Below are 55955 nucleotides of genomic sequence, written 5' to 3'. Positions count from 1 at the left end.
AAGCCTATCTCGGCGAAAAGGTCGAAAAGGCCGTCATCACTGTTCCGGCCTACTTCAACGACGCCCAGCGTCAGGCCACCAAGGATGCAGGTCGCATCGCTGGTCTTGAAGTCCTGCGTATCATCAACGAGCCGACGGCTGCCGCACTTGCCTATGGTCTCGACAAAAAGGACGGCAAGACCATCGCCGTTTACGACTTGGGTGGCGGTACCTTCGATATTTCCGTTCTCGAAATCGGTGACGGCGTCTTCGAAGTGAAGTCGACCAACGGCGACACCTTCCTCGGCGGTGAAGACTTCGACATGCGTCTGGTCGAGTATCTCGCAGGCGAATTCAAGAAGGACAGCGGCATCGACCTGAAGGGCGACAAGCTTGCGCTTCAGCGTTTGAAGGAAGCTGCCGAAAAGGCAAAGATCGAGCTGTCCTCCTCGCAGCAGACCGAAATCAACCTGCCGTTCATCACGGCGGATGCATCCGGTCCGAAGCACCTGACGATGAAGCTGACCCGCGCGAAGTTCGAAAGCCTGGTGGATGATCTGGTTCAGCGCACCGTGGCACCGTGCAAGGCAGCCCTCAAGGATGCTGGCGTTTCCGCCTCCGAAATCGACGAAGTCGTTCTTGTCGGTGGTATGAGCCGCATGCCGAAGGTGCAGGAAGTCGTCAAGCAGCTGTTTGGCAAGGAGCCGCACAAGGGCGTTAACCCGGATGAAGTGGTCGCCATGGGTGCCGCGATCCAGGCCGGCGTTCTGCAGGGCGACGTGAAGGACGTTCTGTTGCTCGACGTGACCCCGCTGTCGCTCGGCATCGAAACGCTCGGCGGTGTCTTCACCCGTCTGATCGATCGCAACACGACGATCCCGACGAAGAAGAGCCAGACCTTCTCGACCGCTGAAGACAACCAGCAGGCCGTGACGATCCGCGTCAGCCAGGGCGAGCGCGAAATGGCCGCAGACAACAAGCTGCTCGGTCAGTTCGACCTCGTTGGCCTTCCGCCCGCACCCCGGGGCATGCCGCAGATCGAAGTCACGTTCGACATCGACGCCAACGGTATCGTGCAGGTATCCGCAAAGGATAAGGGCACGGGCAAGGAACAGCAGATCCGCATTCAGGCCTCCGGTGGTCTGTCCGACGCCGACATCGAAAAGATGGTGAAGGACGCCGAGGCGCATGCCGAGGAAGACAAGAAGCGCCGCGCTGGTGTTGAAGCCAAGAACCAGGCGGAAAGCCTTGTTCACTCCACCGAGAAGTCTCTCAAGGAGTATGGCGACAAGGTTTCCGAGACGGATCGCAAGGCTATCGAAGATGCGATTGCCAGCGTGAAAACGGCAATCGAAGCCTCTGAGCCGGACGCAGACGATATCCAGGCCAAGACCCAGACCCTCATGGAAGTTTCCATGAAGCTCGGTCAGGCCATCTATGAATCGCAGCAGGCTGAAGCCGGAAACGGCGGCAAGTCCGAAGATGGTGTAGTCGACGCCGACTACGAGGAAATCAAGGACGACAAGAAGTCCGCTTGATGCGAGGCTTCTTCCACCTGGTGTAACTGCGTTGAGTATCCGGCTGCCCTCGTGCAGCCGGAATCCTTTCGGGAGCCGCAATCTTCATGGCAAAAGCTGACTATTACGAATTGCTGGGTGTCGGCAAAACAGCGGACGAGAAGGAGCTGAAAAGCGCCTTCCGCAAAATGGCGATGAAGTATCATCCGGACAAAAACCCGGATGACCAGGAAGCCGAGAAGAAATTCAAGGAGATCAACGAGGCCTACGAAACCTTGAAGGATCCCCAGAAGCGCGCAGCCTATGACCGTTTCGGTCATGCAGCCTTCGAACAGGGCGGCATGGGTGGCGGCGGCTTTGGCGGAGGCCAGGGTGGCTTCGGCGCCGGGGGCTTCTCTGATATCTTCGAAGATATCTTCGGCGAGATGATGGGTGGCGGTCGTGCGCGCCGGTCTTCCGGTGGTCGCGAGCGCGGTGCCGATCTTCGCTACAACATGGAAATCACGCTTGAGGAATCCTTCACTGGCAAGACGGCGCAGATCCGCGTTCCAACAGCGGTGACATGCGATGTCTGCACCGGTTCGGGTGCAAAGCCCGGTACGCAACCGAAAACCTGTGGCACGTGCCAGGGTTCCGGTCGCGTACGCGCAAGCCAAGGCTTCTTCTCGGTCGAGCGCACCTGTCCGACGTGCCATGGGCGTGGCCAGATCATTCCCGACCCTTGCACCAAGTGCCACGGTCAGGGCCGGGTGACGGAAGAGCGTTCGCTATCGGTCAATATTCCGTCGGGCATCGAAGACGGCACACGCATTCGCCTGCAGGGCGAGGGCGAAGCCGGTGCACGTGGCGGTCCGTCGGGCGATCTCTACATCTTCCTGTCGGTCAAGCCGCACCAGTTCTTCCAGCGCGATGGAGCCGACCTCTATTGCACCGTTCCGATTTCCATGACGACGGCAGCCCTTGGCGGAACCTTCGACGTTGGGACACTGGATGGCACGAAGTCTCGTGTGACGGTGCCGGAGGGAACGCAGCCGGGCAAGCAATTCCGTCTGAAGGGTAAAGGAATGCCGGTTCTGCGCTCGTCGCAGACGGGTGACCTCTATATCCAGATCCAGATCGAAACCCCGCAGAAGCTCACCAAGCGTCAGCGCGAGTTGTTGCAGGAATTCGAGGAGATTTCCTCGAAGGAGAATAACCCGGAATCGACCGGCTTCTTCGCACGGATGAAAGAGTTCTTTGAGGGGTGAGGAAGGCTCCGAGTAGTTCTTCTTGTCGCATGGGTTGGGCGAAAAACCGCTTCGCACTTTGCCTGCCCAAGCTTTGAAGCGAAAGGCCGGGATACGCGCCTCGTATCCTGGCCCTATTTTTTTTAAAGCTCATACCGAACGCGCCACATTCAAATCGATTGATATGATGGCTGGACATCCTATCGGCTTTTTTCGATAACAACCGGCGAGGTTGTCAGTCGATGCCTCGATCAGAGGAAGTGCAAACGCGCCGTTCTTCGGCCGTTGGGCAAAGGCAATCATGGCAACCAAGACCGATATTGCAAAGCGCGTCTACAATCACACCTGGAAACTCGATCCGATCGTTCGAAGCCTGATCGATACGGATTTCTACAAGCTTCTGATGCTGCAGATGATCTGGAAGCTTTATCCGCAGGTCGACGTGACCTTCTCGCTGATCAATCGTACCAAGCGTGTGCGGCTGGCCGACGAGATCGATGAAGGCGAATTGCGGGCGCAACTGGACCATGCGCGAACGCTTCGGCTTTCAAAAAAGGAAGCGATCTGGCTGGCCGGTAACAGCTTCTATGGCAAGTCGCAGATTTTCGAGCCGGATTTTCTCGCCTTCCTTGCCAATTATCAATTGCCTGAATACGAGCTTTCCAAGCGCGACGGTCAGTATGAACTGACCTTCCATGGTCGCTGGGTGGATACTACCATGTGGGAGATCCCGGCGCTTGCGATCATCAACGAACTGCGTTCACGGGCAGCGATCCGGTCATTAGGCCTCTTCACGCTGGATGTTCTCTATGCCCGCGCCAAGGCCCGCATGTGGGAAAAGGTAGAGCGCCTGCGTTCGCTTCCGGGCCTGCGGATTTCCGACTTCGGTACCCGTCGCCGCCATAGCTTTCTCTGGCAGCGCTGGTGCGTGGAAGCGTTGAAGGAAGGCGTGGGGCCTGCTTTTACCGGTACCAGCAACGTCCTTCTGGCCATGGATTCCGATCTGGAAGCGGTGGGAACGAATGCCCATGAACTCCCCATGGTCATGGCGGCCTTGGCTAACAGTGATGAAGAGCTGCGGGCTGCGCCCTATCAGGTTCTGAAAGACTGGAACCGGCTCTATGGCGGCAATCTGCTGATCGTACTGCCGGACGCCTATGGCACGACGGCCTTTCTGCGCAATGCGCCGGAATGGGTGGCAGACTGGACGGGCTTCAGGCCGGACAGCGCGCCGCCAATCGAAGGCGGCGAGAAGATCATCGAATGGTGGAAGAAGATGGGGCGGGATCCGCGCCAGAAGCTGCTGATTTTTTCCGATGGCTTGGACGTCGATGCAATCATCGACACCTATCAGCATTTTCAGGGGAAGGTGCGCATGTCCTTCGGTTGGGGTACAAACCTGACGAATGATTTCGCAGGCTGCGCTCCCGAAGACATAGCCGGTCTGAAGCCGATTTCCATCGTTTGCAAGGTAAGTGAGGCGAACGGCCGTCCTGCCGTCAAACTCTCTGACAATCCGTTGAAGGCCACGGGCGATCCGTCCGAAGTCGAGAGATATCTGAAGTTCTTTGGACAGGAAGATCTGGTCGAGCACGAAATCTTCGTCTGACCAAATGCTGTGAAGCGGGCCGCGTGGCCCGCCTCACGGTACACAGCTTATTCGATGATCTGCACGACCGTATGGGTGCGGGGATCGACGATCACGCGCTGATCGTTGACGATCGCGTAGGAATATTCCCGGTGCTGCGGAACCGGCGTCAGCACGACGGTTTCCGGCAGAGGTTCACCGACAACTACCTTACGTTCGACAACAACGGGTGCTGCGACCGGTTGCTCGCGAACATAGGTAACGACCTCGCGCGGCGGCGGATCAATGGCTGTGCCAAGTGCGGCACCCGCAATGCCACCAACGGCCGCACCGATGGGACCGCCCACGATTGCGCCTGTGACGGCGCCGCCGGCCGCACCGCTGACCGTGCCATCCTGAGCAGAAGCTGTACCAATCGTGGCGAGGGTCAGAACTGCCGTGGCAGCCAGAATGATCTTACGCATAAGTTTATCTCCTCTCGTTGTTTCGGTTCGGCTCAAGAACTCCCAATGTCGACAACCCGTTCCCGAGTCTCGCACACGAAAAGTGATAGAAAGTAATTTTTTGCGAGCGAGATCGTGTCGACGGAAAGCGGGTAGATGCATAAAACATCTGTTTACACAATAAACATTTGTTGATAAAACGGCACTCTCGCCATAGGGATTGATGATGTTCGCCGACCTAGCTCAACAGGAAGCTGCCGTACTCAAGCTGATTGAGGACAATCCGTTTGTCGGACAGCAAGAGATTGCCGATGCTCTGGGGCTGGCGCGTTCCACGGTGGCAGCGCATATCGTCCAGCTTGTTCAGAAGGGCTATATCCTGGGACGTGGCTATGTCCTGCCCCACGTGTCTCGTGTCGTGTGCATGGGCGGCGCCGTCTTCGATCGAAAATATCGCGCGCGCCAACCGCTGGTTCCTGAAACATCGAACCCGGTCGATGGAATGCGTAGCTTTGGCGGTGTTGCGCGTAATGTTGCTGAAAATCTTGGCCTTCTGGGTGCCTCGACCAGTTTCATTTCCATTCTCGGCGATGATGAAACAGGCAGTACACTGCTGGCGCATCTGCGACAGATCGGTATCGACGTCTCTCAGGTGCTAACGAGCAGGGAACGCCCGACTGCGGAATATGCCGCTGTCCTCGATGAGAAAGGAGATCTGTCCATCGGTCTGGCGGATATGGGCATCTTCGACCTGTTCCAGCCCGCCCATCTGGAAAAGGTCTGGCCGCATCTCGCTTCTGCTAACCTTGTGTTCTGCGATTGCAACCTGCCAGCCGAAACCCTGAGGCTGTTGATCGAGCGCCGCAAGGATGCGCGCTTCCGCCTGGCCTTCGATGCCGTTTCCACACACAAGGTCATGCGACTGCCGGATGATCTCAGCGGCATCGACTTTCTGTTCATGAACCTGGACGAAGCCAATGCGCTGATGGCGCGGCGCTCGCTCGGTCCTTTCCGGGACGCCGAAGCGGCTGCCCTTGCCCTTGTAAATGCCGGCGTTTCCCATGCGATCGTGACGCGTGGCGCATCCGGTGCTGTCGTTGCCGAAGGAACGCAGGTTCGAGCCGTTCCTGCGGTCACGGCAGAACCCGTTGAAATGACAGGTGCGGGCGATGCAATGATTGCCGGAACGCTGCAGGCCTTGCTCTCTGGAAAACCTGCCTTCGAAGCTGCACGCATCGGCACACTGCTGGGTGCCTTGACCACCGAAAGCGCCGCCAGCGTTCACCCCGAACTCTCCCCCCGCTTCCTGGAAGCGAACATGCACCGGCTGCAGCCGGTTGAAAGGATTTGAGACATGACCCTTCACAAACCGAAACTCAGCCGCGAAGTGGCGGAGGCTCTTGCCGCGGGTGGCCCTGTCGTTGCACTGGAATCGACCATCATCACCCATGGCATGCCCTATCCCGCCAATCTTGAGACGGCGCTGGCCGTGGAAGATGTTGTTCGGGAGAACGGTGCCGTGCCCGCGACGATCGCTGTGATCGACGGTGAGCTCCGCGCCGGTCTGGAGCGTGCCGAGCTTGAGGCGCTGGCGCAGGCCAAGGGCGTGGTGAAAGCCTCCGGTCGTGATCTGGCGGTTGCCATGGTACGCAAGCAGTCAGCAGGAACAACGGTTTCCGCCACCATGCTGCTTGCCGATCTCGCAGGCATCGATATCTTCGCGACCGGTGGCGTGGGTGGCGTACATCGCGGTGCCGAGCAGAGCTTCGATATCTCCGCCGACCTGACGGAACTGGGCCGCACGAAGACAGCAGTCGTCTGCGCGGGCGTCAAATCCATCCTCGATATTGCCAAGACGCTGGAATATCTGGAAACCCAGCGCGTGCCCGTCATTGCCTATGGCACGGACGAGTTTCCGGCCTTCTTCACCCGAACCAGCGGCTTCAAGGCAGATCACCGGCTGGATGCGGCGGAAGAGATCGCCAGCGCCATGCACCTGCATCACAAGCTTGGAACCGGAACTGGCCTGCTGATTGCCAATCCGATCCCTGAGGAAGCCGCTCTTTCCAACGCATTCATCGACGGCACGATTGCCGATGCGGTACGCGAGGCGGAAGAACGCGGCATTGGCCGCAAGGAACTGACACCCTTCCTGCTGGCGCGCATCAACGAGCTTTCCAAGGGTGAAAGCCTGAAGGCCAACATCGCGCTGGTAAAGAACAATGCCGCACTCGCAGCACGCATGGCCGTCGCCTACGCGGCGCTGAAAAAGGGCTGATCGGCAAGAGTGGCGGCTCAAGCTTCGGCATGAGCCGCCTCAATGATTACGCTGGCAGACGTGCCAGACGCTCTGTCAGAAGCGCGTAAAAGCCATCGGCATCGACATCGCGCATGAAGGTCGCATTCTTCGGGCGGTTGGTGACGCCCCACCAGTCGGCAACCGTCATGCCCTTGGTGAGTGCGCTATCCGCTTCGATTTCCACATTGCAGAGACGGCCCGAATAAAGCTCCGGCTTGATGAGATAGGCGATGACATTCGGATCGTGCAGCGGTCCGCCATCGGTGCCGTATTTCTGCTCATCGAAACGCTCGAAGAATTCCAGCCAGCCGACAACCGCTTCCGAAAGCGGCGTGCCAAGCGCCTTGATGGCGGCGACACGCTTGGCCGTTGTCAGCACCTGGTGCGTGACGTCCAACGGCATCATGACGATGGGTGCACCGCAGCCGAACACGATCTTGGCGGCAGCCGGATCGACGAAAATGTTGAACTCGGCGGCAGGCGTGACATTGCCGCCCTCGAACAGGCCGCCGCCCATCAACACGATCTTCTGGATGCGTTCAGCAAGCTTCGGCTCGCGCTTCAGTGCGGTTCCGAGGTTGGTCAGCGGACCGAGGGTGCAGATGACGATGCTGCCCGGCTCGCTGTTCATGACGGTCTCGATGATGAAATCGACGCCGTGCTGCCCCTGAAGCGGCATTGTCGGCTCCGGCAGATCAGCACCATCCATGCCCGTGGCGCCATGCACATATTCGGCGGTGAACAGCGTACCCTCCATGGGGCCATCGCAGCCTGCAAACACCTTCACGTCGGAGCGTCCGGCCAGTTCGCAAACCTTGCGGATGTTTTTCGACGTCAGCGCTACCGGCACGTTACCAGCTGCCGCCGTGATGCCCAGCACCTCGATTTCCGGACTTCCCAGCGCCAGAAGAATGGCAAGCGCATCGTCCTGGCCCGGATCTGTATCGATGATGATCTTTTGCGGCATGATAGGTCTCTTCTTGGTCTTGTAAGGCAAGCGCCTTGATAAGCATCAAGCGATGGATGTTGCATGTTGCGCCACGCTCGACAAGCCTGTGCAACGACGGCTTGAGAACCAAATCCGTCGCTCTGCGTAGTAGAAGGCAAATGGAGGCTTTCGATGACAGACACCACCCTATCGTCCCCGCAAGTGCAGACGGGGAAGCTTGCCTGGATCACGGGTGCCAGCTCGGGTATTGGACGTGCAGTGGCAATCAAGCTCGCGCGTGAAGGCTACCGCGTGGCGGCAAGCGCTCGCAGCGCTGACAAGCTGATGGAGCTTCAGGCCGAAATGCCGGACCGGATCTTTGCCTTTCCGCTGGACGTGACGGACCGTGCCGCCGCAAGTTCGGTCGCAAACGCCATCCGGGCCAGCCTCGGGCCGATCGATCTGGCCATTTTTTCCGCCGGGAGCTACAAGCGCGACAGCGTTCGTCGTTTCGACAGCGGAGCCTTTGCAGAAACACTGAACCTGAATGTCATCGGCACCGCCCATACGCTGGAAGCGGTGATACCGGACATGGTCGCCCGCCGAAACGGCGAAATATGCGTCGTCGCCTCCGTTGCAGGCTATGTCGGTTTGCCGGGCGGCGGGTTCTACGGAGCCACGAAAGCAGCTCTCAACAATCTCTGCGAAGCGCTTTATCCGGAACTGGAGCGGGAAGGGGTGCGCATGCGTGTCATCAATCCCGGCTTCGTCGATACGCCTCTGACCGCCAAGAACGATTTTCCGATGCCATTTCTCATCAGCGTCGATGAGGCAGCAGAGAGCATCGTCGATGGTCTGAAGACAAACAAGTTCGAGATCATCTTCCCGTGGAAGATGGCGCTTGCCATCAAGTTCCTGCATGCGCTGCCACACAGGCTGCGATTTGCACTGACCCGGAAGATGCTGCGGAAATGAAGGGGCCTCTCCCGGGATATTGATCCCGGGAGAGGCCGTCAGGCAGATTTTGCCAAACGGAACTGCGCGACGTCGATCCGGCCGGTACGAAAACCGACAGCGCAGTAATGCAGGTAGTAGTGCCACATGCGGAAGAACCGCTCGTCAAATCCCAGCGGCGCGATCTTCGCCCAGGTCGCCTGGAAAGCCCGATCCCAGACGAGCAGGGTCCGTTCGTAATCCCGGCCAAACCGGAAGCAATCCTGAACCTTCAACCTCGCCTTTTCGGCAATCTCGCCGAAATTGGTCACCGTCGGCAGCATGCCGCCTGGGAAGATGTAGGTCTGGATGAAATCCGCGTGCCGTCGATAGAGCTCGAAGCGGCTCTCATCAATGGTGATGACCTGGATCATGGCTTCCCCGCCGGGCACCAGCAAATCACGCACCTGCTCGAAATAAATCGGCCAATGTTCTTCGCCGACCGCCTCGAACATCTCGATCGAGACGATCTTGGTGAACTGGCCGCGCACATCGCGGTAATCCTCGAGGCGGATCTCTCCGCGTTCGGCAAGTCCGGCATCTGCCAGCCGCTGGCGCGCATAGGCTGCCTGTTCCTTGGAAAGGGTGAGACCCGTCACACGGCATCCCGTTTCGCGGATCGCCTGTTCCATGAAACCGCCCCAGCCGCAGCCGATTTCCAGGACATGGTCGTCCGGACCAATGCCGAGATCGCGAATGATCCGACCGTATTTTTCACGCTGCGCCTCTTCAAGCGGCATGTCTGCTCGCGTGTAGATCGCTGACGAATAGGTCATCGATCTGTCCAGCCAGAGCCGATAGAAATCATTGCCGAGATCATAGTGGAAGGCGATGTTGCGGCGGCTCCCCGCCTTGGAATTACGGCGAAGGCGGTGACGCAGATGTGCCAGCCGGCCAAACAGCGCCATTGGCTTGACGAGTTTTTCCCAATCCTTCTCGTTGGCCATGGCGAGATCGAGAACATTGCCAAGATCCGGTGTCGACCAGTCTCCATCCATGTAGGCGCGGGCAAAGCCAAGGCTTCCACCGGTCATCACCTGCCGCAAGACACTTGCGCGATGGAAGCGGATGGTAGCCGACGGACCCTGCGCGCTGTTGCCAAAATGGTATTCACGCCCTGTCGGAAACACCACCGTCAGGCGACCATGGCGTGTGCGCGCCAGCATGCGGCACAGCATCTTCTCCCAGAAGGGTCGGCGCTCTGTGACGAGAACGGGATCTCCATGTCCGGCATGCGTCATGATGCACTCCTCCACTCAAACAATGGTCTGTTCCACCGAGCTCGCAACCCGCTCCGCCGCGGGCTTGTGCCTGTAGATCGGCACACCCTTCAGCCAGAGACGAAGCGCCTCCCAGTGGATTCCCGCCATGACCTTCATGGTCATCAGCGGATAACGCATGAAGACGCGGGCAAGACCCGCATCGGATAGTTCGGAACGTGCGCCGGCAAAACTTGCATAGAGCAAATCGCCCTCGGCATCGCGTTCATTGATCGCCACCTTCACCTTGTCGCCCGTTATATTGGCTCCGGGTGGGAGGATATCGAAGTCGTAGGCGCAGTCCATCGGAACAAACGGAGAGACGTACATGGCCTTCTCGCAGGAATGGCGAACCGGGCCTTCCCGATGAGAACCCGCCGGTATTACGTAGGTATGCCGCTCATGGAATGTATTGCAGACCTCGTAGAGCAGCGCCAGAAGATTGCCCTGTTTGTCTTCGCAGAAATAGACCGTCAACGGATTGAAAACATATCCGAAGATGCGCGGATAACATAGAACCCGAATGCGTGCCGGGAAGGTCTCGATCCCTGCCATGCGCAAGTGATTTTCGGCCCAGGCTCTGAGCCCGTTCCTCTCGCCGTTTCCGTGATCCTGATCGTAGAAACTGAACAATGCGCGGCGGTTATGGCCGAAAAGCTTCAGCGAACGGTCGAGCAGCGGAAGTTCATCCAGATCCAGCAATAGCGAGAAGACGCGGTAGCGCAGGCGATGCGTCTTCGGCCGGTGCCGGGCATGGATCACGGTGCCAGCATAGATGGCAGATGATAGGGTCATTCTGCCGCTGCCAGAAGGGGGGTGGAAAAGATCCGGCCCGACTCGTCCGCGACCTGCCAGGGGCGGCGTGAGCCTGTTGCGGCCTCTGCGGCGGCAAGTCCTGCCTGCAGACCATCCTCATGGAAGCCGCTGCCGAAATGGGCGCCACAGAAGAATGTGTTCCGGCGCCCCTGGAGATCCCAGATCCGCTTTTGAGCTGCCATGGCGCTGAGGTCGAACAGCGGATGCGTATAATTGTACGTCGCGACGATCTTGTCCTCGCGGATCTCACGGCAGGCATTCAGCGTGACAAACAGGTTTTGACGACGGTCGAGATCCTGCAACAGATTCATCCAGTAGGTCACGCAGAGCGGAGCCCCGTCAACTGCCTGCCGACCGGCAATGTAATTCCAGCTGGACCAGACAGATTTACGCTTCGGCATCAGGTTTTCATCGCTATGAAGGACCGCAACATTGTCCGTGTATCGGAAGGATCCGAGAATTTCACGCTCAAGGTTATCTGCATCACCCAGCATGGACAAAGCATCGTTGGCATGGGTTGCGATTATCACGTCGTCGAAGCGGTCGGCGTGACCGGACTTGTCGGTCACGATCACGCCGTTTGCCATCCGTTGAATGCGGGCTACCGGCGTCGAGAGGCGGATCTCGCCGGCAAAGTCGGCAATCAGGCGGCTGACATATTCGCGGCTGCCACCCAGAACGGTGCGCCAGCGAGGACGGCCCTTGAGGAGGATCAGACCGTGATGAACGAAGAAGCGTACGAAGGCGTGAAGCGGATAGGCCCGCATGTCGATCGTGGTCATCGACCAGATGGCAGCCCCCATCGGCAGAAGATGATCTTCAATGAAGGCTTTCGAATAGTTTTCGCGGTCGAGATATTCGCCGAGCGTCAGACCCTCAAGCTCCGGACGCTTCAGAAGGCCTTCGGCTTCGCGATAGAACCGCAACACATCCGTCAGCATCCGCCAGAAGCGCGGGCGGGCGATGTTCAACCGCTGTCCGAGAAGCCCCTTCAGACCGGTGCCGGAATATTCAAACCTTCCATCGTCGATGGAGGCCGCAAAGCTCATGTCGGAAGCAATGGTCGGCACATTCAGGTGCTGGAACAGAGCCACCAGATTGGGATAATTCTTGTCATTATAAACGATGAACCCCGTATCGACAGGGATATCGCCATAGGCAGTGGGAACGATTGCCGTATTGGAGTGACCGCCAAGACGATGATCCGCTTCATAAAGCACGACCTGATTGGATCGTGAGGCAAGCCACGCTGCAGACAGGCCGCTGATGCCAGACCCGATAACCGCAATGCGACGATTTCCTGCCGTGTATGAAACCATTTTGATTTTCCACTGTTTACCTATGCTTAGCCTCTACGGCGGCAATCACGAAACGGATTGCTGATAAATTTCTTTTCCCTCCCATGATCCGCCGCCGGATGTCTGGCGTAACGCCAATCATGAGCTTGACTGTTTCCATCTCGGCAAGGACGTGCCACAACGAACAACAAGCGGCCAAACGGCCGCGTGCTCGCGTTCAGCTTGGCCAAAGGATGAAACGGACTGATTTGACTACGCCGGAACATGAACTTTCCCCGGCAGACTTGTCCAAGTTGCTGACCCGTGTCGGGCAGCAGCGCGACGTGGATGCCTTTGAAACACTGTTCCGCCATTACGGGCCGCGCGTGCGCTCCTTCATGGCGATGAAGACCAGGGACACGCAGCTCGCGGAAGAGCTGATGCAAGAAACGATGATGGCCGTCTGGAACAAGGCGGTGCAGTTCGATCCGGCGCGAGGCAATGTCTCCGCGTGGATCTTTACCATAGCCAGAAACCAGCGGATTGACGCGTTTCGTCGCAAACGCCCAATGTTCGATGAAAATGATCCGGCGTTTGTGAAGGACGATATCCCGCCTGCGGATCTGGAGCTCGAAGAGCGCCAGGATGCGGAGCTTCTTCGCAAGGCCATGGAAACACTGCCGCCAGAGCAGCTCGACGTTCTGAAGCGTGCCTTCTTCGATGAGGCATCGCATTCGACGATCGCGCAGGACATGGGCATTCCTCTTGGAACTGTGAAGTCCCGTATCCGGTTGGCCTTTGAGAAATTGCGTTCGACCCTGGAGGCCGTGCGATGAACGTTCAACATCAAGTCAGCGACGAGCTTTTGCTCGACTACGCATCTGGAAACCTGTCGGAAGGCTGGAGCTTGGCTGTTGCCACGCATCTCGCGCTTTGTCCGCAGGCTCGCCGCCGCCTTCAGGCCATGGAAGGTGCGGCCGGTGCCTTGTTCGACAAGATTTCCGTCAGCGCAAAGGCGACGGACGCCGACTGGGACAAGATGAAGGCGAAGCTTTCCGGTTCTCGGAGCGCTGGTCATACTGTTGCCCGGCCATCCCAATCGGAAGGCGTCATCCCGGAGCCGCTGCGCTCGTATCTGGGTGGCGATGTGTCCAGCCTGAAGTGGAAGGCACTTGGACGTGGCGCCTATCAGATCCGTATCGACACCGGGGATCCGGACACCCAGGTGCGCCTGCTTCGCATTCCGGCCGGAAAGCCGGTGCCGGAGCACACGCATGACGGTCGTGAGTTGACGCTTGTTCTGGCTGGCAGTTTCCACGACGGTCAGGACCTGTTTGCCCGTGGCGATCTGGAAGAGGCAGATGGCTCGCTTCTCCACACCCCGACCGCCACGGAAGGTGAGGACTGCATCTGTCTTGCAGTGACGGAACGTCCGCTGAAATTCTCAAGCTGGGTCGTGAGAATGATCCAGCCAATCCTCAAGATCTGAGGTTCCATCAGCCGGTCCCCTGACCGGCTGATTTTTTTGGTAAGTGAAAGGAAGTACTGATGTATGTCTACGTGGTGGCCTACCTTGCGACAGCGGCAGTCTTCTTCGGTCTCGATTTTGTCTGGCTCGGCAAGGTCGCGACCGGCTTCTATCGAAGCCAGCTCGGCGACATGATGCGCGAGCGCCCGGATTTTCTGGCAGCCGGTGCCTTTTATCTGATCTATGTGGCCGGTCTCGTCTATTTCGCCGTACAGCCCTATTTGTCCGGCGGCAGCTGGACGCAGGCGCTGTTGTCCGGCGCAATCCTCGGTCTCATCGCTTACGGGACCTATGACATGACCAATCTTTCCACATTGAAAAACTGGCCGCTCGCCATGAGCCTCGTGGATATGGCCTGGGGAACGATCCTTTCCGGTGTCGCGGCCGCCGCAGGCCTTGCGATCACGCAAAAAATTGTCGGCTGAGCCGCTTTAACAAGCTCCACTCTTCTCTGGAACAAAGCGCATTCACTCCTGTTCGGTCCTGCAGAGCCAGGATCGTCAACAGGAGAGAGACATGACAGACAGGGACACTACCTTCCCCGGAGATGGTCGCGCGAGCGCCACCTATGGCAGCATGCGGCCGGAACCCGGTCAGACATCCGCCTCGTCCAAGCCGCCTATGGTTGAACTGAGCCAGAAGGCCAAGGATGATGTTGCCGAGGTCAAGGATATCGCAAGAGACAAGATCTCGCAGGCGACCACGAAAGCCGAGGAACTGGCCGATAGCCAGAAGGGATACGCCGCCGAGCGCGTGGCGGGACTAGCTCAGGCGATGGAAAAGGTTGGTGCCGAGCTTGAACAGGGCGAGAACCGCGAAGTCGGCCGAATGGCGCGCCAGATGGGTGAAAGTGTCCATCGGTTTGCGGACGACATCAAGGGCCGCAACATGGGCGAGATTGCAGGCATGGCGGAAGACTTTGGTCGACGCCAGCCACTTGCGTTTCTTGGACTTGCTGCAATGGCAGGTCTTGCGGCAAGCCGCTTCGTAAGAGCATCGGCCAGCCGCCAGGCAGGCTCGTCTCAGACCACATCGACAGGCGATCTTCACGCTCGCCATTCTGCTGCGGAATCCGCGATGCGCCAGGCTCCTGCCACCAGTGCTCCTGCGTCCCCGCCGTCCGGCACCTCCAGTGCTGGTTCTTCGATCCCTCGCGCGACAGGAGCGTCGAATGTCTAATCCCGTTGAAAACCGCCCCTTGTCTGAACTTCTGACTGGCCTCGTGGGCGATGTGTCCGGCCTGTTTCGCAAAGAGATCAATCTGGCGAAAGCAGAGGCCTCTGAAAAAGTCTCCAAGGCCATGACAGGCGTCGAGATGATGGCGGCAGGCCTCGTGTTTGCTATCGGTGCCATCGGCGTCTTGCTTGCAGCAGTCGTCAGCGGGCTTTCGGCCCTCCTGCTTTCAATGGGCTTTGCTGAACGCAATGCAGACGCCATCGCAGCTGTGGTTGTGGGTCTCGTCGTCGCCGTCATTGGCTGGGGCATGATTTCGCGCGGCCTCGCTGTGTTGAAGGGCAGCTCGATGAACCTCGACCGCACGACCCATTCCCTGCAACGCGATGTTCAGGTGCTGAAGGAGAGAACATAATGGCCTATTCCACGGAACGCACCCCGGAAGAGATCGAGCGCGAAATCGAACAGGATCGCCAGCGCATCAACGCCAAGCTCGACGAGATCCAGAACCGCATGTCTCCCGGTCAGCTTGTCGATGAAGCAATCGCGTACGCGAAGGGGAGTGGCGGCGCGGAGTTTCTCTCGAACCTCACCGACTCCATGAAATCGAACCCGATCCCTGTGGCCCTGATGGGTGTTAGCCTGGCCTGGCTCATGTCCGGCCAGAAACCTTCGGCTCAATCGGATCTCGGAAAGTCGGAAGAGCATCCGCTGGTACCCGTGACCGGCACAATACGCCGCACAGGCCCTGTCGAGCAGATCGGTGAAAGTCGCTACAGCCACTTTACGGATGAGGCAGGCGCGAAATTCAGGGCAATGTCCGATGCTGCAGGAAATCGTGCCGGACACTTTACGGATGAGGCTGGGAGGACCTATCGCGGCTTCGCGGATAAAACAGGTCGGCAGATCCACGATATCCGGGACGAGACCGGACGCCTGTTCGACGAAGCCTCAGGCTGGGTCGCTGCATCCTGGCAGGATCTCAAACATTCGGCTGCCCGTGCTGGTCACCACGTTTCGGAGGCGGGACGCAGCGCAGGCCGCACGACGATGGACATGGGCGCTTCTGTCCGGGATTCGGCACAGGCTCTCAATGAAACGATCTTTCGCCAGTTTCGTGATCAACCGCTTGTGGGTGGCGCTCTCGCTTTCGCTGTCGGCGCGGCCATTGGCGCTGCGCTTCCTCGGACAGAGCGCGAGGACGCTCTGATGGGCGAACTGTCCGATGACGTGAAAGGCAAGGTGGCGGCAGAAGCGTCTCACGCCATGGACAAGGCGGAAGCCGTGGCAACGGAGGTCTCGCACACCGCAGCCGCTGTTGTTTCTGACGTCCATGATGCTGCGAAAGACCGCATTGTCGAAGAGGCGCGCCAGTTCCGCACCCCGAGCAATGGGTCGGCGCCACGCCCGCATTAAGCGTGGGTCACCCGTTATGTCTTCGTCATGAAACAACAGAGGCCCGTCACGCGTTGACGGGCCTCTTCCTTTGAAAGATTGGACCCATGGGCAGCGAAAAATTCGAATGGATGGCAAGAGCAGGCTATGCTGCACGCGGGCTGGTTTATGTTCTCGTGGGAATGATGGCGGTCCTTGGCAGTATCGGTGGCGGTAGCCCGGATTCTGAATCCGCACTACAAATGGTGCTGTCTCAGCCATTTGGTCGTATCTGGCTCGGATTTATCGGCCTCTGTCTCATTGGATTCATTGTTTGGCGGCTGGCCCAGTCGCTTGCCAATGCGGATAACCATCCGGCTGACCTGAAGGGCTACGTGGTCAGGGCCGGATTGTTGATCAGCGCCATTACCTATAGCGGTCTGGCTCTATTTGCCGTGACACACGCATTGATGATGAGGAGGGGCGAATCTGGTGGTGGCTCTTCCAGTTGGACCGCATGGTTGATGCAGCAACCCTACGGTCGCTATCTGGTCGGGATTGTTGGTCTCTGCATCCTTGGTGCTGGTGCAGCCCACATCGTCAAAGGCATCCGACGCAGCTACCATCGCTATCTGGCCTTCGACGCCAATTTGCATCCCGCGCTGGACAGTTGTTGCGTTTATGGTCTCGTCGCCAAGGGTATCGTCTTCCTGATCATTGCAGTATTTTTTCTCTATGCGGCTTTCATGGTTGATCCGGACCAGGCGGGAAGCATGGCCGACGCCTTGACATGGGTTCGTCAATTACCCTTGGGTGGCGTGCTTTATCTCGCGATCGGTGTTGGTCTGGCCTGTTTCGGTATCTATGGCTTCGTCGAGGCCCGTTACCGTCGCGTTGCACCCCCAAGCCTTGATCAGGCCCGTCGCTCCATTCCCGCCATCTGAGGCAACAGAGTGCCTATGACGAACTTACGCTATGCCCAATCCCTGATTGATCGTCTGAAGCGCTTCGAACTCACGACTCTTGTTTTTTTCGGCATTCTGACGGGCGGTGCGCTGCTGTTTGCCATGCTGGCAGGCGAGGTTGTGGAAGGCGATACGCACGCGCTCGACGAGGCGATCCTGCTGGCGCTTCGTCGCTCAGGCGATCTGGGAGAGACGATCGGGCCCTACTGGCTGACCCATGCCGTTCAGGACATCACCAGTCTGGGCGGCGTCACGGTGCTTTCGCTGATGACCCTGCTGACAACGGCCTATCTTGTCATTTCCCGTCGCATCAGGATTGCGATCTTTACCGCCTGTTCGATCCTGGGCGGTTGGCTTGTCAGTACTGCGCTAAAAGTCATCATCGCGCGGCCTCGTCCCGATATCGTGCCGCATCTTGTCGATGTGCGGGACTTAAGCTTTCCAAGCGGTCACGCCATGCTCTCCGCGGTGACCTATCTCACGCTGGGAGCGCTTCTGGCCCGAACGCAGACGACGAGAGCGACGCGTCTCTTCATGATCGCTGCAGCGCTGTTCCTGACGCTGATTATCGGTCTCAGTCGTATCTTCCTCGGCGTGCATTATCCGACCGATGTTTTGGGCGGCTGGTGTGCGGGCGCCACCTGGGCCGTCGGTTGCGCCCTGGTGGCTCGATCTTTCGTCTCGGCAAAGCCTGAACCGCAGCGCGTACATCCAAAGATGGACGATTCCCCGGCCAATGGGTAAGGAGTGATATCGCCGATGGGGCGAAGCACTGCAGGGGTATGGCGTGAAGACCTTGATCTATCAGTTCTGGAAGGGCGAGGTTCCCGACTATGCCCGCCTGAGCCGTCGTCTGTTCCGGGACTATGCCGACCGGCATGGCGCCGACTACTTCTTCGAGGAAAACCCGACCTTCTTCACCGGCAAATATGCCGAATATTATCATGCGGTTCGTCCTGTCTGGGACCCGGATTTTCACAACTATGATCGCGTGATCTACGTTGATGCAGATGTGTTTCCCAAGGACAATGCCTCCGGTGAAATCCTGACCACCGCCGTCAACCACATCGGCATGGTAGAGGAATTGGCCCAGCCCCAGCTGCGAAAAGGCCGTAAATCGCCCATCCGCCATAGCAACGACATGCGTTGGGCAGCGTTCGGCAGCGCCTTCTTTCACGCGACGCCGCCACGCACGGCGGATCGCAGTCCCCGCGTCTTCAATTCGGGCGTCATCGCCTATACCCGGGAAGGCATGATGGCGGCATACCAGCATTTTCCTGAGATCAGAACCTATGTCATGGCGATGCGCCTCGCCATTCTTCCCCGCTTCTACAGACTGGACCAGAATTATCTCGGGATTTCCTGCTTCCGCGCCGGCATGCAGTTTACCGCGCTCGAGCAGCGCTGGAACCGCATTCTCGAGCAGGGCGATATTGGCGAGGGCTATCGGGCGAAGGAAACGAAGCCGGATACCGCCTTCGTTCACTGGCAGGTGCGCAATCGCAAGGAGATCTCCGAACGCCAGATCCTCGATCTCGTGGCCAGCGCCTGATCAGCCGATCGTCTTGAGCACCGGCGGACGTGTCAGTACCGGTACGTCCGACAGCGTGTAGAGAGAAGCGACCCGCGCCGCGACCCGGTCCGCGCTCTCCTGATCCGCCGCGTGGACATAGGCAATGGGTTCACCCTTTTCGACCCGTGTGCCAAGCGGAAGAATGCGGTCCAGCCCGACACGTGGATCGATATCGTCAGAGGCGCGCATGCGCCCACCGCCGAGTTCCACCACTGCAAGGCCAAGTCCCCGTGTGTCGCACGCGGAAAGATAACCGCTTAAGGGAGCCGTGACGGCGGTAATGAACGGTGCGCGGAACATGTGGTCCTGCGGATGCGCCACGAAATCCTGCGGCCCGCCAAGGGCATGCACCATGCGGGCGAAGGTATCGAGCGCGCGACCGGAGGAGACCGACTTGCGCGCCTTTTCGACACCGTCTTCCAGCGTTTCAGCCACCCCGCCCTGCAACAGCATCTCGGCTGCAAAGGCAAAGGTAACCGTTTCGATACGCGTACCTTGCTTTTTGCCCTGAAGAAAATCGATCGCGTGGATGACTTCCAGCGCATTGCCCGCAGCATCGGCCAATGGCTCGTTCATGTCCGTCAGCATGGCCGACGTCTTCACGCCTGCGCCGTTGGCGACCTCGACCAGCGACTGCGCCAGGGCCTCGGCATCGCCAAGTTCCTGCATGAAGGCGCCGTTGCCGAACTTCACATCGAGCACGAGGCTTTGCAGGCCTGCGGCCAGTTTCTTGGACAGGATCGAGGCGGTAATCAGTGGGATGGATTCCACTGTCGCCGTCACGTCGCGCACGGCATAGAGCCGCTTGTCGGCAGGAGCGAGATCGGCGGTCTGGCCGATGATGGCGCAGCCAATCTCCTTGATCGCCTTGCGCAGCACATCCGTGCCTGGCATGACCTGATAGCCCGGAATGCTTTGCAGCTTGTCCAGCGTGCCGCCGGTATGGCCTAGGCCACGTCCCGAAATCATCGGCACGGTCAGGCCCCAGCTGGCAACGATCGGCGCCAGCATCAGCGATACATTGTCTCCAACGCCGCCCGTCGAATGCTTGTCCACGATCGGCTTGCCGGTTTCCGACCAGTTCAGCACATCGCCGCTATCGCGCATGGCAAGCGTCAGTGCGATCACCTCGTCGCGATCCATTCCCCTGAAGAAGGTTGCCATGGCAAAAGCGGCAACCTGGCCTTCCGAAATGCTTTCGTTGGTCAGACCCTTGATGAATGCGCGGATCTGCGCCTCAGACAGCGCATGGCCGTCGCGTTTACGACGAATGATTTCCTGCGGCAGCATGATCGATCAATATCCGGTGGAGGCGCGCGGAGACGTTGAACCGCTCAGCACGGCGCTGATATCGTCCAGCAGACCGGACGCGCCGAAGCGGAAGGTAGACGGCATCAGCCAGTTGGCACCCATGATGGTTTCCGCAAGACGCAGGTAGAGATCGGCATCGGCGACAGTTGAAATGCCGCCTGCGGGCTTGAAGCCCACCTTCTTGCGGCTGTCGCGAATGGCCTGCAACATGATATCGGCTGCTTCGAGCGTTGCATTGACCTGCACCTTGCCGGTGGAGGTCTTGATGAAATCCGCACCCTCTGCGATCGCCAGCTCCGAGGCACGGCGAATAAGAGCCGCATCCTTGATTTCGCCGGTTTCCAGAATGACCTTCAGGCAAGAATTCGGGCATGCGGCGCGAACTGCGCGTACCATCTCGCTGACAGAGGCCTCGTCGCCCGCCAGAAACTTGGTGTAGGGGATCACAAGATCGATTTCATCCGCACCGTCCTCAACAGCTTGGCGCGTTTCTTCCACGACCTCTGAAACGGGCAGATTGCCGGACGGAAAATTGACCACCGTTGCGATGCGAACCGGATTGCTGGTGCCGAGGATGCCCCGCGCCTGCGCTACGAAACGGGGCCAGATGCAGATGGCGGCCGTATTTCCGTTCGGCCCTTGCGCACGCTTGCACAGTGTCTCGATGGCGGATGCATCGCAATCGTCACGCAGGTTGGTCAGATCCAGAAGCGAAAGCGCAAACGCCGCAATCTCGCGCGGGCCCAGCAATTCCATGGTGATCCCTCCCGGGTTGGTCGGAGAATGCATAATTATCCTTCAATCGATTAGACGCAACCCATGGCGGGTTCGTGAATGAATTTGAGCGAGAAGGTCGTTCAGGCAAGGCTCGGCTGGCTGAACATATCCTTCAGAATGGCGGCAAGACGTTGACCGCCTTTGGGCGCCATTTCCTTGGTCTCCTCGTGGGACAGTTCGGCACCGGTCATTCCCGCCCCGTAATTGGTGATCACCGAGCAGGCGGCAACCTTCAGGCCCACATAGCGCGCCAGAATGACTTCCGGCACCGTCGACATACCAACAGCATCGGCGCCAAGGGTACGCGCCATGCGGATTTCCGCGGGCGTCTCAAAACTTGGGCCCGAGAACCACATATAGACCCCTTGGAAAAGGGGCGTTGTCGTGCGGATGGCGGCATTGCGGATCGCGGTCGAAAGACCTTCGTCATAGGCATTGGTCATGCCAACGAAGCGCCTGTCCCCGGCGGTTCCGATCAGCGGGTTCATGCCGGAATAATTGATGTGATCCGTCATCTGCATGACGGAGCCGGGCGGCATGTCTTCGCGCACGGAGCCCGCCGAATTGGTGAGGATAAGTGATTGAACGCCAAGGCCATGCAGTACTTCGATCGGGAAGCGCATGGCTGCCGCATCGCCGTGCTCATAATAATGCGCGCGACCAGATAGCATGACGACGGGATGGTTTCCCAGCATCCCGGCCACCAGTTCACCCGCATGGCCTGTCACGCCGCTTGCCGGAAAGCCCGGCAGTTCGGCATAGGACAACCGGACCGGATCATCCATGCCGGAGACCAGCGAGCCAAGGCCTGAGCCTAGCACGATGGCATGGCGGGGCATCAGCCCGTTGAAGCGGTCGACGAGAAGGTCAATGACGGATCTCATCCGAGCATCTCGGTCTTGAACGAGAAGGGCAGCAGTTCTTCCATCGTCATGGTCTTTTGCACGCCCACCTCATCGCAGAGATAGACGCGGGTTTCCGGACCGGCGAACTCTGCAATCTTCTGGCGACAGCCGCCGCAGGGCGGGCAGAGCGCCAGCTTTTCCGCAATCACCGCCATTTCGACGATTCTGCGCCCGCCGCCCATCACCATATTGCCTATGGCGGTCGGCTCGGCGCACCAGCCCTGCGGAAAGGACAGGTTTTCGATATTCGCGCCGACATAGATCTTGCCATCATCGGCGCGGATTGCCGCGCCAACCGGAAACTTGGAATAGGGAGCGTAGGCGCGAGCCATGGCATCGCGCGCTGCTTCGAACAGGTCGTGGGACATGGAAACTCAACGCTCCTTCGTATAGGGCACGCCACCAGCCTTTGGCGGATGTGCGATGCCGATAAAGCCTGCAAGCAGGATACAGGTCAGGATATAGGGCAGTGCCTGGAAGATCTGTACCGGCACTTCACCAATGCCCGGAACCGCCTTGCCCTGCATGAAGTTGGCAAAGGCATCGAGGAAGCCAAACAGCAGGCAGGCGAACATGACAGGCACCGGCTTCCATTTGGCGAAGATCAGTGCGGCCAGCGCGATATAGCCCTTGCCCGCAGACATGTCCTTGATGAAGGCGGCGGATTGCGCGATTGCGAGATAGGCGCCGGAGAAGCCGCAGAGGAAACCGGCGACCAGCACAGCGCGATAGCGCAGCCACGTGACGGAAATACCCGCCGTATCGACAGCGCCCGGATTTTCGCCAACGGCACGCAGGCGAAGACCGAAGCGCGTGCGAAACAGCACCCACCAGGACAGCGGCACCGCCGCAAAGGCCAGATAGGTCAGGATGTTGTTGCCGGAAATCACATTCGCATAAAGCGGTCCGATAATCGGCACATCGCGCACCACATCGACGAACGGCAGGATGATCGGCGTAAAACGCCCTTCACCGGTCAGTTGCGGCGTACGTCCGCCCTGGCCGAACCAGGCCTGACCCAGAACAATGGTCAATCCGGCAGCCACGAAATTCAGCGCGACGCCGGACACGATCTGGTTGCCGCGATTGGTGATCGAGGCAAAGCCATGGATCAGCGAGAAGACCAGCGAAACACCAATGCCGCCCAGAAGCCCAAGCCAGGCATTGCCGGTGACATAGGCGACACAGGCGGAGGCGAAGGCGGCAGCCAGCATCTTGCCTTCAAGGCCGATGTCGAAAATGCCGGCGCGTTCGGAAAACAATCCGGCGAGTGCTGTAAACAGCAGTGGGATCGACAGGCGTATGGTCGAACCGAGGATGCTGACGACGATATCGAAGAAATCCATGACGTCCTCCTCAAGCCCGCTTCAAACGTTGGTAGATATGCACAAGCGCTGGCCGGAACATATATTCCAGCGCACCGGCAAACAGGATCACCAGACCCTGGATGACGACGATCATCTCACGCGTGATATTGGGCATTTCGAACGAGAGATCCGCGCCGCCCTGATAGAGAATGCCAAACAACAGCGCCGCGAAGATGATGCCGACCGGATGGCTTCGACCCATCAATGACACCGCTATGCCGACGAACCCTGCACCGCCGACGAACTCGACCTGCAGGCGCGCCGATGCTCCCATGACAGGATTGAGAGCCATCATGCCTGCAAGGCCGCCGGAAATCAGCATGGCGATGATGACCGTGCGCGAATAGGGAATGCCTGCATAGACCGCCGCCGAAGGGCTGATGCCGAGCGTGCGCATCTCGTAGCCGAGCTTCGTGCGCCAGATCAGTAGCCAGACCAGATAGCACATCACGAGCGCGATGATGAAAGAGACGTTGAACGGTGCGGGTCCGAGCTTCGCTCCGAAGAGCGCCATCAGCCAGTCCAGCTTCGGCAATTGCCCACCCGGCAGGAAGGTGCGGGTTTCCGGCGCCATCTTGCCCGGAACGATCAGCACGTTCACCAACAGATAGACCATCAGCGCCGCGCCGATGAAGTTGAACATGATGGTGGTGATGACGATATGGCTTCCGCGCTTGGCCTGCAACCAGGCGGGAATGAACGCCCAGCCCGCGCCAAAGAGTGCCGCGCCCATGATGGCGAATGGCATGGTGACATACCACGGCACATATTGATCGAGCGCAAGCGCCACGAGAGCCGCACCCAGGCCACCAATATAGGCCTGACCTTCAGACCCGATATTGAACAGGCCCGCATGAAAGGCGACCGCGACGGATAAGCCCGTGAAGATGAAGCTCGTGGTATAGAACAGCGTGAACCCGATGGCGTCTCCGCGACCGAGCGCACCTTCGATGAGCAGGCGGAGCGCCGTGAACGGATTTTCACCGATCCACCAGACCACGAGGCCGGAAATGAAGAAGGCCACAATCAGGTTGAGCAGCGGAATCAATCCGTAGTTTATCCAGTTGGGCAAGGGTACGGAGGCTGTGCTCATGGGCAGGTGGTCCTCATCGTCATGGAGACGGTGCGGGCGAACCCGATCTCCCTGCTCTCCATGCCGTCAGAATAGGGGGGGATGATGCTGTGGGCGGGAAGGGTCATGCCGCAATCCCCGCCATCATCAGGCCAAGTGTCTGTTCGTCCGCTTCCGGCGTTTTTTCGCCGACGATCCTGCCCGCGAACATGACGATGATACGGTCGGAGAGCGAGCGGATCTCGTCGAGCTCGACAGAGACAAGCAGGATGGCCTTGGAGGCATCCCGCATTTCGACGATGCGCCGGTGAATGAATTCGATGGCACCGATATCGACGCCGCGTGTCGGCTGGCCGATGATCAAGGCCTTCGGATCGCGCTCGATCTCGCGGGCAACGACGATCTTCTGCTGGTTGCCGCCGGAGAAATTGGCGGTCTTCAGCCGCGGGTTCGGCGGCCGAATGTCGTATTTCTCGATCTTCTCGACAGCTTCTGCCTGGATGGCTTTCAGGTCGAGCAGGGCGCCTTTGCCGTATTTCGGATCGCGGTGATAGCCGAGGACTGCATTTTCGTACTCCTCGAACTTCAGCACCAGACCCATGTGGTGCCGGTCTTCAGGAATATGCGCAAGCCCCAGTTCGCGCAGGCGTGCAGGGTCTGCATTGGCAATGGGCTTGCCATCGATGAGGATTTCGCCGGAGGAGGGTTTGCGGATACCTGCAATGGCCTCCAGCAATTCCGATTGGCCGTTTCCGGCAACGCCTGCAATACCGACGATCTCGCCTTCCCGCACATCGAAGGAGACGTTGTCCACCATGGTCACGCCACGGCTGTCCTTGACGGTCAGGTTCTTGACCGACAGCAGGATCTTGCCGGGATTGGCTTCGCCCTTTTCCACGCGCAGCAGCACGCGGCGACCGACCATCAGTTCCGCCAGTTCCTCCACCGTGGTCTCGGCAGTCTTGCGCGTCGCTACCATCTCGCCGCGGCGCATGACGGAAACCTCATCAGTGATTGCCATGATCTCGCGCAGCTTGTGGGTGATGAGAATGATCGTCTTGCCCTGGTCGCGCAGGACTTTGAGTACCTTGAACAGGTGGTCCGCTTCGGCAGGGGTCAGAACGCCGGTCGGTTCATCCAGGATGAGGATGTCTGCGCCGCGATAGAGAGCTTTGAGAATCTCCACGCGCTGCTGCGTTCCGACGGGCAGGTCTTCGATGACAGCATCGGGGTTGACCTTCAGGTCGTACTCGTCCTCCAGGCGCTTCAATTCCTTGCGCGCCGACGAAACGCCCTTGGCCAGCAATTGCCCGCCTTCCGCGCCCAGCATGATGTTTTCCAGAACCGTGAAGTTCTCGACCAGCATGAAATGCTGGTGCACCATCCCAATGCCGGATGCGATCGCCGTCTGGCTGTCCTTGATGCTCAAGGCCTGGCCGTTGATGCGGATCTCCCCGCTATCGGCCTGATAGAAGCCGTAGAGAATGGACATGAGTGTGGATTTACCGGCACCGTTTTCCCCGATGATGCCGTGAATTGTGCCCTTTTCCACCTTCAGGTGGATATTCTTGTTGGCATGAACAGCACCGAAACTCTTGTCGATGCCCACCAGTTCGATCGCTGGGTTATGGCTCACGCGTCTTGCCTTTCCTTTCCGGAAGCCGGACATGAAGAGGGCGTATGATGCACCGTTTGCACCATACGCCCCCTCGCGTTGATTACATCGGGCAGCTGTTGCTCGACATATAGTCGTGAACCTTGACCGTTCCCGCGATGATATCGGCCTTCGCCTTTTCGACGGCGGCCTTCATTTCAGGCGTTACCAGCTTGGCGTTGTTGTCGTCCATCGCGTAGCCGACGCCGTCTTCCTTCACGCCATTGGCCTGGATGCCGCCGGTGAACTTGTCGGAAGCGGTATCCTTGTAGGCGTTGTAGACAGCCAGATCGACGCGCTTGACCATCGAGGTCAGGACGGAACCCGGATGCAGGTGGTTCTGGTTGGAATCCACGCCGATCGAAAGCTTCTTGTTGTCAGCTGCCGTCTGCAGAACGCCGAGACCCGTTGCACCGGCTGCCGCGTAGATGACATCCGCGCCCTGGTCGATCTGGTTCTTCGTCAGTTCACCGCCGCGAACCGGGTCGTTCCATGCAGCACCGGTGGTGCCGGTCATGTTCTGGAGAACCTGGATCTTTGCATTTGCAGCCTTGGCGCCCTGGGCGTAGCCGCAGGCAAACTTGCGGATCAGCGGAATGTCCATGCCGCCGATGAAGCCGACCTTGCCGGACTTCGAAGCCAGACCCGCCATGACGCCGACGAGGTAAGAACCTTCCTCTTCCTTGAAGACGACCGAGCGAACGTTCGGCAGCTTGACGACGGAGTCAACGATCACGAACTTGGTGTTTGGAAACTCGGCAGCAACCTTCTCCATGGCCGATGTCCAGGCGAAGGACACGGCAACAACCGGGTTAAAGCCCTTGGAGGCGAAGTTGCGGATTGCCTGTTCGCCCTGCGTGTCGCTGGTCGGCTCGAAATCGCGGTAGTCGGTACCCGTTTCCTTCTTGAACTTCTCGGCGCCCTGATAGGCCGCTTCGTTGAAGGATTTGTCGAACTTGCCGCCCGTGCCGTAAACCAGCGCCGGCTTGACATCAGCGGCCAGAGCCGTGGTCGAAAGCGCGGCCAAGGCAAGAATTGAGAGAAGGGTTTTCTTCATCGTGCAGCCCTATTATTTTTAGCGTTCATCATGGGTCCCCCCGCATGCCCTGTTCGAGGCATGTCTGCGGTCGCCAGCGGTTGTCTATTATGACTGGCTAGAGCCCATCCTTGCATGGCTGCGAAGGAAATTCACCAGAAATTTTTCATCTGGTAAAAAACGCAGATATTGTTGAAGGACTGCACAAATAAAGCCGCGGAAGCGATGAATTCCGCGGCTTTCTGATCAGAATTTCGTCAGATCAACGCTCGATCGGGCAGGAAACGCCGGTGCCGCGCAGGCCGCAATATCCACCGGGATTCTTGGCCAGATATTGCTGGTGATAGTCCTCGGCATAGTAGAACTCTTCCGCCGGCTTGATTTCGGTCGTGATCTTGGACCGGTTTCCGGCATCGTTCAGGGCTTGCTGGAAACGATCCCGCGCCGCTTCAGCCGCCGCCTGCTGTTCCGGACTGGTCGTGTAGATTGCCGAACGGTAGGTCGTGCCGATATCATTGCCCTGCCGCATGCCCTGCGTCGGATCGTGCTCTTCGAAAAAGATCTTCAGCAGCTGATCGTAGGAAACCTGCGACGGATCGAACACGACTTTGACGATTTCCGTATGCCCGGTCATGCCCGTTGTCGTTTCGTGATAGGTGGGGTTCCTGGTAATCCCTCCCTGATAACCGACAGCCGTGACCCAGACGCCCGGCGTTTTCCAGAACAGACGCTCAGCGCCCCAGAAGCAGCCCATGCCAACATAGGCAATGTTCAGATGATCTGGATAAGGACCCTTGAGAGGGTTGCCGTTGACGAAGTGGTGGGTGGCGGTCGGCAGAGGGTCCGTGCGCCCCGGCAGAGCGGTGTCTGGCGTGGGCATGACCGTCTTCTTGTTGAACATGTCGATCAAAAACATCCTTGCCTCCTTGCGTGAGCCTGCTTCCGCATTCCGACAGATTCGGTGCGGAGAGGCGCTGTGCCCCCGGAATGGAGGCTAAACCAGCAATGCTTGCGGGCGCGGGCGACGGTAGCCGATCATCCAGAACAGGAGTGACAAACCGAGAAGAACGACAAAGGCCGGTTGTGCAATGATGACGGCAAGTCCGCTGCGCCAAGCTTCAGGGTGAATATAGTGTTCAACCCACTGCTTCGCTAGGGGGAGCGAATCCGGGCTTAACGCCAGCCAGTCCTGTTCGAAGCTTGTCAGGATGACTTTCGAAGATGCGACGGATACGATGGAATCAACGGTGCCGGCGGCAATTGCCCCGAGGAGAAGAAGCAGGCTTAGGAAGCGCAAAAAGAACGCCATCGGTGCTTCATCCCTCGAGCCGGACTGGATTTTCGCCAACCTATAGGTGTCTTCCGCGGATTGCAAACGCTGCATCGCAAGGCATGGATTTGAAGAGAGTTTGGGGACAGGTCACATTTCTTTCAGAATCGGGTTGATCCTTTGAAATTCATCGGTATATATCCGCCCCGACCGCTGCTTCGCACAACACCGCAAGGCAGCCCTTGGATAGCAAGGACAGGTGGCCGAGTGGTTGAAGGCGCACGCCTGGAACGCGTGTATACGTGAAAGCGTATCGAGGGTTCGAATCCCTCTCTGTCCGCCATCTTCCTTCAATTTTCAGATCGTTCCGATATCCTGCATTTGGTTTTGTCCAATACGCTTGTTGAGTTGGACAATCTCGATTTCTCGGAACTGTTGGGCGCAGTTGCAATGGTAGCATCTGCTTTTCGCTGGCTTGGTGGGTGGCGATCTGCTGACGATCTCTCTTGGGTTCCTTACCAAACAACGGTGGGTAACGATGCCGGATGCAAAGCGGCAAGCCGAATACTCCAGTGGTGCAGCCTTGGAACAGTCTGGATTCGGTTTCGGTTTTAAATGATGTGCTGATAAGGTGTGTTTTGACGCAAAGAACCCTCTTTGGTTGATTTTCCTGCAATCCTGTGATTGCCTCATATCACCCACGGTTGATGAAGTCCGAGCCTCGCGAAGCGCCATGTCTTCTCGCGAGGTGTCTCACCGAAATTGCAAACTATTGTTTCAGTTGAATTTCTTTGAAGCTTTCACAAGCGCGACCGCCGTGCAAAATGCGCGGCGCATGCGTATTAGAGAGCTATAACATTCCGGTGCATTCCTTGCGAACTTGTTGCGCACTCGTAATGTCCGCGCCCGAGGGTGGCTGTTTCATGCGGCCGGGTTCAGCCAAGGGGATGCGCGACCATGACGATTTCCAACTATCAAGATAGTTTTGTTGTTCGCCAGACCGTCGTGAATAATTCCAGTATTCCAAGCGCAAGCAGTGCCAGCGCCCACGGTTTCACAGGTCAGGTGCGAACCTTCCTCGTTGGAGAGAGCGGAATCTGGACGCCAATGGACGCGGATGGCCGCACCCTGAAAATAGCAGATAATCAAGACCTGTTTCGTGTGTTGGGAACCACCTATGGCGGCAATGGAGCGACCGTTTTCAAGGCGCCCGATTTGGGTGGCCGGGTTATCATTGGTGCCAAGCCGACGGATCTGGGGGCTACCAGCGGTGTCGGGAACCTGACACTCGAACAGAAGAACCTGCCAGCTGCCTGGGGCGGTTCATCTGTTCCCATTGATAACAAGCAGCCTTCCATGGGGCTGCTTCCGCTCATTCGTACATCCGGCGGCGACGATGCAAACGGTGATTTTGTTGGCGCTATTACCTTCAGTGCCACAAACACCAGCCCGATAAATTACCTCGTTGCAGACGGCAGGACTGTTTCCAAGTTTGAATACCGAGAGCTCTTCGATCTTATCGGATATCGCTATGGAGGAGCCGGCGACAAGTTTGCGCTACCCAATCTGATTGGCAAAACCGTCATCGGTGCTGGCAGATGGTACGAGGATGATGATGTAGATTTCGCGCTGGGCAGGGTCTCCGGCGCCTCCGCATCAATCCTCACCGAGAACGCGAATCCCCTCAACCCGAGAATGATTACACAATCTATTGATAATAATCAGGAATCTATCGCGCTTTACTACCTCATTAACGTCAGCGGCAACTATCCCCAAGGAAATTTCCCAGCCCTTCAATCCTCTCCTCTTGGCGAGGTGATGATCTTCGCCGGACCGCAATCAAAAATACCCGCAGGCTGGATGATTGCGAATGCTGGCATTCTTGATGAAGATACTGCTCCGCTGCTAGCCGAGTTGTACGGCGGCACTATGAACTATCCACGTGGCCTTACCCTTCCGGACTTTACTGGCAAGGTGCTGGTCGATAACCAGCCGACATCAAACACGATGTGGCAGGACGTTGGGGATAGATTTGGCGCTAATCAAATGCATGTTCCGCGCCAAGATGTTCCGGCGGTCAACTTCACGGGTTCCGATGCCGGCGAGCGTGCATTGGGCAGCCAGTTTGACGATGTAATGCGCGGCAAGGGAGGCGACGACAACCTCTTTGGCGATCGGGGTAACGATCTGCTGATCGGTGGCAAAGGGGCTGACGTGCTGGACGGAAGTGCTGGCACCGATACTGCCTCCTACGAGGATGCTGAGGCTGGCGTTACTGCAAATCTGGCGAAGAGTTCTGACAATACGAGCGATGCTGCGGGGGATACTTATTTCAGTATCGAGAACCTGAAAGGTTCGGACTTCGATGATGTCCTGACCGGTGATGGCGGCGACAACGAGATCAATGGCGGGAAGGGGAATGATCGTCTGAATGGCGGCGGTGGCAAGGACAGGCTGACAGGCGGCGATGGGGCAGATGTCTTTGTCGTCGACCAGGGAGTTGTCACGATCACCGACTTCAATCCGCTTGTTGATAAGCTATACAGCCAGAATTTCGCTTCCATAGACAGTTTGGCCAAACTTCGCGCGCTGGAGGTGTCGACGAATGGCCCGGACACAGTCCTGGAATTTGCCAACAATACGCGGATCATACTTACGGGCGTTGCGCCGGGCACTTTGGTTCTGAACAATTTGCAAGGCATACAGCCGCCGGAGCCGACGCTGACGCTCAAGACGGATCTTGGCGATGCTCAAGGCATCAGCAATGACGGTGTCGTCAATGTTGGTGGGCTTAGGGAGAATGCCCGCTTCGAGTTCAGCACCAATGGCGGCAAAGACTGGCAGACCGGAAGCGGAACCGGCTTCGTCGTGGCAGATGGCAACTATCAGCCAAATATGATTGTCGTGCGTCAGATCTCTGTCGATGGCATTCCCAGTCAAGCAGCCAGCTATACCAAGCAGTTGATTGTCGATACGGTTGCCCCCAGCATCGTGGAAATTGCGCGGGTCACTCCTGCGACGTCTATAACCAATGCCGATCAACTGTCTTTCCGTGTTTCCTTCTCTGAAAGTGTCGATCTGACCAAGGGCAATGTGGCGGTTATAGGCTCCACAGCAACGGTGCAAAGCGTAGTGAAGGATGGCAACAGTGCCGTTGTCACCGTGGCGGGTGGCGATCTGGCCGGTCTCAACGGAGAGGTCAGCCTCAAGATCTCGAACGTTCGTGATATCGCCGGGAATTCTGCCACTGGCCAGGTGTCGGGTAACAACCAGAGCTATGTGCTTGATAACACGCGGCCTACCTTCGTCGCGCTGAAGCAGCCAGCAAACGGCAGCTATCATGCGGGTGACAAGCTGACATTTTCTCTCACCGCCAGCGAGGTCGTCAATGTATCCATAGACAGCGGCAAACCAAAGCTGCTGCTCATTGGTGAAAATGACGCAAAGATTACCGCCGAATACGTGTCTGGCAGTGGCACCACTACGCTGACATTCGAGGCGGTGCTGCCCGCGGGGTTCAACGCACGTTCGGGCCTTGCTCTCGATAAAAACCTCAGTGTGGTGGATACCAATATCCGGGATGCTGCGGGTAATGATGTTCAGGTCTCAATCCCCTCAATTGCGGCGAACACCTCGATTCTGGTCGGTGTCAACCGTCCGCCAATCCTTGTAGGAACGCTTTCTGCTAACGTCGATGAGGGCAAGACGGTTATCCTGACTGAAAACCAGCTTGGCTTCAGCGATCCGGAAGATGGCGCCGCCGATATTACCTACACCGTATCGAGCCTTGCCAATGGTATTCTGCTGGTGAAGAACAAGGCCGCGACGAGCTTCACGCCTGCTGATTTAAAGGCCGGTGACGTTTCCTTCCGGCATGATGGATCTGAAACGACCAAGGCGTCCTTTTCTGTTTCCGTCGAGGACCTGAACGGGGATAATTCCGTGCCGATAGCCTCGACGTTCCAGCTTGCAGTCGCACCCGTCAATACCACGCCCAGCCTGGCGCTTCCTTCCGCGCAATCCCTCGGCGCTGGTGAGAGTCTCGCGTTCAAGGCGAAGTCCGCGATTGCCGTTGCAGATCCTGATGCCGGCAGTGCCACCCTCACCATCAAGGTTGAAACCGAAGATGGCAACCTCAAGCTGGCTGACAAGCTTTCCGGCGTTCAAGTGCAAGGCGCTGTGGCTGGCGATAAGGCACTCATTCTTTCAGGCAGCCTGACAGATCTCAATGCCGCGCTTGAGACATTGAGCTTTACGCCCACAAGCGGATTTACGGGAAAGGCAAATATCAAGATCAGCGTGGATGATGGCGGAAATACCGGCGCTGGAGGTGCGCTCACTGCTGCCGGTACGGTGGTGGTTGATGTTGCCAAGCCGCCTGTTGTTGTGCCGCCGTCTACTGATACGGCCGTGACGCCACCTGTCGTGACACCACCGGTTGTCACTCCGCCGGTCAGCCCGACACCCGGAAGCGGCGGCACGCTTGCCAATGATACGATCGAGATCAAGCCCGGTAGCTCCAAGATGGATGCTGGCGGCGGATTTGATGTTGGTGTCATCACCCAATCCCGCAACGATTTTACGGTCAAGGTGAAGGACGGCGTGGTCACTCTCAGTGGACCCTATGAGGTCCAACTATCGAATTTCGAACGTATTAAATTCAGCGATGGAACGTTGGCGCTGGACTCGGACGGCAATGCCGGCATGCTGATGCGGCTCTACAAAGCTGCTTTCGGTCGACAGCCGGAACCGGGTGGCGCTGGCTTCTGGATCAACAAGCTGGATGGTGGCACGGCTGATCTGCCACAACTCATATCCCAGTTTTTCCACTCACCGGAATTTGCCGCACGGTTCGGCACAAAGCGTGATACCGGCAGCTACGTGGATGCACTTTATACCAATGTTCTGGGGCGCAGCGGGGACAAGGCTGGAGCCGCATTCTGGATCGATGCACTGAACAATGGGACCTTCAGTCAGGAGAAGGTTCTGTTGATGTTTGCAGAAAGTGCCGAGAACAAGACCGCTCAGGTGGGCGCGATGGCCGACGGGCTCTGGTATGTCTAGTCAGCTTATTTCCGGTAAAGACGGGGTCCCTGAACTGCTCTGTGTCGCGGTTTTCACGGAGTTCGAAAGCAGAATCGCTGAAGCAATAGCACCTGCTCTAGCACTCCTCTGGCATATTTAGGCAAGCCAGATTTGACTCCCGTTCATTGAGGCAAGGGCATTGAGCCGATGGCCGAGCGGTTTGCGCCAGGCCAGTAACCGGCCTTCACCATTTCATTTCGGATGGCCCTTGGGAATTTTGAAGTATTGAATTTTTTTGAATGGGGCGGATTTCCCTTTTGTCCGCCATCTGCTTGATCTCCCAACAAACCTGAGCTCAGCCCTTGGTGGCCCTATCCGCCAAGTGGAACGAATTGCGGGGTCATGATGTTCTGTGTCATCCAAAGCCGGAGACACCCTCATGAAGTTGCTGATCACCACAGTGCTCGCATTTTCCTGTCTTTCCATTGAAACTGCATTCGCATCCGAAGAGCAATTTCTGAAATCCATCGAGGGGCGGTGGACCGGTGGCGGACTTGTTCTTCGCGAACTGGGCGGACAGAAGGTCAATGTGACCTGCAACATGCAGTCGAAGGCGAATGCTTCACGCTTCCAGATGGACGGATCCTGTCGCGCACTGGTGGTGATATCGCGTGGCTTCAATGCCAATGTCACGGCATCCGGCGCCCGCTACTCCGGAACCTATGTTGGCGTGTCTGGAAAGCCGTCCACACTTGTCGGGTCGCGCTCTGGCAATACCATCAGCTTCGATGTGACCTGGGCCAACGTGGTCTATGGCGATCGGAAGGCGAGGATGGAGGTTCGAAAGGTTGGGGCCAACGGTCTCCAGATCAGGACCATCGACAAGGATCCGAAGTCGGGCAGGAGCATCGTTACCACACAGCTCAATCTGAAAAAGAGCTGAGTTCGGTCTTTCGCTTTACGGAACGAGCTTCAGTGAACCATCGGCGACCTGAAACGACGAAAGTCGTTTCAGAAAACTCATGCCGATCAGTGTGCCGCTGAGAGCATCATCCTTGAGAACCATTGCATCGACGCCAGTGACCCGGATGCTGCCGATCTCCACCCTATCAAGGCGCACCAGAGCGCCTTTGGTCGAGCCGTTGGCGGTGCTGATGGCATAGCGGTAGTCCAGAGAATTGCTGGAGAAGCCGAGCCGTTTTGCCGTGGTTTCGTTAATGGCGATGGAAGAGGCGCCTGTGTCGACCAAGCCCTCCACAGGCTTGCCATTCAAGCGAAAGGTCGCCTGAAAATGACCGCGAGCATCGGCACTGAGAGTAACGCCCGAGCCGCCGGTGATACCAGCTCCTTTCCCGGACGTGGGCGGCATAGCAAGCGTGGCCTCCTGCGATGCAGTGGACGTTCGGGTAAGGCCCATCACATAAGGGATCTGCGATGCGGCTGCGGCGACAAAGCTTAACAGGAGGACGAAGCGCAGCATGGGAACCTTGACGATGATGATAGTCGATCGACCCTACACCACAAGATTGAACGAAAAACGCCCGCAGTGATGAACGGCGGGCGTCATTTCAGTCGTGGTTAACGGCAGCTTACTTGGTGCCGTACATGCGGTCGCCGGCATCGCCGAGACCTGGCATGATATAGCCCTTCTCGTTCAGATGGCTGTCGATGGAGGCGGTGAAGATCGGCACATCAGGATGTGCTTCCTGGAAGTTCTTGATGCCTTCCGGCGCTGCGAGCAGGCACAGGAAGCGAAGGTTCTTCGCGCCGCGTTCCTTGAGCTTCTCGATAGCTGCAATGGAGGAATTGCCGGTAGCCAGCATCGGGTCGACGACGATGACCAGGCGCTCTGCAAGATTCTCCGGAGCCTTGAAATAATATTCGACGGCTTCAAGCGTTTCGTGGTCGCGATAGACGCCAACATGGGAGACGCGGGCAGCCGGCACGAGTTCCAGCATGCCTTCCAGAAGACCATTGCCAGCCCGCAGAATGGAGGCGAAGACAAGCTTCTTGCCTTCCAGGATCGGCGACTGCATCTCTGTAAGCGGCGTTTCGATTGTTTCCATCGTCAGCTCGAGATCGCGCGTCACCTCATAGCAGAGGAGAGTCGAGATCTCGCGAAGCAACCGGCGAAAACTCGAAGTCGAGGTTTCCTTGCGCCGCATGATGGTCAGCTTGTGCTGCACCAGAGGATGATTGATGACTGTCACGCCGTCCATGAGAACCTGCCTTCGCTCTTCTTATTTCTCTTCTCGTTTCTTCATCTACGCAAATGCGCGGCTTCGCAAGACATCAACCGCTGTTTGAGCCGCCATCCCCAGCCGTGTCTTCCACGGATTGATCAAACCGTGCGAGAAGAGCTGTCCTGGTGGACGCGTCCACGAATGCCGATTCCAGCGCCGTGCGCGTCATCACGTTGATCTGGTGATCGGTCAGTCTCATGATGGTGGATGCGATCTCATATTCCTGTGCCAGCGATGTGCGGAAAAACGGCGGATCGTCAGAGTTGATGCAGACTCGCACGCCCGCCTCAATCAGTCGCGGCAAGGGATGGCTGTCAAAGCTTGGAAACACATTCAACGCTACGTTGGAGCCGGGGCAGACTTCCAGGACCACCTGTTCATGGACCAGCCGTTCGATGAGAGAGGGATCCTCGATCGAGCGAACGCCGTGACCGATGCGGGCCGGATGAATGTGATCCAGAGCATCGGTTACGCTGAAGGCACCGCAGACCTCGCCCGCGTGAATGGTGAGACCGAGCCCGGCCTCCCGCGCGATATCGAAGGCTGGCGCATAATCTGCCACGCGGTTCATCCGCTCTTCACCGGCCAGATTGAAGCCAGTGATGAGCGGGTTGCGGCTTGCTGCCGCATAGCGGGCGGCCTTGACGACGCTCTCGGGACCAAAGTGACGCTCGCCCGTGACAATAATACGTGTTTCGATGCCCGTCTTTTCCCGTGCCGAATGAATGCCCTGGCATATGCCTGCCAGATAGGCGTCCGCCCCAAGGCCGATGCGGTCTCCATGGTCCGGCGAAACGATGATTTCGCTATAGATTGTGTTGATGGCTGCCAGTTCGGTCAGATAAGTCTCGGTCAGCAGGGCATAATCGGCCTCGGTGCGAAACAGGGCGGCAACCCGATCGTAGGCCTTGATGAACTCGGCGAAGTCGTTCCACGCGTAAGTATCTCCCGCCATGAAACTGAAGGGATCGACGCCATACCGCCGCGCCTGTGCAATGGCGAGGGTGGGCGGCGCAGCGCCCTCGATGTGGCAGTGGATCTCTGCCTTCAGGAGATGATGTGTCACAGGAAGCTCCGTCCGTGTTTGCCTGCCGGAATGCCGAGATGCGCAGCAATCGTTTCGCCGATATCGGCATAGGTGCCGCGAATGCCGATGGTTCGTGAGCCCAGCCCCTGCCCGAAGGCCAGAACCGGAACCCTTTCGCGCGTATGATCAGTTCCGCGCCAGGTCGGGTCACAACCATGGTCCGCGGTCAGGATCAGAAGATCGCCCGGACCCAGCTTGCGGCTGACTTCGCCAAGTCGTGCATCGAAAGCCTCCAGTGCAGCGGCATAGCCGGGGACATCGCGTCGATGGCCATAGAGCATGTCGAAATCGACGAAATTGGTGAAGACGAGATCGCCGTCCTGAGCCTCATCGATAACGCTGAGTGTCGCATCCATCAGGGCCATGTTGCCATTTGCCTTGATGATACGGGAGACACCCTGATGAGCAAAAATGTCTCCGATTTTGCCGACGGCGTGAACGCTGCGCCCTGCTTCGACAAGCCGGTCCAGCAAGGTGGGTTCTGGTGGAAGAACGGAAAAATCCCGGCGGTTCCCGGTCCGCTCGAAAGTTGAAGCACTTTCGCCAATGAAGGGCCTTGCGATCACGCGCCCGATATTAAGCGGATCCAGCAGGGTTCGAACGGTTTCGCACAGTTTCAACAGTCGCTCGAGTCCAAAATGGGTCTCATGCGCGGCGATCTGGAATACCGAATCGGAGGAGGTGTAGCAGATCGGCTTGCCGGTGCGGATGTGCTCTTCGCCCCATTGCGCGATGATCTCCGTTCCCGAGGCATGGCAATTGCCAAGAATGCCCGGAACTTCTGCCTCTCGACAGATAGCCTCAACCAGTTCGGGAGAGAAAGCGTCGCCTTCCGTCGGAAAATAACCCCAGTTGAACGTCACAGGCACGCCTGCAATTTCCCAATGGCCGGATGGTGTGTCTTTGCCGCGCGATACTTCGCTTGCTGCGCCATAGAGCCCGTAAAGCTTTTCCGGAACCGGCATCCCTGTCGGAAAGGCGCCCGTCGACAGCTTGGCCGCATGGAGCAGCCCGAGTGCCGACATGTTCGGAAGCTTCAGCGGCCCTTCGCGCAGGCCTTTTCGGTCTGCGGCTCCGCCTGCGCAGTATTCGGCAATGTGGCCGAGGGTGTCTGCCCCAAGATCTCCATAGCGATCTGCGTCGCGCGCACCGCCTATGCCGAAGGAATCCAGAACAAAAAGAAAAGCACGCGCCATCATTTCACCTGCGAGAGAAAGCTTTTACGGACACTGATCCGTATTCTTCCCTTCTTATACGGAGCCGTCTCAAGCGGCAAACCGCTATCTCGTCGCTGACTGGAGCGCCCGGATCAGCAATCGCTGCAGGTGATGGAATCGCCCATTCTCTGGCGGTAGAAGTAGCTGCGGGAGATTGTGATGGACCTTGTTTCGGACGAGAGAACCGGCATCAGCATGAACAGCTCATGGGGTACGGAAAGTTCCGACCGCACAAGAAACGAGTTCGCCGTCTTCAATTCGGTGGGCACGTCCGTCACTGTCGCGCCGACAGCATAAGGCCTGCCGCCGCCCTGGTCCCAGGACCAAGCGACCTTAGGCGTTCCCGTGGAATCGACCGAGATACCCGTAACCTTCAGCTTCAGGTTGGTCGTACTGGTATTGTAGGGAACGAAGATCGCCTTGCTGACGTCGATCATGCTTGCGAGGTAAAGCTTCGTCACGCTCGTCTGCTGCGTGACAAGGTCCGCGATCGTGCCTGTTGCCTTCGTCACCCGCTTGGAGACGCTGAGGCCCATCGTCAGCTCGAAACAGGTGATGTAGATCGCGATCAGGATCGGCGCGATGATGGCAAACTCCACCGCCCCGACGCCGCGCCGGTCGGCCAGCAGTCGACGCAGTGGCAGGATGATCCCGCCAAAACGGGCTGCTTCTGCTGCCTTTGTGCCGATACGGTTTCCTCCGAAGATCCTCATGGGTAATCCTCGTTCTGGAAAGCTGCGGTGGCAACGATCAGGAAATCGGTTGGAAGCGATCCGTCTGCGGGCCTGATGTTTGTGACATAAGGCCGGATAAGATCCGTGATGATCTGCCAGCGGTAATAGGCACGCACGATATTGATTGATTTCGGTCCGCCCGGGCTATAGCCGAAGCTTGTCGGGTCCAGATCCGCGTAGGTGCTCGTCGATTTTCGCGGGATTGCTGTTGGCACAAGAGCGAAGGTCGCGAAGCTGCGGACATCGAGATAAAGTTGCGTCGGTGTCGCGATCTCGGTCGCAGAGCACGAGATCATGATGGAGATCTCGTCGCAGAACAATTGACGGAACTGCGTCTGGTTCTTGTCCGTCGTTCGGCCAAGACCCGCCGTGATCTGACCAGTTCGCAACTGTCTCGCCAGCGTGTCGGTCGCATTGCCGATCACCTGTTCTGCCGTGTAGGCAACGAAGGTCTCAATGATTGCAAAGATGATCATGAAGTAAGGAATGGCCAGAATGGCAAACTCAATCGCCGCGGCGCCATCCTGCGATCGCCAGAACCGCCGTCGGGGGCTTTGTCGCGGTGCCTGGGCCGAAATGGTGGGCCGGGATCCGTGATCCTCACACATGGCAGTAACGTCTCCGTGGAAGGTCCGACGCTATGCCGACTTTATTGATATTCCGTTGCCGCGGTCGTTCTATTTGCACCAGTAAGGAACAGCTTGCAGCATGTCGCGCAAAAGTGTGCAGCGGTTTTGCGATAACGACATGCGAGGAAACAGCTTAGTTTCCAGCGGTGCCATTCGTCGCGCCGCTGGCGCCATTGCTGGCGGAGTGCTGCTCACAGTTCGGCGTACAGGAAAGAACGGCGCGATCTGTCTGGCGGAACACGCGTACTGTGTTGCCTTCGTCAATCGATACAATGACGCGTTCATCGGCAATTGCGTTGCCTTCCGCATCAAGGAGAACAAGATTCGTGGCGCCATAGGAGCGCCCCGTCAGAACGATTGTCTGCGGGTCGGCGACCGTCGCATCCGCCACTTGAGCATTCCCGACGATGACCTTGCTGACCGGCCGATCGAGCTTCAGAATGCGTGCCTGATTCATATAGACACGCATGAGTCCACCAGCGTCCTCGCAGAAGGCCGTGGCAGGAACAGCAAAAGAGATGGCGGCCAGAAGCGCGGCCAGCAATTTCGACGGCATGGGCTTTCAGCCTTCAAATAGATGTACTGTTTCAGACCATGAAGCAATTTGGTGAATGAAATCTTAATGGCGCATTTCAGGCCAAAATGCCGATTTGGGACAGCTTATTCGTGCGCAGGTTGTCTTGTTTCGGGGCGTGCGCGTCAATCGATAAAAGCTAAAATAGCAGCGCCTCCAGTGATTACGCTGATGAGGTCATCAAAACAGGCCTCTAGATAAAATTGAAACAATTCGCTTTATCGGTGTTTTACCATGGCGGTTGGAAGGCCTTGTTAACCGAAACGTAACCAGATTTTTTAAGTGAATGGAAATCGCCTCTCCGTAATTTGGGCTCACCGAACAGCGGACAACAGTTGTCGGCAATGCTGAGAATAGAGATCCCCGGAGTTAGGAGAGACGCATGTCCAAGATTTTCGCACGTTTCGTAAAGGAAGAGTCGGGTGCAACGGCCATCGAATATGGTCTGATCGCCGCCCTGATTTCGGTTGCCCTCATTGCTGGCGCCAGCGCGCTCGGTAACAAGCTGAACAACCAGTTCACTAACATTTCCACATACCTGGATAAGGCTTCCAAGTAAGCCTGATTATCTCTGGATGTTAGTGGCCCATGCTTGGTGACTGCGATCCTGTATTGAGCTTCGGCATCTATGAGTGATCCGCAGATTCCGACTCCCATGGTAGGATAGGCGTGTAGTGATCTTTCTCATGGTACTTTTCTTGTCGGCTGTCGTTTACGCAGCTGTCAGTGATCTCTTCTCCATGAAAATTCCGAACGCATTATGCTTGGCGCTCATCATCCTATTCATTCCAGCCGCTTGGCTTTCTGATATGTCCGCGGCCGCGATAGGCTACTCCCTCGGAGTGGCCGTCGCGGTTTTCGCGGTTTGTTTTCTGCTCTTCGTGCTGAACGTGATGGGTGGCGGCGATGCAAAGCTGCTCACGGCACTCGCGCTCTGGTTCGGCCTGACACCGGCTCTCCTGGTCTTCCTTGTCAATGTGGCGTTTGCTGGCGGGGTTCTAACCCTCGCCATACTCGCAATCCGTTGGAAATCTCATTTGGTGACCGATCGCGGTGTCTGGCTACCCGCATCGCTGACCACGGCAAAAAAGATACCCTATGGGATAGCGATTGCTGCCGGTGCGCTCATGGCCATGCCGCAGGCGCCGATCTTTTTGACGGCTTCTTGAGTTCGAAGACTTGCAACAAATTGATTTAAACTCTGCTTAACCATGTCTCCTAGGCAGACGTTAACTATAATTACACCATTCGCGGTCAAATCTGCGGGAAACCAGTTGGTCCCGTCAAGGATTTGCCATGAAACCCGCCCGTCTGATCATTCTTACCGTCGCTGTGGTTGCAGCCGGCCTTGCCGGTATGCTGGCCTTGAGGCTGTCAGGTGAGAAGACTGTTGTCGAGACGCCGTTGGAGGTCATCCGCAAGGAGCCGACAACCAATGTCTTGGTCTCATCGGCCAATCTTCCTGTCGGGGCACGCCTCAATGAAAAATCGATCCACTGGATGGCCTGGCCGGAAGGCGGCGTGGTGGAAGGCTTCATCACCGAGAGCGCAAGGCCAAAGGCGATTGAGGAACTGAACGGCGCCATCGTGCGCCTTCCGCTGTTTGCGGGCGAGCCGGTTCGCGCCGAAAAGGTAGCGGATTCATCCAATCGGATCATGTCGTCCATTCTTCCCAGTGGCAAGCGCGCTGTCGCGACCGAAATTTCCGTCGCGACCGGCGCTGGCGGTTTCGTGCTTCCGAACGACCGCGTCGATGTCATCATGGTTCGCAAGAACGAGCAGGGCAGCTACTCCACCGAAAACGTTCTCAACAACATCCGGGTTCTGGCGATCGATCAGCGCATCGAGCAGAAGGAAGACGGATCGCAGGCGGTCATCGGCACGACCGCGACTCTGGAACTTACTCCCGATCAGGCGCGCGTCATTGCGGTCGCGCAGCAGATGGCAGACCGCCTGACGCTGTCGTTGCGATCCATTGCCGACGTGCAGGACTCGGACACGCAATTTGCTGACCATTTGCTGGCCGGTGGCGGAAAGGGCGAGGTGCAGATCATCAAATCAGGCTCCATCGTCAATATGAACACCACCGGCTCGGTCCAGCGTTAAGATTTGAGGGAGCGGTCACCGTGACATCCTGGAAAAGAATTTACAGAGCCTCCGCAGTCGCTTCCTTGAGCGTCTGCCTTGCCCTATCGGATCTGGCGGTTCTCCGGTCGACGGATACCGCCGAAGCCGCTTCGGACAGTATCGTGCGGATCTCGGAATCGGGGAAGGGCGTGCACAAGCGGCTGAAGCTTGGCCTGAACAAGGCCTTGGTCGTTGATCTGCCGCAGGATGCGCATGACATCCTTGTTGCCGATCCTGCCTTGGCCGACGCGGTGACAAGAACGTCACGCCGGATCTATCTGTTCGGAAAGTCGGTCGGCCAGACGAATATCTTCATCTTTGGCCCCGGGGGCCAAGAGATCGTCAGCCTGGATCTGGAAGTCGAGCGCGATATCGATGGTCTTCAGGCTAATTTGCGGCGTTTTCTACCCGAATCCGATATCAAGGTCGAAATCGTCTCGGACAACATCGTGTTGACCGGTACTGTCCGCACGCCGCAGGATGCCGCGCAGGCGGAAAAGCTGGCGCAGGCCTTCCTCAAGGGTGGTGAAGCAACGACGAGAAATCGCACCGCTTCGGGCGGCGGTAATCAGCAGGGTGTCGCGATCTATGCCGAAGAACGCCAGACATCCCAGATCGTTAACCTTTTGACCATTCAGGGTGAGGATCAGGTAACGCTGAAGGTCACTGTTGCCGAGGTCAACCGGCAGGTGCTGAAGCAACTGGGCTTCAATGGTTCGGTGCAGACGACGGGCAGCTCGGCCAGCGGTGGCATCTCGTTTGCCAATCCGGTCAACCTTGGCAACGCGGCGGCAGTTGGCGGCCTGGGTGGCGTCGTCGGTTCGATCGGAACCACCGCGATCTCGACCTATGTCAATGCTATGGAACAGGCAGGCGTCATGCGAACGCTCGCGGAGCCCAGCCTCACAGCGATCTCCGGTCAGCAGGCTAAGTTCTACGTCGGTGGCGAATTCCGACTGGCAGGCCAGCAGGAGGTGTCGCTGGATACCACGACGAACCGTCCTACGGTTTCGCGGAGCCTCGAGACCGTCAATTATGGAGTCGAGCTGAACTTCAAGCCGGTCGTTCTCTCGGCCGGACGCATTGCCCTCAATATCGAGACCAATGTTTCCGAGCCCACATACGAAGGTTCTGCGACGACCGGCAACGGCTCCTCGCTCTCTGTACCGGGCAACACTTACCTTTCGATCCGCAAGCGCGAGGCATCGACATCCGTCGAACTCCCATCGGGTGGTTCGATCGTGATTGCCGGTCTTGTTCAGGACAATGTCCGCCAGGCCATGTCCGGATTGCCGGGTATCTCAAAAGTGCCGGTATTGGGCACGCTTTTCCGCAGCAAGGATTTCATCCGCAACGAGACGGAACTTGTCATCATCGCGACGCCGTATCTGGTGCGCCCGGTTGCCCGCAATCAGCTTGCGCGCCCGGATGACAACTTCAATCCCGAAAACGATGCCGCAATGTATTTCCTCAACCGCGTCAACAAGATCTACGGACGAAAAGATCCCGTTCCGGCCGCTCCCTACCATGGCGCCGTTGGTTTCATCTATAAGTGAGAGGCACGAGAATGTTTACGAAATCCATTGCTCCGGCTCTCCTGATCGTTTCCACCGCCCTTTTGACGGGCTGTGGCAATAGCCAACTGACCACCGGCTCCATCCCCATGGACTATCGCGAGCGTCACCCCATCGTTCTGACGGACGCACAGACCGCACTGGATATCCCCGTCGGCGCAAACGATAGCCGCATGACGATCGGTATGCGCGACACGGTCAAGGGATTCGCACAGAACTTTGCCAACTCGTCTGCCGGTTTCATGCAGATCCAGGTACCGCAGGGATCGGTCAACGCTGGTGCGGCTGCGCACATGGCTGGCGATATCCGGAAGACCCTGCAAACGGCTGGAATTCGTGGCGACCGGATCGTCATGGCACGCTACAGCGCCGGCGGCCATAACGATGCCGCCCCCATCCGGCTCTCCTTCATCGCCACCAAGGCCGTGACCGGAGCTTGCGGAGAATGGCCGGAAGACTTGTCCGACAATACCTTTGGCAATCGTAACTGGTATAATTTCGGTTGCGCTTCGCAAAACAACCTGGCTGCCCAGCTCGAAAGCCCGACAGATCTTCTCGGGCCGCGCGCGCAGACCCCGATTGATGCCGTGCAGCGTTCCAAGGTGATCAGCACCTATCGCGGGACGAACACAAACAGCACGACGATCACGATCAACTCGAACTGAGCAGGTAAGCTGACATGAGCGCGATCGATTACGAGATCCGGACGCCGGGCGGATCGCCAGAGGCAATCGAGGAACACAGCCGCCCCGCTGATCTGGAGGCGCTGCGTCCGCTGCCGCGCATTTCCGTGCATGCATTCTGTGAGACCGATACGATGCACCGGGTGGTGGAGCGTCTGGGTCAGGACCGCCGCATGTCCAAGGTGAACCTCCGCGTTACCAGTGGCAGTACGGATGCGGCAGCGAACATGTTTGCCGCGGCACCGACGCCCAATCTGATTATCCTTGAAACCGATGCTGAACCGGCCGATGTGCTGACGGAGCTTGCTCCGCTGGCACAGGTTTGCGATCCCTCGACGCGGGTGATCGTCATTGGTAGGCACAACGACATTTCTCTGTATCGCGACCTCATTCGCAACGGCATTTCCGAATATCTGGTCGGGCCGGTGAAGATGCAGGATCTGTTGGGTGCAATCGCAGCGATCTTCGTTGATCCGGAAGCAGAACCGCTCGGTCGTTCCATTGCCTTCATCGGCGCAAAGGGCGGCGTGGGATCTTCCACGATAGCGCATAACTGCGCCTTCGGCATTTCGTCACTCTTCTCCACCGAAACGATCCTTGCCGATCTCGATCTGGCCTATGGAACCGCGAATATCGACTTTGATCAGGATCCGGCTCAGGGTATTGCCGAAGCGGTCTATGCCCCGGAACGACTGGACGAAGTCTTTCTCGACCGTCTGCTGACAAAATGCTCCGAACACCTGTCGCTGCTGGCTGCGCCGTCATTGCTGGACCGCGCCTATGATTTTGATCGCGCGGCTTTCCAGCCGGTCGTGGAGGTCCTCCAACGCAGCGCTCCGGTCGCGGTTCTGGATGTTCCACATGCCTGGAACGAATGGACGCGCTCGCTATTGGCGGAAGTCGACGAAATCGTAATCACCGCAACGCCGGACCTCGCCAACCTGCGCAACACGAAGAACTTGCTGGATGCCCTGAAGAAGCTGCGCCCCAATGACAAGGCGCCGCATCTGGTCCTCAATCAGGTCGGCATGCCGAAGCGTCCGGAGATAACCCCATCCGATTTTCTGCAGCCGCTGGAAGTCGAACCGATTGCCATCATTCCGTTCGACGCCCAGCTGTTCGGCAATGCCGCAAACAGTGGTCGCATGATTTCCGAACTCGATGCGAAATCGCCGACGGCGGAAACCTTCTCTCAGATCGCCCATGTGGTGACGGGTCGTAACTCGGCAAAGAAGATCAGGAAGGGTGGTCTCAGCAAGGTGCTGGGGTTGCTCGCTCGCAAGTAAGACTGACATCAGGTTTAGGAACTGGATCGCGGGATGTTTGGAAAACGTGGACATGAAGGCTTCGGCAAGTCGGTTACGCCGGCGGCGGTGCCTCAGCCTGTTCAGCCGGCAGCGGCCTCGACCGGCCAAGGCGTTCAGGCTGGCGGGTCGACCGATCTCCTCCTCGATATCGGAAGTGGTGCGGCAGCACAGGTTCGCCAATCCGTCGCAGCGCCGCCGCCGCTTGCGCCCGGAGCGGGCCAGCGCCGCCGTCCTGCCCGGGATGAGGGATATTACGATACGAAGGCCCAAGTCTTTTCTGCCCTGATCGACACGATCGATCTCTCGCAGCTTGCGAAGCTCGACGGCGAAAGCGCCCGTGAAGAAATTCGCGATATCGTCAACGATATCATCACGATCAAGAACTTTGCGATGTCGATTGCCGAGCAGGAAGAACTGCTCGAGGACATCTGCAACGACGTTCTTGGCTACGGGCCTCTGGAGCCCCTGCTGGCGCGCGACGACATTGCCGATATCATGGTCAACGGTGCGGGCCAGACCTTTATCGAAGTGGGCGGCAAGACGATTGAATCGGAAATCCGGTTCCGCGACAACAGCCAGCTCTTGTCGATCTGCCAGCGGATCGTCAGCCAGGTCGGCCGACGTGTCGATGAATCCTCGCCCATCTGCGATGCCCGCCTGCCGGACGGTTCGCGTGTGAACGTTATTGCACCGCCACTGTCTCTCGACGGCCCCGCCCTGACCATTCGCAAGTTCAAAAAGGACAAGCTGACGCTCGATCAGTTGGTCAAGTTCGGCTCTATCACGCCGGAGGGTGCGGCCGTTCTGCAGATCATCGGACGCGTGCGCTGTAACGTTGTCATTTCTGGCGGTACAGGCTCTGGTAAGACAACACTTCTCAACTGCCTGACGCGCTATATCGACGGACACGAGCGCATCATCACCTGCGAAGATACGGCCGAATTGCAGCTGCAGCAGCCGCATGTCGTGAGGCTTGAAACCCGGCCACCCAATATTGAAGGCGAGGGCGAAATCACCATGCGTGATCTCGTCAAGAACTGCCTTCGTATGCGCCCGGAACGCATCATCGTCGGTGAAGTGCGCGGACCGGAGGTTTTCGACCTGTTGCAGGCGATGAACACCGGTCATGACGGTTCCATGGGGACGATCCACGCCAATACGCCGCGCGAGTGTCTCAGCCGTATGGAATCGATGATCGCGATGGGTGGCTTCAGTCTGCCCGCCAAGACGGTGCGCGAAATCATATCCGGTTCGGTGGATGTCATTGTCCAGGCCGCGCGTCTGCGTGATGGTACACGCCGCATCACCCACATCACCGAAGTGGTGGGCATGGAAGGTGACGTCATCGTCACGCAGGATCTCGTTCGATACGAGATGGAAGGCGAAGACGCGGCGGGCCGCATCATTGGCCGCCATGTTTCGACCGGTATCGCAAAGCCGCATTTCTGGGATCGCGCCCGCTACTACAACGAAGAGCGGCGTCTGGCTGCGGCGCTGGACCAGATGGAAGTCAAGACCAACTGATAAGAGGAGAGGCCGGCAATGGATCTGACTGTCATCGCCCTTGCGGGCCTCGTTGCCATTGCCGCTTCAGGACTGGCCTACGCCTTTCTCTTTTCCCGCATCGAGGTGGAAAAGAAGACGACCACGCGTGTTCACAAGGTAGCAGCCGGTGAGGGCGATCGTGCGCAAGTAAAGGCCGCGAAAGATCGGGTCCAGGAGCTTTCCAAGCGTCGCAAATCGATGCAGGAATCCTTGAAGGATCTTGAAAAGAAACAAAAGGAAAAGGACAAGAAGTTCGGCGACCAGAGCATGAAGGCAAAGCTGCCTCGTTCCGGTCTGCCACTGACGCTCGGTCGCTTCTATACATTCAGCGCCCTGTTCGGTGGTCTTGTCGCCCTGATATGCCTTATGGCAGGAATGCCGCTGGTCGCCATTCTTGGCCTGGGCTTTGTCGCAGCCGTAGGCTTGCCGCGCTGGGTGATCGGGTTTCTCATCAAGCGGCGTCAGGACAAGTTCCTCGAAGAATTGCCGAACGCACTGGAAGTCATGGTGCGCTCCATCCGGTCCGGCTTGCCTTTGAACGATGCGATCCGACTGATTGCCACCGATGGCCAGGAACCGGTGAAGAGCGAATTCCGGCGTGTGATCGAGGCGCAGCAGGTGGGTCTCAGCGTTCCCGAAGCCTGCGCCCGCATGCTGCTGACCATGCCTCTGTCCGAGGTCAATTTCTTCTCGATCGTCATCACGATCCAGTCTCAGGCGGGTGGCAATCTTTCCGAAGCGCTTCAGAACCTGGCCAAGGTTCTGCGTGAGCGCCGCAAGATGAAGGCCAAGGTCAAGGCGCTTTCAATGGAAGCCAAGGCGTCCGCTGTCATCATCGGCGCGCTTCCCTTCATCGTGGCAACGCTCGTTTACCTGACCTCGCCACACTACATCTCGATCCTTTTCACCGATGCGCGAGGTCATATCATCCTTCTGTTCTCAGGTTTCTGGATGGCAGTGGGGATCTTCATCATGCGCAATATGATCAACTTTGACATCTGAGGTCTGATATGTCGGAAGAAATGGCTGCCAGCCTCACCGATCCGGCAATGTTGCTGGCCGTGCTTGTCGCAGTTGCCGTCTTTGCCACCATCTATACGCTCGTCCTGCCGCTTTTCGAGGGACGCGATCTCAACAAGCGGATGAAGGCGGTTTCCAGCGAGCGCGAGCAGATGCGCCTGCGCGAGCGTGCCAGGATGAATTCGGAGACCAGCCGGGCAACGCTGAGGACACAGAACAACACTTCCGCGATGCAGATCGTCGAGCGTTTCAACCTTCGCAAGGCGCTTGTCGACGATAATACGGTCAATCGCTTGAAGGCAGCGGGTCTTCGCACACAGAACGCCCTGAACGTGTTTCTGGCCGCGCGCTTCCTGCTTCCGTTCGTGTTCCTGGCAATCGTCGGCTTTTGGATTTTCGGCCTTGGCAACATGGCGGAAAGGCCGTTTGCCGTACGTCTGTTCGTGGCGATTGCTGCGGCCTATATCGGCTTTTACGCACCGAACATCTTCGTCTCGAACCGCATCACCAAGCGGCAGGCATCCATCAAGCGCGCATGGCCCGATGCGCTCGATCTGATGTTGATATGCGTCGAGTCCGGCATATCCCTTGAAGCTGCCATGCGCCGCGTGGCGGAAGAAATTGCGCAGCAATCAGCACCTCTGGCCGAAGAAATGGTTCTGACCACGGCTGAGCTTTCCTTCCTTCCCGACAGGCGCATTGCACTCGAGAACCTTGCCATCCGCACCCAGCTCGACATCGTCAAGGCGGTAACGACGGCGCTCATCCAGGCCGACCGCTATGGAACGCCGGTGGCTCAGGCTCTTCGCGTTCTGGCGCAGGAAGGTCGCGACGAGCGGATGAACGAGGCTGAAAAGAAGGCTGCAGCACTACCACCGAAGCTCACGGTTCCCATGATCGTGTTCTTCCTGCCGGTTCTGATCGCCGTCATCCTTGGCCCCGCGGGTATTCAGGTGGCTGACCGCTTCTAGAGCAATTCCAGAAAAAGTGCCTAGCGGTTTTGCGTCCGGAATTGCGTAAAAACAAATAGATAAATCCTTTTCGTGTTTCGAAGAAAAGCGGAAAGGATCTAAGTAGGCTTGATTGATCCTGGTACAAGTTGAAAGGGCCGCTCCAAAACCGGAGCGGCCCTTTTCATTGGATGCGATGTTCAAGGAAGTGCGGCTTGATCAATTGGTCGCGTTATCCGCTTTCGCGCTCCTGTTGTCCGAAAGCTTGGCCCAGGTATTCTGCTGGGAAAGCATGGAGCGCAGATAGGTGACGTTGGCATTTGCCTGGGTCTGGCTGAGTTCCTGCCGTGCAATCTGCTCCGCTTCGGAAAAGCGGCCCTGCAAGCCCACGACGAGCGAAAGGTTCTGGCGAACCCGGCTATCCGCTGTTGGAAGCTTGGATGCGGAGCGGAGATAGTTTTCCGCCGTCTTCAGATCGCCCGACAGGACATAGGACATGCCGAGATTCGACATGACGCTTGGTTCGCTTGGCTGGCTTTCGAGTGCGAGTTTGTATTTCTGGCGTGCCTCATCGGAGCGCCCCAACTGGTCAAGAACGGCACCCTCTGCGGAATAGAGGCGCCAATCGGGACGATCGGGCGTCTGCGCACGGCTGATGGTTGCCAAGGCCTGCTCAAGCTGGCCGGCAGCCGCCTGCGCCTTCCCATAGGCGGCCAGAACGTCACGATCGCTTGGATGGGCAATCGCCACCTGCTGCATGACGGCCAGCGCCTGCGTGTTCTTTCCAGTCATGCGAAGAACGTTGGCATAAGCAAGCCCGATGGTCTTGTCCTTGGGAGAACGTTCATAGGCGTTGCCAGCTGTCTGTTCGGCCTGTGCAAGCTCTGCCGCAGTCATCTGTTCGAGCGGCTTGCCGAAGTTCAGGGACTGCGTCTGCGTCGGGATGGATCCGGTTGTGATTCGATCACTCTTGGGCGTGGATGTCGCGCAGGATGCGAGTGAGATCGGCAGCACCACGCCGCAAAGGGCTTTGATCCAGAAATGGCGTTCGGCGGCAAACGTGAAGAAGGTGCGTGTCATGGCCTGAAATCCAGTCTCTGTGCACCATGAAGCAGCGGATTTTTCCGAACTGAAGATGGCGCTGTATGACCTCAAGCAATAATCTGTTAACCCTAACAGATCGTTAATCGCACTGTTGAAAGACGCCATGCTGCCGTATCAGTTCATCGAAAGACCGTCACCCTTCGTTGCCTCCGATCCAAAGGCGTTGACGGTCTATGCCGTTACGCCCGCCGAACTGGAAACAGGTGTCCTCTCAAAGGTCGACGAGACGTGGGCGCGCGCAGCCGGGTTCAAGGCTGAGGCGGGCAGTTTTCTTCTGCTCCAAGGAGATGGGGCGACACTGAAGGGAGCCGTCTTCGGTCTTGGCAAGAACCCTGAGGAGGCCCCGTTTGCCTGCGGCAAGCTGGCGCGCCTGCTTACCGCCGGTGTTTGGCGATTGGAAGCCCCCTCCCTTGATCCGCAGCAGGCGGCCCTGGGTTTTGGTCTCGGCGGCTACAGTTTCGATACCTACAAGACGGGAAAGACACCGGAAGCCTTCCTTGCCCTTGCCGATAGCGTTGATCGGGCGGCGCTGGAACGAACCCTGCAAGCGGTGTTTCTGGCCCGGGATCTCGTGAATACGCCCACCAACGACATGGGGCCAGAGCGGCTTGGCGAAGTCTTCCATGCCATCGGCACGCATTACGGTGCGACCCTGAAGGCCGTCGTCGGCGATGACCTGCTGGCCCAGAACTTTCCGCTCATTCACACGGTTGGTCGGGCGAGTGCCGAGGCGCCGCGACTTTTGGAGATGCGGTGGGGACGAAAAGGCGCAAAGAAGGTCACGCTTGTCGGCAAGGGCGTCTGTTTCGATACAGGCGGCCTCGACATCAAGCCCGCGGCTTCCATGCTGCTTATGAAGAAGGATATGGGGGGCGCGGCAAATGTCCTGGCACTCGCCTGCATGATCATGGGTGCTGAGCTAGATCTCGACCTGCGAGTTCTTGTTCCGGCCGTGGAGAACTCGATCTCTGCCAATGCCTTCCGACCGGGGGATATCTACCGCAGCCGCAAGGGTATTTCGGTCCAGATCGACAATACCGATGCGGAAGGGCGATTGATTCTGGCGGATGCGCTCGCCTATGCCGATGAGGAAAGCCCGGACCTGATGATCGACATGGCGACCCTGACCGGTGCCGCGCGCGTTGCGCTGGGGCCGGACCTGCCGCCATTCTTCACCGACGACGAGGCCCTTGCATCCGCACTTGGCTCAGCGTCGCTCGAGGAAGCCGATCCGATCTGGCGGCTGCCGTTGTTCAAAGGATACGAAAAGGACATCCGCTCCCGCGCGGCAGACATCACCAATGCGCCTTCGGGCGGCATGGCCGGTGCCATTACGGCGGCCCTGTTTCTCAAACGCTTCGTATCGAACGCTGAAAGCTGGGTGCATTTCGATATCTTTGCCTGGTCGCCGACCGAGAAGCCGCATGGCCCTGTGGGCGGTGAGGCGCAGGCCATTCGCGCCCTGTTCCGGCATATTTCCGCCCTTGGCTGATGGGTGCATCCCAGTTGCATCCCCAGTTGCATCCCCCGTTGCATCACAGGCGGCATTGAGCGAGAGTGCCGCCTGCAAAAGGGGAATCGGGAGACGGAATGCCCGCGGAGTTGACGGCAACCGAGGCACTGGGCCTCTGGCACCGCGTCGTGCTGGAGCATGTCCGGCAAGACGGTCAGGATCTTACGTTGCGGCAAATCTCCATTCTTCTCCACATCTATCTGGTTCCGCCGCCCCACACGGTGCGGGCCCTGGCTTCGACCCTTGGCGTCACGAAGCCCGTCATCACGCGCGCCCTGGATAGCCTGGGCGCTCTTCAACTGGTCGAGCGTGAGCGAGATCCGGCAGATCGCCGCAACGTCATCATCAAGCGTACCTTGGCCGGTGCGCTCTATCTTGAAAAACTCGGCGACCTGATCCGCAAGGAAGCGCGCCGCAATGCTCCATGAGGTTCATCATGTCGTCACCCCTCGATCGTCGTCTTTTCGCCTTCCGGCCGGATCTTGCCGATCAACGTCTCGAAGGGCAGGTGACGGCAGACCGCTATGTGGAAGGGGAGGCAGCAACTATCGGCATTCCTGTGACCGACCTGCGCCCAGCGCCTGATCTGTCTCGCGGCATCGATACGCAGCTTTTGTTTGGCGAGCCCGTTCGCGTGTTCGACCGGAGGGACGGCTGGGCCTGGGTTCAGGCTGAGGAGGACGGTTATGTGGGATACCTGCCGGAAAGCGACGTCACGCCGCGGGCAGTTCCCACCCACTGGATCAGCGTTCCCCGAACCTTCGTCTATCCGGAAGCGGAACTGCGCAAAGTACCGCTTCATGCCCTTTCTCTTGGCAGCCGCGTAACCGTGACCGGCGAGGCGGAAACGCGCGGTACCCGCTATTTCCTGCTCGCGACCGGTGGTGCGATCATCGCGAAACATTGCGTTCCGATCGGCGAAGAGGTGCATGCCGATTACGTAGCGATTGCCGCAGAGTTTCTGAACACGCCCTATCTCTGGGGTGGACGCTCAGGTTTCGGGATCGATTGTTCCGGTCTCGTGCAACTCGCCATGATGATGGCCGGGATGAAAGCTCCGCGCGATTCTGACATGTTGGCCGCCTTCGGACGCGAGATCACTCAGGACGCGCTGAAGCGGGGCGATCTCGTGTTCTGGAAGGGGCATGTCGGCATCATGGAAGATGAGGAAACGCTTCTTCATGCCAACGGCCATACGATGACGGTTGCGCGTGAGAACCTGAAGGCTGCCATAGAGCGGATCGGGTGGCTCTACGATCGGCCGACCGGCTTCCGGACACCTTTCTGAAACCTTCACGTGAAGGTCATCAATCGCGCTGTTGGTGTTTGTCCGGAGTCTTTCCTATATAAAGGACGACGACCGGAGTATCGACGATGACGCCGCGTAAACTTGCGATGACACTGCTGGCATTGATGACCATTCTTCCTGCCGCTGCGGGGGCGGAACAGGGCAAGCCGCAACTTCGAAATCCGGTTCCGACATTCAAGGATCTCCCCGGCGTCAAACCGCAGAAAAGCCTTGTGGAGACTTCGGACAGCGGTGATTGCCAGCCTGCGACGCTCTATCGTCGTTTTGATCGCCGCGATGTCTTTCCGGATTTTCCTGTTGCTGCCTGGAGATGCGAGAAGGACGGGGTCACCTATACCGGCACGCAACTGCCCAATCGGCCCTGGGTGCCCGGATTGAACCCTTACGATCTGCCGCATTGACATCGGAAACGACGGGATGATGTCCCGTGCCAAACCGCTGGTTTGGTGGAAAAAAAGGCAACAAAAAAGCCCGGCAAGCCGGGCTTTTTGTTTGATATTCAAGGATCCGAGAGGATCAACCTGAACCGAAATTGGTGCCCAGAAGAGGACTCGAACCTCCACACCCTTGCGAGTACCAGCACCTGAAGCTGGCGCGTCTACCAATTCCGCCATCTGGGCGACGAGGAGCGATGTACTGGTCTGAGCCGCCCCTGTCAACGGCGTTTTTGAACTTTCTGTGTCAGATGCGAAATTAATTTGTGCGACGCATGGCGGCTGTCAAAAATGGCGGCAAAGGTCAACTGGCGGAACCGCTATCCCCATTGTTTTTATTCGTGGTTCGGTCAACGTGACCGAGATCCCGTCCCGGTTCTATGATGTCCCGAACGCGCTGTTTAAGATCCTTCGGACCTGGAAATCCACCATCTCTCACGCGTTCCCAGATGAGCTCGTCATTGACGCGGATGTCGAACACGCCGCCGGTTCCGGGGATCAGCGCCACCTCTGCGATGCTATCACTGAAGGTTTGAAGGAGTTCCTGCGCCATCCAGGCAGATCTGAGCAGCCAGTTGCATTGCGTGCAGTAGCGGATGGCGATTCGGGGCTTCTCGTTCATTGTCTCGGCACAGCCTCCCTGATGATGGTGAATACCTTATGCATCATAGACACGTTCGGCCATAGGCGGGGAAATCGCGCGCGCTCAAGAAGAAGCTTGAAGACCGTCAGGCCAGTTAATACAGTTCGGATGTACTTATAAAACCTGGAGGACGTGGCATGGCAAAGTTCGAACTGTACAAGGACAAGGCTGGCGAATTCCGTTTTCGCTACAAGGCAACCAATGGTGAGACCATGTTCGCCTCGGAAGGCTACAAGGCCAAGGCTTCCGCGATGAAGGCGATCGAGTCGATCCAGAAGAATGCAGCCGAGGCTTCAATCGACGACACGACCGTCGCAACGGCCTGAGACGCTTTCCTCTCGGATTCGTAGGCTCTCCTGTCGGCTTGTCATTCTGTGATGGAACAAGCCGGCATCCCTTCTGTTGTGCTTTCTTGAAGCATACAGGAGGCACCCATGACCAATCACACGAAAACCTGTTTCGCAGCCCTCGCGGTCGCGGTTGCATTGCCACTGTCCGCGATGGCGCAAGCGCAGACGACCGCGCCAATCACCCCTGAGCAAGGGCAGGCAACGAACCAGAACAATGCGCATGGCGGCATGGCCGATGCGCCCCGCAGCACTCAAGCAACCACGGAAGGCCCCTTCATCACAGTTCCTGGACAGGGCGCCTGGCGGGTCAGCGATCTTGAAGGAAAGTCGGTTTACACCACAGGTGGCGAAAGCATTGGCGAGATCGGCGATGTGCTCGTCAGCCAGGATGGAAGCGTCAACGCGGTGATCGTCGGTGTGGGTGGTTTCCTCGGGATCAACCAGAAGGACGTTGCAGTCGATATGAGCGCATTACAGCTTGGCCCTGGCATGACGCAGGATCAGGCCAACAAGGCTGCAAACCAGACACCGGCCGTGTCGGGTGAAACAACCGCCTCTACCAACACCCCTGCAGCGCCTGCGACTGGCAACAGCCAGATGGCGGCCGGCGCGAACACCAAGGCTGCACCCGATACAGCCAAGATTGGCGAAGATGGTCTTCCACAGAGGATAGTCTTGAACGTCACGCGCGAGCAGCTTGAACAGGCTCCCGCCTTTCAGGGTATGACACCGGTGCGGTAATCAAACCATAATGGCTGGGATTGTGACCCCGTGGCTTCGGCCATGGGGTCATTTGATGTTTAAAGCCCTGAAATAGAAAATCGGTCGCCGCAGTAATATCGTCTGATCGGTGAGACAAATCGATGAGGCGCTCACCCAGATCCTTCAGCGGAACGGCACCAATGAACTGGGTCATCAGGACGTAAACGTCTCCGCCAATCTCAAAGCGCGGGTTAAGCCTTGGTATCAGTCGAGCAACATCTGCATGGTGGACGAGCGGTGCCATTACGCGGGTGTTTAAACCGTCGAAGATGTTCGCCTGAAGATCAAGCGCCAGAGCACCGTCAGTTCCCAACCGATGAACCCAGAACCGAGCCCCCAAAACAGCCGATATTTGGCCAGCGGCAGTCCATGCCTTTCAAGGTAATCGTTCGATGCGGCAATGGCCTCGGCATTTTCAATGCGCCAAAGCCGCTCCTTCTCAGCGCGAATTGCGCGCGTGATGCCGTCTTCGGCGGCGCGGGTCACATCAAGCTTAAGATCGTTCGCTTCTGCTAAAAGGCGACGATCGATCGGAACATCATCCCGTCTTCCCGACGTCTGAACCATGACAACCTACCCCTTGATGCGCAGACCACGCAGATCCGCACGCCTGAGTATGACGAAGATCAGAAGCCGTGAAAAGCCTCACTCGTCATTCATCTTCAAGGCTGCGATGAAGGCTTCCTGCGGAATCTCCACCTTGCCGAACTGACGCATGCGCTTCTTGCCTTCCTTCTGCTTTTCCAGAAGTTTGCGCTTACGGGTGGCGTCGCCGCCGTAGCACTTGGCCGTTAC

General features: G+C 58.0%; 58 protein-coding genes, 2 tRNA genes and 1 pseudogene (2 of these 61 cut by a window edge). 33 read left to right on the top strand and 28 right to left on the bottom strand.

Annotated features, from left to right (window positions below; genetic code table 11):
- The 3 genes from dnaK to pncB form a co-directional block, all read left to right on the top strand.
- Positions 1 to 1517, top strand: the 3' portion of a protein-coding gene (gene dnaK / locus G6N80_RS10055) for a molecular chaperone DnaK (RefSeq protein ID WP_062555027.1). The gene continues 382 nt to the left of window position 1, outside the view; the window shows 1517 of its 1899 coding nt (coding positions 383-1899); the start codon falls outside the window, past its left edge; its stop codon occupies positions 1515 to 1517.
- A gap of 86 nt (positions 1518 to 1603) precedes the next feature.
- Positions 1604 to 2743, top strand: coding sequence for a molecular chaperone DnaJ (dnaJ, locus tag G6N80_RS10050; protein WP_062555028.1), 1140 nt, complete (start codon positions 1604 to 1606; stop codon positions 2741 to 2743).
- Between the two features lie 280 nt (positions 2744 to 3023).
- Positions 3024 to 4331 carry a nicotinate phosphoribosyltransferase gene (gene pncB, locus G6N80_RS10045; RefSeq protein WP_062555459.1) on the top strand — a complete coding sequence of 436 codons (1308 nt, stop codon included), beginning with the start codon at positions 3024 to 3026 and terminating at the stop codon, positions 4329 to 4331.
- Between the two features lie 47 nt (positions 4332 to 4378).
- On the opposite strand, the gene G6N80_RS10040 is transcribed toward pncB, so the two are convergent.
- Positions 4379 to 4774, bottom strand: a complete 396-nt coding sequence (locus G6N80_RS10040; RefSeq protein WP_062555029.1) for a DUF1236 domain-containing protein — start codon at positions 4772 to 4774, stop codon at positions 4379 to 4381.
- Positions 4775 to 4979: 205 nt separating this feature from the next.
- On the opposite strand from G6N80_RS10040, the gene G6N80_RS10035 reads away from it, so the two are divergent.
- Positions 4980 to 6104: a carbohydrate kinase gene (locus G6N80_RS10035; RefSeq protein WP_165133484.1), complete on the top strand. Its 1125-nt coding sequence runs from the start codon at positions 4980 to 4982 to the stop codon at positions 6102 to 6104.
- A gap of 3 nt (positions 6105 to 6107) precedes the next feature.
- A complete protein-coding gene (locus G6N80_RS10030; RefSeq protein WP_165133481.1) occupies positions 6108 to 7031 on the top strand; it encodes a pseudouridine-5'-phosphate glycosidase in 924 nt (307 codons plus the stop codon).
- Between the two features lie 46 nt (positions 7032 to 7077).
- Here G6N80_RS10030 and G6N80_RS10025 read toward each other — a convergent pair whose 3' ends face one another.
- Positions 7078 to 8019 carry a nucleoside hydrolase gene (locus tag G6N80_RS10025; protein ID WP_165133478.1) on the bottom strand — a complete coding sequence of 314 codons (942 nt, stop codon included), beginning with the start codon at positions 8017 to 8019 and terminating at the stop codon, positions 7078 to 7080.
- Positions 8020 to 8172: 153 nt separating this feature from the next.
- On the opposite strand from G6N80_RS10025, the gene G6N80_RS10020 reads away from it, so the two are divergent.
- Positions 8173 to 8955: an SDR family NAD(P)-dependent oxidoreductase gene (locus G6N80_RS10020; RefSeq protein ID WP_062555032.1), complete on the top strand. Its 783-nt coding sequence runs from the start codon at positions 8173 to 8175 to the stop codon at positions 8953 to 8955.
- 38 nt (positions 8956 to 8993) lie between these two features.
- Here G6N80_RS10020 and G6N80_RS10015 read toward each other — a convergent pair whose 3' ends face one another.
- Genes G6N80_RS10015 through G6N80_RS10005 form a run of 3 tightly spaced genes read right to left on the bottom strand, consistent with a single transcriptional unit; the run spans position 8994 to position 12367 of the window.
- Positions 8994 to 10214 carry an SAM-dependent methyltransferase gene (locus tag G6N80_RS10015; protein WP_165133475.1) on the bottom strand — a complete coding sequence of 407 codons (1221 nt, stop codon included), beginning with the start codon at positions 10212 to 10214 and terminating at the stop codon, positions 8994 to 8996.
- Between the two features lie 15 nt (positions 10215 to 10229).
- Entirely contained in the window at positions 10230 to 11027 is a 798-nt protein-coding gene (locus G6N80_RS10010; protein WP_165133472.1) for a DUF1365 domain-containing protein, read from the bottom strand.
- On the bottom strand, positions 11024 to 12367 hold the full coding sequence (locus G6N80_RS10005) for an NAD(P)/FAD-dependent oxidoreductase (protein WP_165133469.1): 1344 nt from the start codon (positions 12365 to 12367) through the stop codon (positions 11024 to 11026). The genes G6N80_RS10010 and G6N80_RS10005 overlap by 4 nt, the downstream gene beginning before the upstream one ends.
- A gap of 227 nt (positions 12368 to 12594) precedes the next feature.
- Here G6N80_RS10005 and G6N80_RS10000 point away from each other — a divergent pair, with 227 nt between their 5' ends.
- The 9 genes from G6N80_RS10000 to G6N80_RS09960 all read left to right on the top strand — a co-directional run bounded on the left by G6N80_RS10000 (position 12595) and on the right by G6N80_RS09960 (position 18917).
- Positions 12595 to 13161, top strand: coding sequence for a sigma-70 family RNA polymerase sigma factor (locus G6N80_RS10000; RefSeq protein ID WP_244484752.1), 567 nt, complete (start codon positions 12595 to 12597; stop codon positions 13159 to 13161).
- A complete protein-coding gene (locus tag G6N80_RS09995) occupies positions 13158 to 13814 on the top strand; it encodes a ChrR family anti-sigma-E factor (protein ID WP_062555036.1) in 657 nt (218 codons plus the stop codon). Before G6N80_RS10000 ends, G6N80_RS09995 begins: the two co-directional genes overlap by 4 nt.
- A gap of 59 nt (positions 13815 to 13873) precedes the next feature.
- Entirely contained in the window at positions 13874 to 14278 is a 405-nt protein-coding gene (locus G6N80_RS09990) for a DUF2177 family protein (RefSeq protein WP_062555037.1), read from the top strand.
- Positions 14279 to 14369: 91 nt separating this feature from the next.
- A complete protein-coding gene (locus tag G6N80_RS09985; protein WP_165133466.1) occupies positions 14370 to 15032 on the top strand; it encodes a nutrient deprivation-induced protein in 663 nt (220 codons plus the stop codon).
- Positions 15025 to 15441, top strand: coding sequence for a phage holin family protein (locus tag G6N80_RS09980; RefSeq protein ID WP_062555039.1), 417 nt, complete (start codon positions 15025 to 15027; stop codon positions 15439 to 15441). The genes G6N80_RS09985 and G6N80_RS09980 overlap by 8 nt, the downstream gene beginning before the upstream one ends.
- Positions 15441 to 16442 (top strand): DUF3618 domain-containing protein, encoded by a 1002-nt coding sequence (locus G6N80_RS09975; protein ID WP_165133463.1) that lies wholly within the window; start codon positions 15441 to 15443, stop codon positions 16440 to 16442. Before G6N80_RS09980 ends, G6N80_RS09975 begins: the two co-directional genes overlap by 1 nt.
- Positions 16443 to 16528: 86 nt before the next feature.
- Complete coding sequence (locus G6N80_RS09970) at positions 16529 to 17344, top strand: DUF1206 domain-containing protein (RefSeq protein WP_165133460.1); 816 nt, start codon at positions 16529 to 16531, stop codon at positions 17342 to 17344.
- Positions 17345 to 17359: 15 nt separating this feature from the next.
- The gene (locus tag G6N80_RS09965; RefSeq protein WP_165133457.1) at positions 17360 to 18109 is read left to right on the top strand and encodes a phosphatase PAP2 family protein; all 750 of its coding nucleotides are present in this window, start codon (positions 17360 to 17362) and stop codon (positions 18107 to 18109) included.
- A gap of 43 nt (positions 18110 to 18152) precedes the next feature.
- Positions 18153 to 18917 carry a glycosyltransferase gene (locus G6N80_RS09960; RefSeq protein WP_062555043.1) on the top strand — a complete coding sequence of 255 codons (765 nt, stop codon included), beginning with the start codon at positions 18153 to 18155 and terminating at the stop codon, positions 18915 to 18917.
- Here G6N80_RS09960 and deoA read toward each other — a convergent pair whose 3' ends face one another.
- The 10 genes from deoA to G6N80_RS09910 form a co-directional block, all read right to left on the bottom strand.
- Positions 18918 to 20228, bottom strand: a complete 1311-nt coding sequence (gene deoA, locus G6N80_RS09955) for a thymidine phosphorylase (RefSeq protein WP_165133454.1) — start codon at positions 20226 to 20228, stop codon at positions 18918 to 18920. It lies immediately after the preceding gene.
- A 6-nt stretch (positions 20229 to 20234) separates the two neighbouring features.
- The gene (gene deoC, locus G6N80_RS09950; protein ID WP_165133451.1) at positions 20235 to 21005 is read right to left on the bottom strand and encodes a deoxyribose-phosphate aldolase; all 771 of its coding nucleotides are present in this window, start codon (positions 21003 to 21005) and stop codon (positions 20235 to 20237) included.
- A 101-nt stretch (positions 21006 to 21106) separates the two neighbouring features.
- Positions 21107 to 21910 carry a purine-nucleoside phosphorylase gene (locus G6N80_RS09945; protein WP_165133448.1) on the bottom strand — a complete coding sequence of 268 codons (804 nt, stop codon included), beginning with the start codon at positions 21908 to 21910 and terminating at the stop codon, positions 21107 to 21109.
- On the bottom strand, positions 21907 to 22299 hold the full coding sequence (locus G6N80_RS09940; protein WP_062555047.1) for a cytidine deaminase: 393 nt from the start codon (positions 22297 to 22299) through the stop codon (positions 21907 to 21909). Before G6N80_RS09940 ends, G6N80_RS09945 begins: the two co-directional genes overlap by 4 nt.
- Before the next feature lie 6 nt (positions 22300 to 22305).
- On the bottom strand, positions 22306 to 23277 hold the full coding sequence (locus G6N80_RS09935; RefSeq protein ID WP_165133445.1) for an ABC transporter permease: 972 nt from the start codon (positions 23275 to 23277) through the stop codon (positions 22306 to 22308).
- A gap of 10 nt (positions 23278 to 23287) precedes the next feature.
- The gene (locus G6N80_RS09930; protein WP_165133442.1) at positions 23288 to 24391 is read right to left on the bottom strand and encodes an ABC transporter permease; all 1104 of its coding nucleotides are present in this window, start codon (positions 24389 to 24391) and stop codon (positions 23288 to 23290) included.
- Between the two features lie 103 nt (positions 24392 to 24494).
- On the bottom strand, positions 24495 to 26006 hold the full coding sequence (locus G6N80_RS09925; RefSeq protein WP_062555462.1) for an ABC transporter ATP-binding protein: 1512 nt from the start codon (positions 26004 to 26006) through the stop codon (positions 24495 to 24497).
- 82 nt (positions 26007 to 26088) lie between these two features.
- Positions 26089 to 27081: a BMP family lipoprotein gene (locus tag G6N80_RS09920; protein ID WP_062555050.1), complete on the bottom strand. Its 993-nt coding sequence runs from the start codon at positions 27079 to 27081 to the stop codon at positions 26089 to 26091.
- A 241-nt stretch (positions 27082 to 27322) separates the two neighbouring features.
- Positions 27323 to 27976, bottom strand: a complete 654-nt coding sequence (gene msrA / locus G6N80_RS09915) for a peptide-methionine (S)-S-oxide reductase MsrA (RefSeq protein WP_062555051.1) — start codon at positions 27974 to 27976, stop codon at positions 27323 to 27325.
- A gap of 78 nt (positions 27977 to 28054) precedes the next feature.
- The gene (locus tag G6N80_RS09910) at positions 28055 to 28369 is read right to left on the bottom strand and encodes a hypothetical protein (RefSeq protein ID WP_165133440.1); all 315 of its coding nucleotides are present in this window, start codon (positions 28367 to 28369) and stop codon (positions 28055 to 28057) included.
- Positions 28370 to 28583: 214 nt separating this feature from the next.
- Here G6N80_RS09910 and G6N80_RS09905 point away from each other — a divergent pair.
- The 3 genes from G6N80_RS09905 (at position 28584) to G6N80_RS09895 (ending at position 34298) form a co-directional block, all read left to right on the top strand.
- Positions 28584 to 28673: transfer RNA gene (locus G6N80_RS09905), tRNA-Ser, on the top strand.
- Positions 28674 to 29287: 614 nt separating this feature from the next.
- On the top strand, positions 29288 to 33394 hold the full coding sequence (locus tag G6N80_RS09900) for a tail fiber protein (protein ID WP_165133438.1): 4107 nt from the start codon (positions 29288 to 29290) through the stop codon (positions 33392 to 33394).
- Positions 33395 to 33794: 400 nt separating this feature from the next.
- Positions 33795 to 34298 (top strand): hypothetical protein, encoded by a 504-nt coding sequence (locus G6N80_RS09895; protein WP_062555060.1) that lies wholly within the window; start codon positions 33795 to 33797, stop codon positions 34296 to 34298.
- 15 nt (positions 34299 to 34313) lie between these two features.
- Here the strand turns inward: G6N80_RS09895 and G6N80_RS09890 are convergent, their stop codons facing one another.
- The 7 genes from G6N80_RS09890 to G6N80_RS09860 form a co-directional block, all read right to left on the bottom strand.
- The gene (locus G6N80_RS09890; protein WP_165133436.1) at positions 34314 to 34835 is read right to left on the bottom strand and encodes a TIGR02281 family clan AA aspartic protease; all 522 of its coding nucleotides are present in this window, start codon (positions 34833 to 34835) and stop codon (positions 34314 to 34316) included.
- Between the two features lie 109 nt (positions 34836 to 34944).
- Entirely contained in the window at positions 34945 to 35574 is a 630-nt protein-coding gene (gene upp / locus G6N80_RS09885; RefSeq protein ID WP_062555062.1) for a uracil phosphoribosyltransferase, read from the bottom strand.
- Between the two features lie 73 nt (positions 35575 to 35647).
- The gene (locus G6N80_RS09880) at positions 35648 to 36664 is read right to left on the bottom strand and encodes an adenosine deaminase (RefSeq protein ID WP_165133434.1); all 1017 of its coding nucleotides are present in this window, start codon (positions 36662 to 36664) and stop codon (positions 35648 to 35650) included.
- The gene (locus tag G6N80_RS09875; RefSeq protein ID WP_165133432.1) at positions 36661 to 37881 is read right to left on the bottom strand and encodes a phosphopentomutase; all 1221 of its coding nucleotides are present in this window, start codon (positions 37879 to 37881) and stop codon (positions 36661 to 36663) included. Before G6N80_RS09875 ends, G6N80_RS09880 begins: the two co-directional genes overlap by 4 nt.
- A gap of 113 nt (positions 37882 to 37994) precedes the next feature.
- Positions 37995 to 38615, bottom strand: coding sequence for a TadE/TadG family type IV pilus assembly protein (locus G6N80_RS09870; RefSeq protein ID WP_165133430.1), 621 nt, complete (start codon positions 38613 to 38615; stop codon positions 37995 to 37997).
- Entirely contained in the window at positions 38612 to 39244 is a 633-nt protein-coding gene (locus G6N80_RS09865; RefSeq protein ID WP_165133428.1) for a TadE/TadG family type IV pilus assembly protein, read from the bottom strand. Before G6N80_RS09865 ends, G6N80_RS09870 begins: the two co-directional genes overlap by 4 nt.
- 154 nt (positions 39245 to 39398) lie before the next feature.
- Positions 39399 to 39821 (bottom strand): pilus assembly protein N-terminal domain-containing protein, encoded by a 423-nt coding sequence (locus G6N80_RS09860; RefSeq protein ID WP_165133426.1) that lies wholly within the window; start codon positions 39819 to 39821, stop codon positions 39399 to 39401.
- Between the two features lie 400 nt (positions 39822 to 40221).
- Between G6N80_RS09860 and G6N80_RS09855 the strand changes: the two genes are divergently transcribed.
- From G6N80_RS09855 to G6N80_RS09815, 9 genes are all read left to right on the top strand, one after another.
- Positions 40222 to 40398 carry a Flp family type IVb pilin gene (locus G6N80_RS09855; RefSeq protein WP_165133423.1) on the top strand — a complete coding sequence of 59 codons (177 nt, stop codon included), beginning with the start codon at positions 40222 to 40224 and terminating at the stop codon, positions 40396 to 40398.
- A 127-nt stretch (positions 40399 to 40525) separates the two neighbouring features.
- Complete coding sequence (locus G6N80_RS09850) at positions 40526 to 41008, top strand: A24 family peptidase (protein ID WP_165133420.1); 483 nt, start codon at positions 40526 to 40528, stop codon at positions 41006 to 41008.
- Positions 41009 to 41135: 127 nt separating this feature from the next.
- Positions 41136 to 41945, top strand: a complete 810-nt coding sequence (cpaB, locus tag G6N80_RS09845) for a Flp pilus assembly protein CpaB (RefSeq protein WP_062555069.1) — start codon at positions 41136 to 41138, stop codon at positions 41943 to 41945.
- 20 nt (positions 41946 to 41965) lie between these two features.
- Positions 41966 to 43522 carry a type II and III secretion system protein family protein gene (locus G6N80_RS09840; protein WP_062555070.1) on the top strand — a complete coding sequence of 519 codons (1557 nt, stop codon included), beginning with the start codon at positions 41966 to 41968 and terminating at the stop codon, positions 43520 to 43522.
- 11 nt (positions 43523 to 43533) lie between these two features.
- Positions 43534 to 44205: a CpaD family pilus assembly protein gene (locus G6N80_RS09835; protein ID WP_165133417.1), complete on the top strand. Its 672-nt coding sequence runs from the start codon at positions 43534 to 43536 to the stop codon at positions 44203 to 44205.
- A 14-nt stretch (positions 44206 to 44219) separates the two neighbouring features.
- Positions 44220 to 45509, top strand: a complete 1290-nt coding sequence (locus tag G6N80_RS09830; RefSeq protein ID WP_062555072.1) for a CpaE/TadZ family protein — start codon at positions 44220 to 44222, stop codon at positions 45507 to 45509.
- A gap of 33 nt (positions 45510 to 45542) precedes the next feature.
- Positions 45543 to 47054: a TadA family conjugal transfer-associated ATPase gene (locus tag G6N80_RS09825; RefSeq protein ID WP_165133414.1), complete on the top strand. Its 1512-nt coding sequence runs from the start codon at positions 45543 to 45545 to the stop codon at positions 47052 to 47054.
- 18 nt (positions 47055 to 47072) lie between these two features.
- The gene (locus tag G6N80_RS09820) at positions 47073 to 48077 is read left to right on the top strand and encodes a type II secretion system F family protein (RefSeq protein WP_165133411.1); all 1005 of its coding nucleotides are present in this window, start codon (positions 47073 to 47075) and stop codon (positions 48075 to 48077) included.
- 8 nt (positions 48078 to 48085) lie between these two features.
- Entirely contained in the window at positions 48086 to 49066 is a 981-nt protein-coding gene (locus G6N80_RS09815; RefSeq protein ID WP_165133408.1) for a type II secretion system F family protein, read from the top strand.
- Positions 49067 to 49264: 198 nt separating this feature from the next.
- Here the strand turns inward: G6N80_RS09815 and G6N80_RS09810 are convergent, their stop codons facing one another.
- Positions 49265 to 50125 (bottom strand): tetratricopeptide repeat protein, encoded by an 861-nt coding sequence (locus G6N80_RS09810; RefSeq protein ID WP_165133405.1) that lies wholly within the window; start codon positions 50123 to 50125, stop codon positions 49265 to 49267.
- Between the two features lie 127 nt (positions 50126 to 50252).
- Between G6N80_RS09810 and G6N80_RS09805 the strand changes: the two genes are divergently transcribed.
- The 4 genes from G6N80_RS09805 to G6N80_RS09790 all read left to right on the top strand — a co-directional run bounded on the left by G6N80_RS09805 (position 50253) and on the right by G6N80_RS09790 (position 53372).
- Positions 50253 to 51641, top strand: a complete 1389-nt coding sequence (locus G6N80_RS09805) for a leucyl aminopeptidase family protein (protein ID WP_165133402.1) — start codon at positions 50253 to 50255, stop codon at positions 51639 to 51641.
- Between the two features lie 98 nt (positions 51642 to 51739).
- The gene (locus G6N80_RS09800) at positions 51740 to 52090 is read left to right on the top strand and encodes a MarR family winged helix-turn-helix transcriptional regulator (protein WP_165133399.1); all 351 of its coding nucleotides are present in this window, start codon (positions 51740 to 51742) and stop codon (positions 52088 to 52090) included.
- An 8-nt stretch (positions 52091 to 52098) separates the two neighbouring features.
- Positions 52099 to 52950 (top strand): C40 family peptidase, encoded by an 852-nt coding sequence (locus G6N80_RS09795; RefSeq protein ID WP_062555466.1) that lies wholly within the window; start codon positions 52099 to 52101, stop codon positions 52948 to 52950.
- Positions 52951 to 53036: 86 nt separating this feature from the next.
- Positions 53037 to 53372, top strand: coding sequence for a hypothetical protein (locus tag G6N80_RS09790; RefSeq protein WP_062555078.1), 336 nt, complete (start codon positions 53037 to 53039; stop codon positions 53370 to 53372).
- 132 nt (positions 53373 to 53504) lie between these two features.
- On the opposite strand, the gene G6N80_RS09785 is transcribed toward G6N80_RS09790, so the two are convergent.
- A tRNA-Leu gene (locus G6N80_RS09785) sits at positions 53505 to 53591 on the bottom strand.
- Positions 53592 to 53709: 118 nt separating this feature from the next.
- Complete coding sequence (locus tag G6N80_RS09780; protein ID WP_062555079.1) at positions 53710 to 54027, bottom strand: Rdx family protein; 318 nt, start codon at positions 54025 to 54027, stop codon at positions 53710 to 53712.
- A 158-nt stretch (positions 54028 to 54185) separates the two neighbouring features.
- Between G6N80_RS09780 and G6N80_RS09775 the strand changes: the two genes are divergently transcribed.
- Both G6N80_RS09775 and G6N80_RS09770 read left to right on the top strand, forming a co-directional pair.
- Positions 54186 to 54374: a YegP family protein gene (locus G6N80_RS09775; RefSeq protein WP_062555080.1), complete on the top strand. Its 189-nt coding sequence runs from the start codon at positions 54186 to 54188 to the stop codon at positions 54372 to 54374.
- A gap of 108 nt (positions 54375 to 54482) precedes the next feature.
- Positions 54483 to 55139, top strand: coding sequence for a PRC-barrel domain-containing protein (locus G6N80_RS09770; protein ID WP_165133396.1), 657 nt, complete (start codon positions 54483 to 54485; stop codon positions 55137 to 55139).
- Here the strand turns inward: G6N80_RS09770 and G6N80_RS09765 are convergent.
- The 3 genes and pseudogenes from G6N80_RS09765 to lepA all read right to left on the bottom strand — a co-directional run.
- Complete coding sequence (locus G6N80_RS09765) at positions 55081 to 55404, bottom strand: CcdB family protein (protein ID WP_246251470.1); 324 nt, start codon at positions 55402 to 55404, stop codon at positions 55081 to 55083. The two genes, G6N80_RS09770 and G6N80_RS09765, sit on opposite strands and share 59 nt — an antisense overlap.
- Before the next feature lie 95 nt (positions 55405 to 55499).
- Positions 55500 to 55727 (bottom strand): annotated as a pseudogene (locus tag G6N80_RS09760) (type II toxin-antitoxin system CcdA family antitoxin); the annotation flags it as partial.
- Between the two features lie 78 nt (positions 55728 to 55805).
- Positions 55806 to 55955, bottom strand: the 3' portion of a protein-coding gene (gene lepA, locus G6N80_RS09755) for a translation elongation factor 4 (RefSeq protein ID WP_062555083.1). Its footprint extends 1671 nt past the window's final position; only the last 150 of its 1821 coding nucleotides appear in the window; its start codon lies off the right edge, out of view — the gene reads right to left on this strand; it ends in the stop codon at positions 55806 to 55808.

The organism is Rhizobium rhizoryzae (assembly GCF_011046895.1).
GTDB lineage: Bacteria > Pseudomonadota > Alphaproteobacteria > Rhizobiales > Rhizobiaceae > Neorhizobium > Neorhizobium rhizoryzae.
This window is presented reverse-complemented; position numbering and strand designations above follow the sequence as displayed.

Coding starts and splice junctions, on each gene's coding strand:
- dnaJ (WP_062555028.1), top strand. CDS start 1,604: ATGGCAAAAGCTGACTATTACGAATTGCTGGGTGTCGGCAAAACAGCG.
- pncB (WP_062555459.1), top strand. CDS start 3,024: ATGGCAACCAAGACCGATATTGCAAAGCGCGTCTACAATCACACCTGG.
- G6N80_RS10040 (WP_062555029.1), bottom strand. CDS start 4,774: ATGCGTAAGATCATTCTGGCTGCCACGGCAGTTCTGACCCTCGCCACG.
- G6N80_RS10035 (WP_165133484.1), top strand. CDS start 4,980: ATGTTCGCCGACCTAGCTCAACAGGAAGCTGCCGTACTCAAGCTGATT.
- G6N80_RS10030 (WP_165133481.1), top strand. CDS start 6,108: ATGACCCTTCACAAACCGAAACTCAGCCGCGAAGTGGCGGAGGCTCTT.
- G6N80_RS10025 (WP_165133478.1), bottom strand. CDS start 8,019: ATGCCGCAAAAGATCATCATCGATACAGATCCGGGCCAGGACGATGCG.
- G6N80_RS10020 (WP_062555032.1), top strand. CDS start 8,173: ATGACAGACACCACCCTATCGTCCCCGCAAGTGCAGACGGGGAAGCTT.
- G6N80_RS10015 (WP_165133475.1), bottom strand. CDS start 10,214: ATGACGCATGCCGGACATGGAGATCCCGTTCTCGTCACAGAGCGCCGA.
- G6N80_RS10010 (WP_165133472.1), bottom strand. CDS start 11,027: ATGACCCTATCATCTGCCATCTATGCTGGCACCGTGATCCATGCCCGG.
- G6N80_RS10005 (WP_165133469.1), bottom strand. CDS start 12,367: ATGGTTTCATACACGGCAGGAAATCGTCGCATTGCGGTTATCGGGTCT.
- G6N80_RS09995 (WP_062555036.1), top strand. CDS start 13,158: ATGAACGTTCAACATCAAGTCAGCGACGAGCTTTTGCTCGACTACGCA.
- G6N80_RS09990 (WP_062555037.1), top strand. CDS start 13,874: ATGTATGTCTACGTGGTGGCCTACCTTGCGACAGCGGCAGTCTTCTTC.
- G6N80_RS09985 (WP_165133466.1), top strand. CDS start 14,370: ATGACAGACAGGGACACTACCTTCCCCGGAGATGGTCGCGCGAGCGCC.
- G6N80_RS09980 (WP_062555039.1), top strand. CDS start 15,025: ATGTCTAATCCCGTTGAAAACCGCCCCTTGTCTGAACTTCTGACTGGC.
- G6N80_RS09975 (WP_165133463.1), top strand. CDS start 15,441: ATGGCCTATTCCACGGAACGCACCCCGGAAGAGATCGAGCGCGAAATC.
- G6N80_RS09970 (WP_165133460.1), top strand. CDS start 16,529: ATGGGCAGCGAAAAATTCGAATGGATGGCAAGAGCAGGCTATGCTGCA.
- G6N80_RS09965 (WP_165133457.1), top strand. CDS start 17,360: ATGACGAACTTACGCTATGCCCAATCCCTGATTGATCGTCTGAAGCGC.
- deoA (WP_165133454.1), bottom strand. CDS start 20,228: ATGCTGCCGCAGGAAATCATTCGTCGTAAACGCGACGGCCATGCGCTG.
- deoC (WP_165133451.1), bottom strand. CDS start 21,005: ATGGAATTGCTGGGCCCGCGCGAGATTGCGGCGTTTGCGCTTTCGCTT.
- G6N80_RS09945 (WP_165133448.1), bottom strand. CDS start 21,910: ATGAGATCCGTCATTGACCTTCTCGTCGACCGCTTCAACGGGCTGATG.
- G6N80_RS09940 (WP_062555047.1), bottom strand. CDS start 22,299: ATGTCCCACGACCTGTTCGAAGCAGCGCGCGATGCCATGGCTCGCGCC.
- G6N80_RS09935 (WP_165133445.1), bottom strand. CDS start 23,277: ATGGATTTCTTCGATATCGTCGTCAGCATCCTCGGTTCGACCATACGC.
- G6N80_RS09930 (WP_165133442.1), bottom strand. CDS start 24,391: ATGAGCACAGCCTCCGTACCCTTGCCCAACTGGATAAACTACGGATTG.
- G6N80_RS09920 (WP_062555050.1), bottom strand. CDS start 27,081: ATGAAGAAAACCCTTCTCTCAATTCTTGCCTTGGCCGCGCTTTCGACC.
- msrA (WP_062555051.1), bottom strand. CDS start 27,976: ATGTTTTTGATCGACATGTTCAACAAGAAGACGGTCATGCCCACGCCA.
- G6N80_RS09910 (WP_165133440.1), bottom strand. CDS start 28,369: ATGGCGTTCTTTTTGCGCTTCCTAAGCCTGCTTCTTCTCCTCGGGGCA.
- G6N80_RS09900 (WP_165133438.1), top strand. CDS start 29,288: ATGACGATTTCCAACTATCAAGATAGTTTTGTTGTTCGCCAGACCGTC.
- G6N80_RS09895 (WP_062555060.1), top strand. CDS start 33,795: ATGAAGTTGCTGATCACCACAGTGCTCGCATTTTCCTGTCTTTCCATT.
- G6N80_RS09890 (WP_165133436.1), bottom strand. CDS start 34,835: ATGCTGCGCTTCGTCCTCCTGTTAAGCTTTGTCGCCGCAGCCGCATCG.
- upp (WP_062555062.1), bottom strand. CDS start 35,574: ATGGACGGCGTGACAGTCATCAATCATCCTCTGGTGCAGCACAAGCTG.
- G6N80_RS09875 (WP_165133432.1), bottom strand. CDS start 37,881: ATGGCGCGTGCTTTTCTTTTTGTTCTGGATTCCTTCGGCATAGGCGGT.
- G6N80_RS09870 (WP_165133430.1), bottom strand. CDS start 38,615: ATGAGGATCTTCGGAGGAAACCGTATCGGCACAAAGGCAGCAGAAGCA.
- G6N80_RS09865 (WP_165133428.1), bottom strand. CDS start 39,244: ATGTGTGAGGATCACGGATCCCGGCCCACCATTTCGGCCCAGGCACCG.
- G6N80_RS09860 (WP_165133426.1), bottom strand. CDS start 39,821: ATGCCGTCGAAATTGCTGGCCGCGCTTCTGGCCGCCATCTCTTTTGCT.
- G6N80_RS09855 (WP_165133423.1), top strand. CDS start 40,222: ATGTCCAAGATTTTCGCACGTTTCGTAAAGGAAGAGTCGGGTGCAACG.
- G6N80_RS09850 (WP_165133420.1), top strand. CDS start 40,526: ATGGTACTTTTCTTGTCGGCTGTCGTTTACGCAGCTGTCAGTGATCTC.
- cpaB (WP_062555069.1), top strand. CDS start 41,136: ATGAAACCCGCCCGTCTGATCATTCTTACCGTCGCTGTGGTTGCAGCC.
- G6N80_RS09835 (WP_165133417.1), top strand. CDS start 43,534: ATGTTTACGAAATCCATTGCTCCGGCTCTCCTGATCGTTTCCACCGCC.
- G6N80_RS09830 (WP_062555072.1), top strand. CDS start 44,220: ATGAGCGCGATCGATTACGAGATCCGGACGCCGGGCGGATCGCCAGAG.
- G6N80_RS09825 (WP_165133414.1), top strand. CDS start 45,543: ATGTTTGGAAAACGTGGACATGAAGGCTTCGGCAAGTCGGTTACGCCG.
- G6N80_RS09820 (WP_165133411.1), top strand. CDS start 47,073: ATGGATCTGACTGTCATCGCCCTTGCGGGCCTCGTTGCCATTGCCGCT.
- G6N80_RS09815 (WP_165133408.1), top strand. CDS start 48,086: ATGTCGGAAGAAATGGCTGCCAGCCTCACCGATCCGGCAATGTTGCTG.
- G6N80_RS09810 (WP_165133405.1), bottom strand. CDS start 50,125: ATGACACGCACCTTCTTCACGTTTGCCGCCGAACGCCATTTCTGGATC.
- G6N80_RS09805 (WP_165133402.1), top strand. CDS start 50,253: ATGCTGCCGTATCAGTTCATCGAAAGACCGTCACCCTTCGTTGCCTCC.
- G6N80_RS09800 (WP_165133399.1), top strand. CDS start 51,740: ATGCCCGCGGAGTTGACGGCAACCGAGGCACTGGGCCTCTGGCACCGC.
- G6N80_RS09795 (WP_062555466.1), top strand. CDS start 52,099: ATGTCGTCACCCCTCGATCGTCGTCTTTTCGCCTTCCGGCCGGATCTT.
- G6N80_RS09790 (WP_062555078.1), top strand. CDS start 53,037: ATGACGCCGCGTAAACTTGCGATGACACTGCTGGCATTGATGACCATT.
- G6N80_RS09780 (WP_062555079.1), bottom strand. CDS start 54,027: ATGAACGAGAAGCCCCGAATCGCCATCCGCTACTGCACGCAATGCAAC.
- G6N80_RS09775 (WP_062555080.1), top strand. CDS start 54,186: ATGGCAAAGTTCGAACTGTACAAGGACAAGGCTGGCGAATTCCGTTTT.
- G6N80_RS09770 (WP_165133396.1), top strand. CDS start 54,483: ATGACCAATCACACGAAAACCTGTTTCGCAGCCCTCGCGGTCGCGGTT.
- G6N80_RS09765 (WP_246251470.1), bottom strand. CDS start 55,404: ATGGCACCGCTCGTCCACCATGCAGATGTTGCTCGACTGATACCAAGG.